Origin of the sequence: Actinomadura sp. NPDC049382, assembly GCF_040677125.1 — a bacterium.
GTDB classification, from domain to species: Bacteria; Actinomycetota; Actinomycetes; order Streptosporangiales; family Streptosporangiaceae; genus Spirillospora; species Spirillospora geliboluensis.
Genome location: NZ_JBFARO010000008.1, coordinates 114242 through 169995, shown reverse-complemented (window position 1 = coordinate 169995; position 55754 = coordinate 114242). Strand labels below are relative to the sequence as shown.

Sequence of the window (55754 nt, the reverse complement as noted above, 5' to 3'; positions counted from 1 at the left end):
ACCGGAAGACGTTCGCGAAGATCGACCTGTCGCCCTACGTCACCGCCGTCCACAAGTACGGCGTCGGCAGCATCATGCCGTCGTTCTCCAGCGTCGACTGGACGGAGGACGGCGTCGGCAACCCGGTCAAGATGAGCGCGCACAAGGAGCTGCTCACCGACGTCCTCAAGAAGAAGATCGGCTTCGACGGGTTCCTCATCAGCGACTGGGAGGCGATCCACCAGATCCCGGGCGACTACCCGACGCAGGTCCGGACGGCCGTCAACGCCGGCATGGACATGTTCATGGAGCCCTACAGCGCGCCGCAGTTCGTCCAGACGCTGATCGCCGAGGTGAAGGCGGGACGCGTGCCGATGGCGCGCATCGACGACGCCGTGCGGCGCATCCTCACCGCGAAGGTCGAGATGGGGCTGTTCGAGCACCCCTACACCGACCGCGGCCTGGCCCCGGCGATCGGCTCGGCGCAGCACCGGGCGGTCGCGCGGGAGGCCGTCGCGAAGTCGCAGGTTCTGCTGAAGAACGCGGGGCACGCGCTGCCGCTGCGCAAGAACGAGCGGATCTACGTGGCGGGCGTGAACGCCGACGACATCGGCAACCAGGCGGGCGGATGGACGGTCACCTGGCAGGGGTCGTCCGGTGACATCATCCCCGGCACGACGATCCTGGACGGCATCAAGCAGAACTCGTCCCACGTCACCTACAGCGCGGACGCGTCGGCGCCCATGTCCGGCAGTGACGTCGGCGTGGTCGTGGTCGGCGAGACCCCGTACGCGGAGGGCGTCGGCGACGTCGGCAACGGGCACACGCTGAACCTGTCGGACGCCGACAAGGCCAACATCGACAAGGTGTGCGCCGCGATCCGGACCTGCGTCGTCCTCGACGTCGCGGGACGGCCGCAGATCGTCACCGACCGGCTGTCCGCGATGGACGCGTTCGTCATGTCGTGGCTGCCGGGCAGCGAGGGCGCGGGCGTCGCGGACGTCCTGTTCGGCAAGCGCCCCTTCACCGGCCGCCTGCCGGTGACGTGGCCGCGCAGCGAGGCCCAGGAGCCGATCAACGTCGGCGACCGCGCGTACCGGCCGCTGTTCCCCTACGGCTACGGCCTCCGCACCGGGCGCCACCACTGATCCGCGTCCACTGATCCACGGCAGCCGCCACTGATCCACGGCAGCCGCCACTGATCTACGGCAGCCACCAGACCGGCATCCCCGCCGAGGGCCGGCCGTCCACCACCCCTTGGACGGCCGGCCCTGCTGTTTTCGGTGGGCTCGTCCCATTTTGTTCGTCCCGCGCCGTTTATCGTGCACCGCCCGGGAGAGGCTGCCTCCGTGGAAGGGAGGCCCGAGTGGACCGGGAGCCGCGGACCGCGTTCGTGCTCGGCGGCGGCGGCGTCCTCGGCGCGCACGAGGTCGGCATGCTGCGGGCGCTGGCGGAGACCGGCGTCCGGCCGGACCTCGTCGTCGGGACGTCCATCGGCGCGCTGAACGGCGTGTTCGTCGCGGCGGAGCCGGACACGGCCGTCGAACGCCTCACCGCCCTGTGGTCGGACGACTCCGTCCGCGACGTGTTCGGCTCGCGGCTGTGGGCGCGGCTGTGGACGCTCGCCCGCTCCGGCACCCACCTGCACTCCAACGAGCCGCTGCGCCGCATGCTCGACGAACTGCTCCCCGTCCGGACGTTCGAGGAGCTGGAGATCCCGTTCCAGTGCGTCGCCGCGGGGATCGAGACGGCGATGGCGCACTGGTTCAGGTCCGGGCCGCTGCCGCCCGCCGTGCTGGCCTCCTGCGCCGCGCCCGGCCTGCTGCCGCCCGTCCGGATCGGGGACCGGCACTACTTCGACGGCGGGCTCGTCCACAGCATCCCGGTCGGCCGGGCCGTGATGCTCGGCGCGACCACGGTCTACGTCCTGCACGTCGGGCGCATCGAGCGGGACCTGCCGCCGCCGCGCCGCCCGTGGGAGGTCGGCCTGGTCGCGTTCGAGATCGCGCGCCGGCACCGGTTCTTCGAGGAGATGGCGACTCTGCCGGACGGGCTGTCCGTGCACGTCCTGCCGGCGGGCGGGGCACCGCGGAAGGCCGGCGTCGACCTCGCCCAGATGCGGTACAGGAACGTGTCCGGGATACGGGCTCACATCGAACGGGCCTACCAGGCATCCTTGGAGTACCTCAAAGAACGAGCATGACATGCCTCCCCTCCCCGTCCGCCGCCTCCTCCTCACCCCGCTGCTGTTCGCCCTGACCCTGCTGGTCGTCGTGCTGTTCCCGGTCGCCTTCGCGGTGACCTCGCTGATCGGGCGCGACCGGCGGCGGGCGCGCCGGCTGCTGTGGTTCGCGCTCGCCTGGGGCACCCGGGAGTCGGCCGCCGTGCTGGAGTGCGGCCTGCTGTGGCTCCGCCGCCGGACCCGCGACGACCGGCACTACGACGTCATCCGCCGCTACGTCGCCGGCCTGTACGGGACGGCGCGGCGGCACCTCGGGCTGCGCGTGGAGATCACCGGCGGCGGGGCGGAGCCGCCCGGCGACCGGCCGCTGATCGTCCTCAGCCGGCACGCCGGGCCGGGGGACGCGCTGCTGCTCGTCCACCACCTGCTGACCGACTACCGGCGGCGGCCCCGCGTGGTCATGAAGGCGCAGCTGCAGCTCGACCCGTGCATCGACATCGCCGCGAACCGCATGCCGAACGTGTTCGTCACGCCCGGCGGCGGCGCCGTCGAGGACATCGGCCGGCTCGCCGCCGGGCTCGGCCCCCGCGACGCGCTGCTGATCTTCCCGGAGGGCGGCAACTTCTCCCCGGCGCGGCGGCGCCGCGCGATCCGGCGGCTGGCCCGGCTCCGCCGCACGGACGAGGCGGTCCGCGCCGCCGCGATGCGCAACCTGATGCCGCCCCGCCCCGGCGGCGTGCTGGCCGCGCTCGACGCCGCCCCGGACGCCGACGTGGTGTTCGTCGCGCACACCGGCCTCGACGACATGGCCGCGGTCGGCGACATCTGGCGGCGCATCCCGCTCACCGCCCCCGTCCACGCCCGCTGGTGGCGGATCCCCGCCGAGGACGTCCCCGACGGCCGGGACGCCCGCGTCGACTGGCTGTACCGGGAGTGGGAGCGCGCCGACGCCTGGATCGGCGAGAACCGGGCACACGCGGCCGGGTGACATCATGGACGCATGGGCGAAGAGGGGTCCGTGCGGGTCGATCTGTGGATCTGGTCCGTGCGGCTGCTGAAGACCCGCTCGATGGCGACGACGGCGTGCAGGGCGGGCCATGTCCGCGTGAACGACGAGCGCGCCAAGCCGTCCACGACGGTGAAGCCCGGCGACACGGTGCGGCTCCGCCATGACGGGCGGGAGCGCGTCGTCGTGGTGCAGAAGATCGTCCGCAAGCGGGTCGGGGCGCCGGTCGCGCAGGAGTGCCTGATCGACAAGAGCCCGCCCCCGCCGCCGCGCGAGGCGCTCATCCCGGTCGGCCGCCGCGAGCGCGGCGCGGGCCGTCCCACCAAGCGCGACCGGCGCGAGCTGGAGCGCATCCTCGACCGCTACCGCACCCTCAACAGCCCGCCGCCCCGCGACGACGACTGACCGGCGTGCCGTCCGCCTAGACGACGCGCGGTTCGGAGCGGGCGAGGACGGTGCCGCCGGCGTCCAGCGCCTCGGCGGTGACGTTGGGGGAGCGCGCGAGCGTCACGGCGGTCTCGAAGCCCGTGCGCTCGACCGTCCGCGACACCACGGGACGGGTCTCGGAGCCGGTGCGGAAGCGCCACGCGGCCACGCCGGTCGCGCCGTTCCAGCTCGCGTGGACCCGCATCCGGTCGCCCGGCAGCGGCGCCACCGCGACGGCGGGCCGGTCGGCGGGCCGGCCCTCCCAGGCGGCGCGGTAGGCGCGGTACGAGCCGTCGCCGATGCCGGTGATCTCCAGGACGGGCGTCCCGTCGGCGGCGAACTCCGTCATCGCCGGAGTCGACCCCCAGCCGACGAGCGCGTTGCCGTCCGGCAGCGTCTGCAGGTTGCCCATGTACTGCCCGTAGGTCGTGCCGTCGGCGTACTCGCGGACGAGCGACGCCCGCCGGCCCGCCTCGTCGACCCGGAGCACGATGCCGCGCGACGGGCCGTCGCCGACGTCGGTGATGTGGTTGTCGAACAGGGTGATCGTCCCGTCCGGCTGCCGGCGGGCGTCGTGCTGCCAGGCGAAGGCGGCGCCCGCCCCGAACGCGAAGTCGCCGCGCCGCCCGCCGAGCCGCCACCGGACGGCGCCGGTCCGCCGGTCGACCGAGTAGACCGCGCAGGTGTTGCGGGCCGAGATCAGCAGCGCGTCGCCGTCGTCCTGCACGGAGTTGACGTGGACCGGGTCGAACACCTTGCCCGGCGTGCCGTTCGCGTCCTTCGTCAGCGGCGTTCGCGTCTCGGCGATGCCGATGTGGTCGAGCGCGCTCCAGTCGAGCAGCACCTCGCCCGTGCGGACGTCGATCTCCTGGACCCGCCCGTCGAGGACGCGGCCCCGGCGCGGGCCGCCGATCGGGCGCAGGTCGGCGGTCACCTCCGGATAGGCGATGATCAGCGCCGTTCCGCGGTCGGTGAGCGCGAACTCGTGCAGGTCGCCGGAGACCCCGTCGCCGGCCTGGACCTCGGCGACGCGCCGGTAGTCGGCGCCGAGGACCACCCCGGTGCCGGCGCCGTGGCCGCCCGTCCGGCGCTCGCCCTCCCAGAAGGTGAGGACGGGCGCGCCCTCGTACTCCTGCACGCGGACGTCGGTGACCAGCAGCTCCGACCGGTAGATCCAGACCGGCTCGCCGGCGTCGTCGACGATGAGGGCGTCGGCGGCGTCGGTGCCGCGGAACGGGGCGAGGAACAGCAGGCCGTCCGCGGTCCGGCCGAGGCGCCGCGCCGTCAGACCGGGCGGCCTGACGTCGGGGAGGGTGAGGTAGCGGTCCGGCGCCGCGGGCTCCGCCACCTTCGAAGGGCGCCCCGCCCCGGCGCCGCTGAGGAGCGCGGCCCCTCCGACCAGCCCCGCTGCCAGGACACCGCGACGTGTCACGCTCATGCGCCCTGGTTTACCTGCGCTATCTGAAAACTCCATGAGAATCGCGCGGACGCGGCGGGCTTACTCCGGAGCACGCCGGATCGCGCGGTGTTACGCGGGTCCGTCGGCGAAGCGGCGCTCGGACTCCAGCGCGGACGCCACGTCCCGCGGGTAGGTGCGCCGTGCCCGCACCAGCAGCAGCCCGTTGACCAGCAGGGGGAGCAGCGCCAGGAGGAACGCGCGGTCCAGGCCGACCCCCGAGTCCCGGCCGTCGTCCAGCCGGCCCGACAGCCAGCCGAACAGCACGGGCGCCACCGCCTCCGCCGACATCCGGACGATCGTCCGGATCGCCTCCGCCCGGCCCCACAGCCGGAAGTGGACGACGTCCAGCCGCACCGCGTCCAGCGGCGGGTTCGCGGCGGCGAGCGCGGCGCCCGCGAGCGTGAACAGCGGCAGCGCGACCAGCGCCTCGCCGCTCAGCAGGCCGGGCAGGAACAGCAGCGCCGACGCGGCGAACGCCACTCCGGGCACGTTGACGCGCGCGCTGACCACGCCCCGGCGCACCAGGTGGTCGGCGATCCGGCCGCCGGCGAGCACTCCGCCGAGCGCGGCCAGCCCGATCACCGGGATGAACGCGGACAGCTCGCCGCGGCTCAGCGAGTACCGCTCCTCCACGAACACCATCGCGAACGTGCGCAGCCCCGCGAAGAAGAAGTAGCCGATGGCGGACGCCACGATGATCGTCACGTTCGTGCGGATGCGCAGGACGTGCCGTGCCGCCTGGAGCAGCGACATGCTCCCCGGGTCGGCGTCCAGGACGCTCCGCGGGTCCGGCCGCACGTCCGACCGGGCCACCTGCCGCTGGGCGGGCTCCGCGCCGCTCCGGCCGGCGGCGGACGCCTGCGCGCCGCGCGGCGGCTCCGGCAGCATCCGCCACAGCAGCACGGCCAGCACGAACCCGAGCACCGCGACGAACCAGAACGCGACCCGCCAGTTCAGCAGCGCGGCGATGTTGCCGCCCGCGATGAGCCCGAACCCGACCCCGACCAGCTCGCCGGCCAGGATGCGCCCCCACGTCCCGGCCCGCTCCTCGGGCGGGAACAGGTCGCCGATCAGCGACGCGACCGTGGGCCCCGCCGTGGCCGTCACCGCGCCCAGCGCCACCCGCGACGCCAGCAGCCACTCGTACGAGCTCGCCAGCCCGCCGACGATCATCGCGAGGCTCCACAGCGCGATGCTGCCCGCGAGCAGCGGCACCCGCGGCACCCGGTCGGTCAGCTGCCCGACCGGCAGCGTCGCGATCGCGCCGACCGCCGCCGGCGCGGCCGTGAGGATCCCGACCTGCGTGTTGCCGATGTGCAGGGAGCGGCGCAGTTCCTGGACGATCGCCCCGACGACCCCCGTGTCGGCCGTGTTCAGCGCGAGCACGCACGCGAGCAGCACCACGATGCGGGCCCGCCGTCTCCCGCCGAGCCGGTCCGCGAGGGCGCCGACGGCCCTTTTCCACGGCCGCGGGGTTCGCGCCGATGTCACCAACCACTACTGCCCCTGCACCGTCCGGGTATGTCGCGCCCGATCGGCGCCCGAGCTGCAGCGATCCGGCGAGACGGGCGCTAGGACGCGGTGGGTGAGCCCGGTGAGCCCGGTGCGCGGTCGGCGCGGGCGACGATCGACTGGAGGAGGTCCAGTGCGGCCCGCGCCCGGTCCGGGGTGAAACCGAAGATGTCGCAGATCGCCTGGTAGATGCCGGGCGCGTGCTCCCGCATCGCGCCGCCCTCGGGCGTCAGGCTCACGATGACCGTGCGCTCGTCGTCGGGATTGCGCGCCCGGAGCAGCAGCTTCCTCTTCTCCAGCCGCTTCAGCAGCGGCGTCATGGTGCCGTAGTCGAGCTGGAGCCGCGCCACGAGCTCGCCGACGGGAAGGTCACCGTATTCCCACAAAGTCGCCATGACCAGGTATTGGGGATAGGTCAGCCCGAGTGGTTCGAGGAGGGGGCGGTACACGGCCGTCATGGCCCGGGATGCCGCGTGCAGGTTGAAGCACACCATCTCGTTGAGGCGGACGGCGTCGTCCCCCTCGGTCGGCGAACTGTTCACGTCCAGAGCCTAGCAGGCGATTGCCTACGACACTATTTCCTCGTGCACAAGGTAAGTGTAGATTGACGGCAGGGGCATGATCCGGCGGCGGCGCCCCGCCCGCGGGGCGGGAGGCGGCCGGGCTGACCAGGTGGCGGTGGTGACAGGTGTTGCGAGGCCGGCGTGGCGAGTGCACGGCGCTCGACGAGTTGCTGGAGGCCGTCCGGGGCGGGGAGAGCCGCGCCCTGGTGATGCTGGGCGAGACGGGCGTGGGCAAGACCGCGCTGCTGGACTACCTGGTCGACCGGGCCCCCGGGTTCCGGATCGTGCGCATCACCGGGGTGCAGTCCGAGATGGAGCTGGCCTTCGCCGGCCTGCACCAGCTGTGCGCGCCGATGGCGGAGCGGTTCCAGCGGCTCCCCGACCCGCAGTGCGACGCGCTGCGCGCCGCGCTCGGGCTGAGCACCGGGCGCGCGCCCGACCGGTTCCTCGTCGGCCTCGCCGTCCTCGGCCTGCTCGCCGACGCCGCCCGCGAGCAGCCGCTGCTCTGCGCGGTCGACGACGCCCAGTGGCTGGACCGGGCCTCGGTGCAGGCGCTGGCGTTCGCCGCCCGCCGGCTGCAGGCGGAGTCGGTCGCGATGGCCTTCGCCGTCCGCGAGCCGGACGGGGCGCCGGAGCCGTCCGGCATGCCCGAACTGGCCGGCGTGCCGGAGATGGCGATCGGCGGCCTGCCCGACGAGGAGGCGCGGGCGCTGCTGCGCTCCGCCGTCACCGGGCCCTGGGACGAGCAGGTGCTGGACCGGGTCGTCGCCGAGGCGCGCGGCAACCCGCTGGCGCTGCTGGAGCTGCCGAAGGAGTTCGCCCCCGCCGAGCTGGCGGGCGGGTTCGGCGTGCCGAGCGCGGCGGGCCTCGCCGGCCGCATCCAGGAGATCTACGAGCGGCGCGTCGCGGGGCTCCCGCCCGCGGCGCGGCTGCTGCTGCTCGTCGCGGCGGCCGAGCCCGGCGGCGAGCCGGTGCTGCTGTGGCGGGCCGCCGACCGGCTCGGCATCGGCCTGGCGGCGGCGACGCCCGCCGCCGCGGCCGGGCTGGTCGAGATCGCCGACCGGGTCCGGTTCCACCATCCGCTCGTCCGCTCCGCCGTGTACTGGGCCGCGACGGCGGAGGACCGCCGCCGCGTGCACCGCGTCCTCGCGGAGGTCACCGACGCGGAGACCGACCCCGACCGTCGCGCCTGGCACGCGGCGCAGGGCGCGCGGGCCCCGGAGGAGGGCGTCGCGGCCGAGCTGGAGAGCTCCGCGGGCCGCGCGCGGGACCGCGGCGGGCTGGCGGCCGCGGCGGCGTTCCTCGCCCGCGCGGTGGAGCTGACGCCCGACCCCGTCCGGCGGCAGGAGCGGGCCCTCGCCGCCGCGTGGGCCGCGCACCGGGCGGGCACGCCCGACACGGCGCTGCGGCTGCTGTCGGTCGCCGAGGCGCTGACGCCGGACCGGCGGCTGCGCGGCGAGGTCGACCTGCTGCGCGCCGAGATCGCCTTCGCCGTCGACCGGGGCCGCGACGCGCCCGGCCTGCTGCTGCGCGCGGCCCGGCGGCTCACCCCGCACTCGGCGGCCATGGCGCGCGACACCTACCTGGAGGCGATCAGCGCGGCGCTGTTCGCGGGGCCCCTCGCCGACGGGGCCGGGCAACTGGAGACGGCCGCGGCGGCCCGGTCCGCCCCGCCGCCGCCCGGCGATCCGCGCCCGGCCGACCTGCTGCTGGACGGCCTGGCGCTGCGGATCGGCGAGGGCCTCGCCGCCGCGCTGCCGGCGCTGCGGCCCGCCCTGGAGGTCTTCAGCGGCCCGGACCTCGCCGAGGAGGACGGCCTGCGCTGGCTCTGGCTGGGCGGCGTGACCGCCGCGACGCTGTGGGACCACGAGGCGTGGGCGGTGCTCGCCGCCCGGCACGTCCGCCTCGCCAGGGAGTCCGGCCAGACCGCCGCGCTTCCGCTCGCGCTGACCCAGCACATCGCCGTGAACGTGTTCGCCGGCGAGCTGACGGCGGCGGCCGCGCTGGACGAGGAGGTCGCCACGGTGTCCGAGGCGATCGGGATACCCGTCCCGTCCTACGGGAGCATGCTGGTCACCGCCTGGCAGGGCCGGGAGGCCGAGTTCACCGCGCTGATGAAGAGGGTGGCGGTGGAGGCGCGGCGCCGGGGCGAGGGGAACGCGCTGACCGTCGGCGCCTGGGCGAAGGCCCTGCTCTGCAACAGCCTCGGCCGCTACGGCGACGCGCTGGCCGCCGTCCCCGAAGCGGCCGAGGACCGCCCGGCGCCCGTCGGCGCCGGGCCGTGGGCCCTGGTGGAGTACATCGAGGCGGCCGCCCGCACCGACCGGTTCGCGGACGCCGCGGTCGCCCTCCGGCGGCTCGGCGAGGCGACCCTTCCGGCCGGCACCGACTGGGCGCTCGGCGTCCACGCCCGCTCCCTGGCGCTCCTCAGCGAGGACACTGCTGCCGAGGACCGCTATCGCGAAGCGATCGAGCGGCTCGGCCGCGCCGGCGTCCGCGGCGAGCTGGCCCGCGCCCACCTGCTGTACGGCGAGTGGCTGCGCCGCGCGCGGCGGCAGCGGACGGCCCGGGAGCAGCTGCGCACCGCCCACGAGTCGTTCACCGCCATGGGCATGGAGGGCTTCGCCGGACGGGCCGCGAGCGAGCTGCAGGCCACCGGCGAGCACGTCCGCAGGCGCGCCACCGAGGCCGCCGGGGAACTGACACCGCAGGAGGCGCAGATCGTCCGGCTCGTCCGGGAAGGGCTGACCAACCCGGAGATCGGTGCCCGGCTGTTCATCAGCCCCCGCACCGTCGAATGGCACCTGCGTAAAACCTTCGGCAAGCTCGGCATCACCTCGCGCAGGCAGCTCCAGCGCACCCCCACCACCGGCAGGGCTTAGCCCCAGGGTCGGGGCCAGTAGTTCACCCTGGTCCCCGGGAGCGCCCTCACGGAGACAGTGGTCGAGAAGGGATCGACCACTGAGGAAGCGAGGACGCAATGAGCAACCCCGTATTGGAGCCTGCGGCCCGGGAGTTCGCCGAGGCGGTGTCCAAGCCGCCGTTCGTGTACGAACTGGACGTCGACGCAGCCCGCAAGGTCCTGGACGACGTCCAGGCCGCGCCGGTGCGCAAGCCCGACGTGGACGACAAGTGGATCACGGTGCCGGCCGAGGTCGGGGACGTGCGGGTGCGGATCGTCAAGCCCGTCGGCGCGTCCGGCATGCTGCCCGCCGTCCTCTACGTGCACGGCGGCGGCTGGGTGCTGGGCAACGCGGGCACCCACGACCGGCTCGTCCGCGAATTCGCCGTCGGCACGGGCGCGGCGATCGTCTTCGTCGAGTACGACCGGTCGCCCGAGGCCCGCTACCCCGTCGCGATCGAGCAGGCGTACGCCACCGCCCGCTGGATCACCGAGCACGGCGCCGGCGAGGGCCTCGACGCCTCCCGGCTGGCCGTCGCCGGCGACTCGGTCGGCGGCGACATGACCGCCGCGCTGGCGATCATGGCGAAGCGGCGCGGCGACGTCACGTTCGTGCACCAGTCGATGTACTACCCGGTGACGGACGCGGGGCAGGACACCGCCAGCTACCGCGAGTTCGCCGACGGCCCGCACCTGACCGCCAAGGCCATGGCGTGGTTCTGGGACGCCTACTGCCCCGACCCCGTCCAGCGGACGCAGGTCACCGCGTCCCCGCTGCGCGCCACCCTCGACGACCTGCGCGGGCTCCCGCCCGCGTTCCTGATCGTCGACGAGAACGACGTGCTGCGGGACGAGGGCGAGGCGTACGCGCGCCGCCTCACCGAGGCCGGCGTCCCCACCACCAGCGTCCGCTACAACGGCACGCTGCACGACTTCATGATGCTCAACCCCGTGCGCGACACCCGCGCCGCCCGGGCCGCCACGGCCCAGGCGATCGACGTCCTCAAGCACGTCCTCGGAAAGGCGGACTCATGAGCACCGACCGTCCCATCGTCGTCCTCGTCCACGGCGCCTTCGCGGAGTCGGCAAGCTGGAACGGCGTCATCAGCCGCCTGCGTGACCGCGGCCTGGACGCCGTCGCCGCCGGCAACCCGCTGCGCAGCATCCCCAGCGACGGCGCCTACGTCCGCGACGTGATCGCGAGCCTCGGCCGCCCGGTGATCCTGGTCGGCCACTCCTACGGGGGCATGGTCATCACGGAGGCGGCGTCCGGGAACCCGGCCGTCCGCTCCCTGGTCTACGTGGCGGGCTTCGCGCCGGAGCCGGGGGAGACCGCGTTCCTGCTGTCCGGCAAGTTCGAGGGCAGCACCCTCGGCGACGCGCTGAACGGCTACCCGCTCTCCGGCGGCGGCAACGAGCTCCGCATCGCCGACGAGAAGTTCCACCAGCAGTTCTGCGCCGACGTCGACCCGGCCGAGGCCGCGCTGATGGGCGCGACCCAGCGTCCGGTGACCGAGCGCGCGCTGACCGAGGGCCTCTCGGTGGACGAGCCGGCCTGGCGCACCGTCCCGTCCTGGTTCGTGTTCGGCTCCGACGACCGCAACATCCCGGCGGCCCTGATGCACTTCATGGCCGACCGCGCGGACGCGCGCGCGACCGAGGAGGTCACCGGCGCGTCCCACGCGCTCGCGGTCTCCCAGCCGGACGCCGTCGCCGCGATGATCGCCGAGGCCGCCGGCGCCACCTGAGACGCCGCGGCCGCGACCTGGCCGCGCAGCCGCCCGATCAGACGCCGCACCATCCGGTGCGGCGCCTGACGGACGGTGTCTCAGGGTTTGCGGGCCAGGACGACCCGGTAGCGCGGGCTGCCGTCCTTCCGCCGGCCCACAGACGGCAAGGGCGCCGTCGTCACGTCGAACCCGGCCGCCGCCAAGTCGTCGCTCACCGCGCCCAGGGGGCAGGTGCGGTAGTACATGACGAACGGCGGACGCCACACGGCGTTCCGAACCCGCATGGCCGCGTCGAACCCGAGCAGCGCCCAGTACCAGACGGACGTGAAGGGCGGCGGCGCACCGATCGGGAAGGCGAAGAGCCCGCCGGGCCGCAGCGCGCGGTGCACCCCGGCGAAGACGGCGGGCCGCTCGGCGGGCAGCAGGTGCCCGAGCGCCCCGAAGGTCACCGCGAGGTCGAAGCCCCCGGCGAACGGCAGCGCCCGCGCGTCCGCCCGCACCCACTCGGCGTCCGGGTGCGCCTTCCGCGCCTGCGCGAGCATGCCGGCGCTGAAATCGACCCCGGTGACCCGCCCCCGGCACAGGGGCCGGAGCACCCGCATCCCCGCGCCCGTGCCGCAGCACACGTCCAGCCCCTCGCCGAACGGCCCGAGCGGACGCAGCGCCTCGGCGGTTGCGTCGAGGATGCCGCCGGGCGTTCGGAACGGCGTGCGGTCGAACTTCGGAGCGAGCAGGTCGTAGCCGTGCTCCACCGAAGAGAGGGCCTGGACCGCCAACTCGCGCGCGGACGGGCCCTGGGGGGAGAACACCGGTCAGCCGGCCCGGGTGAGGGCGTCGATCGCGGCGACGTCCTCCGCGGTGAGGTCGAACCCCTCCAGGTCGAAGTTCGCGGCGATCCGCTCCCGGCGCGACGACCTCGGAAGAATGACGATCTCGTGCTCCAGATGCCACCGCAGGACCACCTGGGCGGGAGTGACCCCGAGCCGCTCCGCGATCCCGGTGAGGACCGGATCGCGCAGATCAGTGTTCTTCAGACCGCTGTAACCCTCGACCACGATGCCCCGGCGCCGGTGCTCGTCCAGCAGGGCCGGGTCGTGCTGCGCCGGACTCCACGGGATCTGGTTGACCGCCGGCTGCTCCCCGGTGGCCTCGGTCAGCTCGTCGATCTGCGCCGGGCTGTAGTTGCTGACCCCGACGGTGCGAACCAGCCCCGCGTCCCGCGCCGCCAGCAGCTCCCGCCACGTCGGGACGAGCTCGTCCGGCCCGGTCGGCCAGTGGATCAGCCACAGATCGACGTAGTCGGTGCCGAGCAGCCGGAGGCTCGACTCCAGCGTGGCGCGGGCCTTCCGCGCGTCCTTCGGCCGCAGCTTGGTGGTGATGAACACCTGCTCGCGGTCGACGCCGCCGTCCTTCACGGCCCTGCCGACGTCCGCCTCGTTCCGGTAGAGCGTCGCGGTGTCGATGTGCCGGTAGCCGACGTCGAGCGCCGCCCGTACCGACTCGTACGCCGTCTGGTGGTCGAGCTCCCAGGTCCCGAAGCCGATCAACGGCAGTGCGGCGCCACCGGGCAGGTTCACAGTCCGCGTCATGCCCGCCATTCTGCCCTCCCGATCGATCGGCATGTCTTGCGCGGTCCGGGAGATGCCTAGAGCCCCGACGGGTGCGCGGACAGCCAATCCGCATGCCGACGCCCCAAGGCATCCCGCTCCTGGACGGTCGGGGCGATGACGTCGGCGCCGCCGTCATAGCGCCAGAACTTCGTCCTCGGTCACGGTCCCCCAACCTGCGAGTAGCCCGGGTAGACGGCACGTTGGAGCAACCGCCCTCGCCTGGCGAAACCTCGCTGCTCGGTGTAAGCCAGGACTTGCTTCCCGTCATGGTCCCAAACCCGGACCTTCTTGCCTCGTCCGTAGTTCTCTACCAGGGTCCTGCCCGTGAACAGCCCATGGAGCACTACCCGAAGCCGCTCCACGGATTTGCTACCGGAACCGAACTCCGGGCCGGACCCTCCGCCGTCTCCCACTATCAACATGACACTGCCGTCTCCGGACGTGTGCATGGTGATGGGAGCGCCTTCCCCACAGGCGTCACTGACCTCAACGGCGAAGAGCCCGGGAGTTAGCTCCTCGACTTCGAGGTCGATGACGACGTTCAAAGAGCACGCCATGTCTCGAAGCAGTTCCACTGCAGGTAGATCAATCTGGGACACGCCCGCAAGCGTGCCACATGCCGAATGTTGATGGACGGTGCAGGCAGTGCATCATGCGAGGGGGAGTTCGAGCATATGTCGTCCTTCCTATCGCGATCATTCGGGAGCCCTTTGTTTTGACCGGCCGGACGCCGAACAGGCAGGCAGGCGGCGCCCGGAAGGAGTAATCAAAGCACGGTGATCATCTGCGTGGAGTCGCTATGCTCGGTCTCGGCGGCTTCATGGAGGCGAGGTTCCGATGCCCGCGGACAGGGTGGCGTACATCGCGATCTTCATGATCATTCCGGTGGCGTTGTTCCTGCCCAGGACGGGAAAGTACGGTCTGCGGATGTCGGTCGCCATCGCGTTCGTGGCGGTCGGCGAGGGGCTGCTGATGGGGGGTGCGGTGTCCAGGCCGCTGGAGGCCGCGCTGCTGTGTCTCAGCGGAGGGCTGCTGATCCTGGCCGAAATCGCCACGGGCAGCGAGAACCAGACGGTCTCCCTCCTCTGGATCGCCTGTGGAGGCATCGGGCTCTGGAAGCACGAGGACATCGCCGGATGGGTCGCCACCGCGCGGACGGAGGTGGCGTCCGCCGGGCTCGCCGGCACGATCGTGCTGATCGCGCTGGCCGTGCGCGGGTGGCGGCGCGCCAAGCGCCCTGCCTATAAGTCGGACGACCTGACGGGCCTTTCCTGATGGGGCAGGCTCCTTCCACCGTCGTCCAAGCGGTCCTGCTCGTGCTTTTCGTCGTGCCCGGGGTCACCTACCAGTTCCTGCGGGAACGCATGCGCGGTCCCGTCGCAGGCGAGCGCAACATGGGGGAGCGGATACTCCGTGCGCTGCTCGCGTCCATCGTGCTGGACGCGCTTTATGCGATCGCGGCGGGCCCGGCTCTGATCCGCCTGGCGCGCGGCGGCAAGGAGAAGGGCTGGGACGGCCTGGTCCAGCATCCGCGCCTGATCGGCCTGCTGGCACTGCTCCTCTTCGTCGCCGTTCCGGCGGTCGCGGCATTCGCGGTTTCGGCGTGGCAGCGGCGCAGGCTGCCGACCCGGTACGACGCCGGAGCAACCGCATGGGACCACATGTTCCGCCACCGCGGTTCCTGCTTTGTGCGCGCACGCTTGAAGGACGGTTCCTGGGTGGGCGGATGGTACGGCTCGAAGTCCTATGCGACGTCCTATCCCGAGCCCGCGGAACTGTACCTGGAATCTGCGTGGAGAATGAAACCGGACGGAAGCTTCGCCGATCGCGTCGCCGGCACCGCGGGCCTTCATGTCCGTGCGGCCGACGTCGATGTGGTCGAGTTGATCGATCCGCCCGGGTCGGCATCGTGAAGGAGAGGGCATGCCGGAACTGACGCCGCATGAGAAGGAACTGCTGGCGAACCCCGGCCTGGTGCGCGGCCATGCCCCGCGCGACGGTGTCGGCGAACCGGCCGAGGCTCCCGAAGGGCCCGCCGCCGCGTCGCCGCCGAACCAGACGCCGACCGCCTCCGGCGGCTCCGCGGACCCGGCGGGACGGGCTCAGGGCCCGACGTGAACATGACCGGCCCACAGGGCCGGGAAGTTCGGATACATTTCGCGCGCTCTGCGGGTCGCATGGTGAACCGCGGCCGCCGCGTCCGTCCGGCCCCCATTCCGGACTGAGCCGCGAAGCCCCTCATAGATCTGCCCGGCGAACTCCAGCGCGACCCGGTCGCGCAGGGGCCACAGCGCCGCGATGACATGCGCGAAGCCGGCGATCTGGAACGACGACGCGAGGTGTATCGCCTCGTCATGCAGCCGCGTGCCGGGACGGGCGGTGTCGCAGCACGACAGATAGGCCAACTCCGCTCTGCGGAGGTCCAGCCGGGACACGTCGGCCATGGACAGCGGCCGCCGCTGGTGGTCGTGCAGCAGCAATCGTCCACGGGACGGTGATTCCACATCCGTTACCGCGTGGCAGGCGAAATGCGCCCATGTCCGGTGACGCAGCGCGTCCAGCACGGCTCTGGAATAGGCCTTGTCGTCGGCCAGGATGCGCGTGGCTGGGAAAAGGCGGCGAAGCTCCTCGGCTTCGACCCGCGCGTGCTCCAGCGGAGCCTCGCCGGACGTCTTCGACATGGCCACGGCGAGAGGGCGCGGTTTCCCGCCCGGACGGCGCCGTGCGCGCGCATCCACGAGCGCGCGCAAAGTAGGCGCGTACGAGGAGATCGCCCGATCCAGCAATGCTGGAGGACCGGCCCGGCCGCCCGCGCCATGGTGCCCGGCGGCGTGGATCGGCAGCATGGCCAGCGGCCCGGTCGGAACCCACCACACACGCGGCCAGTCGCTTCCCCGCCTGGACAGGTCCAGGACGTTCACGACGGGCTCGACCAGCGCGTCCCACAACCATGCCAGCACATCGGCGAAGCGCTCCTGCTCGCCCTGGTCGAGCATCGCCTCCGGCCGCACCGCGTCCAGCAGGACGGCGGTCTGCTCGTTCACGAGACGCGGTGTGACGCCGTTCAGTTCGAGTGTCCGCACCCCTTCGGCGTCCAGGATGACGGCGTCCGACCGCTGCTCACTGACGTTGAGGAACACCAGCGGGCCCTCCCGAGTCTGGGCGAGCATCTCGCGGAGAGTCGGCTCCCGGGCGAAGTCCGCGAACCCCTCTTCCCGCCGGATCTCCTCCAGCAGGGAATCCCAACGCGCGATCAATGCGCGCCGCTCCTTGCGCTCCTGTTCCCGCCTTAGCCCGGTGGCCTCCGCTTCGAATTCCTGAGCGAGCGGGGGCTCGTAGGAACCCTCCAGCATGGTGCGCAGCTCCGTGAATTCGTCCGCCAAGGCCGGATTCCGGGCGCGCAGTGCCGAGAGGTCGGGGCGGACGCCGAGCGCCCGCGACAGCAAGACGCCGCGTCCCCGCTCCAGCAGCGTCACGGCTTTCTCGGGCCGCCCTGCGGCAATGGCGCAGGCGGCGGCCGTCACCGCGATTCCGGTCCACTGACCGAGCCGGTACTCCTGGTCGGCGCGGCGCAACTCCCGCGACGCCACCTGGGGAAGCAATTCGATGACGCCCTCGAACGCCTCCACCGCGTCCGCATACCGCTCGGCCGCGGCGGCGAGGTCACTCCACACCAGCCCGGCCACCACCCGGGTGGAAAGGTCGGTCGCCGGATTGGCCGTCGCCTCCCGAGCCAGTGCGCACGCCCGTGCCAATTCGGCACGGTCGCCGCCGCGCCGATGCCGATGGTGCAGTGCACGCGCGAGATTCAGCAGGTGGACGGCACGTTCAGGATCGTCCTCCGGCGTTCCGTCCACCGCCCGCCGAGCCAGCTCGATGGCCTCTTCGAGATTCGCGACGTCCTGCGTGTGCTCGTAGCGGGTGCGCAGCGCCAGAGCGAAATTGTTCTGGCAGGTCGTGTAAAGCCGCGAGGTCCGAGGCACGCGCTCCGCGGCCTGCCGCCCCAGGTCGAGCGCGCGATCGAGGTCGGACGGCTGCTTCGTCCGCGCGAACCGCTGCACCAGCAGGAAGCACACGGTCGTCAGGTCCATCACCCGTACGAAGGGGCGGTCTCCCGACTCGGTGATGAGCAGCACCTTTCCCAGCGTCTCGATCGCCTCATCGAGATCCGCCATTTCCTGCGTGCGCTCGTACCGGCTTCGCAGGACGGCGCTCAACTCCCTGAGGCACAGGAGACGATCGGCCCCGAACTGAACGGGCACGATCGCCACCGCCTTCCGCGCGGTCGCCAGCGCCTCCTCCAGATCCGCGAAGTCGCCGAAATGGTCGTACCGCACCCGGAGCGCACTGCCGAGTTGGGACAGCAGCGCCGCGCGGCGCACATCGTTCGCCGGCTCGTTGCGCGCCGTCCGCCGGCCGACCTCCACGGCCTCGTCCAAGTCGGCGACGTCGCGAAGCCGCTGATACCTGCCCCGCAGCGCCATGACGAGATTGGCGGCGTATTGGGTCCGCGTAGCCTCCCCTGGACTGGCCTCCAGGGCCGTCCGCAGCGAGTCGATCCCGCGCGACAGCGCCGCCACATCGCCGCTCCGGTCGAATCGCCGCAGCAGCTGAAGCCCATGGCCGTGCGAATCCACGGCCCGGTCGAGGTCGAGCGAAGGGTACTGGCGCTGCCTGCGGGAGAGCCGATTCTCGGCCAGGAGATTGGCCAGGCCCCCGAACACCAGCAGCGTGTGCACGGCCGGCTTGACCCACGAATGGACAGACTCCTCAGGAGTCGTGACATCCCACTGGATGACGAACGCGCCGAGCCCCGCCACGGTCATGCGACCGAACCGCGGACTGAGGGAGCTGACATCCCTCATTCTGGCCAGCCCGATGACCACTATCATCGTGCTATTGAGAAGAGCCGTGAACTCCAGGAGCACAGTGCAGGAGTATAACTAGCTAAATTTACTTACGCCCATGATGTGCAAAATATCCCATATGTAACACCCTGATTCTCTGGCCGGGGCGACAGCGCGCAGAGACTCCATCACTATGGGAACCCCCCATCGGGTCGTCGCCGCCGACCCCTGCAACCGTCCGATACGATCACCATCCGGGCGTTATGCCGGAGTACCGGCAGAGGCATGACCATGGGGCAGGCGTGATGTTCGTGAGAACTGGCCGACACCTTGCTGGTGCGATAGCCGCCTGCGCGGCGTTCGTCGTCCAGGGCATCGCGATCTACGCCGGTCTTCTCGTGTGCGCCGTCGTCGCTGACGCGGACACGGGCGGTCCGCTTGCGGGTCCTCTCCTTGTGCTGCTCGCCGGCGTGATGGGCGTCGTCCTGGTGCCGCTGCTGTTCTTGCCGGCCAGCGTCATCGGAGAGGCGGCCGCGAAGAGGGGACGTCTGCTCACCAAGTGGCTCGTCGCCACCGCCGTCGCCGGGGCGCTGGCGATGGTCTACGCGTTTCTTGCCGCCGTGGCCACCGGCATGGGCCTCGCGCACTCGCTGCTGGCCGGCGCGCTCGGGCTGCTCACTGTGCTCGTCCCCACGGTTCTGTGCGTAACCGTCCCCCACGCTGCCCTGAAGTTCATCCCGAGCGACACGCGCGGCTAGGCATTCGCCTCGGGCTCGCAGGGGCTCGCCCGCAGCGAACGAGGCTAACTGACGAGCACCCCTTGCCAGGAGCAGTACGCGCTACCAACGCCGCTCGTGGGACCGTCCGCGAGCAACTTTTGGACATAGACCCACAAAGCAAATAGCTTCCTTGCCCCTTCGTTGCCGCCATGTGGCCCTCAAATTATTAGGGTTGGAGCATTCAATGGAGCTGCCGCGGGGGCCGGGGGTTCGCTGTCTGCACTTCAGGGAACCGGGTGGAATCATGAATCTTCCTAAGATGCAGCAGGCCGTCGTTACTTTCTATGACCACATACGATGGCGAACGATTCGCCGCAGAATGCGAAATCGATGGCTCTATGCGATATTTCTGGTTGTCATCGTCCTGCCAATGCTGGCAATGGCCGCGTCAATTGCCGTGCGCTCCCACATGTTCGCTCTCGCTGGGAGGCCGCCGAAGGATCAACAGATAAAGATATTCTTGACCTTCGTTAGTGGCGGCCTTGCGACAGCGGTCACATTTGTTGGATTGCTTCTCACGAGTCATCACAATGCCCGTGAACGGCGGCGCCTTCAATTGGAAGCCGTGCTTAAAAGCTTGGATTCGCTACCCAGAAGCCAGGTCGTGGAACGAGTGTGTGCGGCGTTTCCCGCCATGGTACTTCTTGGCCAGCAACGTGTTGCGCTGCGAGCTCTCAATCCTGCGATAGTGGCTGAATCAATGGACATGGCCACGGCCACATGGGTTATCGATCAAGTGCTCAATAGTGGAAAACAAGTAGATCCCCTCGATGATCGGCCAATCGACAGCCCGGCGGTCAATGAGGCGGCAGTCATCCTGTTTCACCACGCCAAGGCAAATAGACTTACCCAGTGCGATCCCGCAGAGGTGTATTTTCCTGGCAACCTCTTCGAGGACTGGAATAGAGATTTGCCGCATGACGCCAAAGAGCACATCCTGCTAGCCATGGCCTACACGCTGGTTCAACGAGAGAAAGATTGGTGGACTAGAAAGTGGGCAAAACTTGAGGATGGCCTGCCTAGATTCCCGACAAGAGCGTGGGTGAAGTGCGCCAAGACTGAATTCGATCCACAGATCAGTAAATGTGCTGCCGTACTCTTGAAGGCGTTACTTGGCATTCTATCGGAAGATGGTGGCGCATCCGGAGCGAAGCAGGACGCAAGAAACATGTCCAAGGCCGAGGCTCGGCCCAGTGTCGAGATGAGCGAAGGACTGGCGAAAGAAGTGGGAGGCGTGCTCAAGAAAAGAAAGTTTCGTTCGTTGACTGCGGATGATGTCCGTGAACCATATCGCAAACTCGCCATCGACATTCAGAGAAAATGGCGCGCCAAAAATTCCTGAGAAGGCTGATCCGCGTGCGGAGATTTCTGCCGCAGGAGGTACCGTGCGCTGGAGTCCGGGTCGACTGCCGACTTGGTCTCGACTGGCAGGATGGGCTCCCGGTGTGTTCCGACGGTAGCGGCAGAGTGATTTCAGGCGACTTTCCAGGTGCGGTCGCCGAGAGAGGCCACGAGGTCGAGGTGACCGCCCAGAGCGGTGGCGCAGCCGCGGACGACGTCGATGGATCGTCATCACCGTGGCACCATCGGGCCTGTCGTACGGCTCACCGAAGACACGCTGCGCTACCGCACCGCTTCGCAGCCGTTCCAGGTGTTCTCCTGTTCCCATTCAGCCTCCCCCGTTCGCGGCCGTGCTGAAGTCCCCGGGCCGTGGGGCTCCGGGGCGTTCTTGCTGCTCTTAAGTGTGGGCAGGGGCGAGGGCGAACCGCCGACCTTCCGCCAGTAGCAACCACCCTGCGGCTCGCCCGTCGACCAAGGTCAGACTGTGCCCGACGTGCGCCCGTGGAGCCGCTCGGTTGCCGTCGTTGCCGTCAGGGTTGCCGTCACCGGTCGGTGTTGTCAGGCGACCTTGATGGAGTGGGGGCCGACGCTGACGGTGATGTCGACGTGTCCGCCGAGTGCTGTGGCATAGGCGCGGAGGGTCTCCAGCTCCATGGCTTCGAGGTTGCCGTTTTCGATCTGGGAGACGCGGGACTGGGAGACCCCCAGGATCTGAGCGACCTCGGCCTGCGTCTTGCCGATCGCGTTGCGGAGCTCCTTGAGGTGGTGGCCGGCGACGTAGGCGTCCAGTTCGGCACGGGCCTGGGCCTGGCGCTCGGGGTCGGCCAGTTCGGGGTTGCGGCGCTGTGCTTCGGCTTTGATGTCCTGCCAGCGGCGTCCGGTGCTCATCGTCCGGCCTCCTTGTCCTTCGCTGCCCGGTACTCGGCGTAGCGGGCTTCGGCCAGTGGGATCGCCTCGTCGTTGTCGACCGGTTCGAGGAGGATGGCGTCCCAGGGCACCCGACCAATATAACCTCTAGCTCATACAGTGGGGCGGACCGTCCGCTTCCTGATGACGTCCGTTGCCGTCAAACAGAAAGCCCCGGGCCACATGGCTCCGGGGCGTTCTTGCTGGTCTTGGCGGTGGGCAGGGGCGGGGTCGAACCGCCGACCTTCCGCTTTTCAGGCGGACGCTCGTACCGACTGAGCTACCTGCCCAGGACGCGCGTCGGCGCGTCTGGCGGTCCTGACGGGATTTGAACCCGCGGCCTCCACCTTGACAGGGTGGCGAGCACTCCTAACTGCTCCACAGGACCTTGCTGCTCCGAGCTTAGCGGCTCCGGAGAGTGTCTCGGCCGGTGGCGACCCGGCGTTTGGCACGTCCGAGAGCATACGCGATGGCCGAGTACAGCGCCAACTCGTTAACGGGGGAGGCTGCGGGGGATAGAGCGATAACGGAGAGGTACCGGGTGGATGCGGGTTGGTAGTGGCTGCTGTGAGTTTGCGACCTGGGGTCCTAGTCTGTCCGGGTTGCGCGACGGTGCGTGACCAGAGGGTTGCGCCGTTCCGATGGGACGGCCGTGGACGCGAAGGAGGTCGGCGTGGTCGCGAAGCTCCCAGACCAGAGCGCCGAGGGCTACCAACGGGGACTGGGCACCCGCCAGATCCAGATGCTGGCGATCGGCGGGACGATCGGAACCGGGTTGTTCCTGGGTGCCGGGGAGAACATCGCCAAGGCGGGGCCGAGCCTGATCCTCATGTACGCCGTGGCGGGGCTGGCGCTGTTCTTCGTCATGCGGGCGCTCGGCGAGTTGCTGACGTATCGGAGGGCGGAGGGCGGGTTCGCCGGGTATGCCCGGGAGTTCCTCGGTCCGTTCTGGGGATACGCCACGACCTGGACGTACTGGATCATCTGGGTGACGACCGGCATGGCGGAGCTCACGGCGGCCGGCACGTACATCCAGAAGTGGTGGCCGGGGGTCGAGCAGTGGCAGACGGCGCTGGTGGCGCTGCTGGTGCTGTTCGTCGTGAACCTGATCTCGGTGAAGCTCTTCGGCGAGCTGGAGTTCTGGTTCGCGATGATCAAGGTCGCGGCGATCGTGATGATGATCATGGTCGGGATCGGGGTGCTGGCCTTCGGGTTCGGTGACGCGGGGGAGACCGCGCGGGTCGGGAACCTGTGGGATCACGGCGGCGTGTTCCCCGAGGGGTACGGCGCCACGATCATGACGCTGCAGATGGTGATGTTCGCCTACCTGGGCGTCGAGCTGGTCGGTGTCACGGCGAGCGAGGCCAAGGACCCGGAGAAGAACATCCCGCGGGCGATCAACGCGCTGCCGCTGCGGTTCGCGCTGTTCTACCTCGGGTCGCTGCTGGTCATCCTGGCGGTGGTGCCGTGGACGGCGTTCAAGGGCGGGGCGAGCCCGTTCGTGCTGGCGTTCGACAAGATCGGCATTCCGGGCGGGGCGGACATCGTCAACTTCGTGGTGCTGACGGCGGCGCTGTCGTCCTGCAACGCGGGCGGGCTGTACTCGACGTCCCGGATGCTGCGGACGGCCGGGGTGAACGGTGACGGCCCGAAGATCCTCGGACGGCTGAACGGGCGCGGTGTGCCCGTTCTGACGGTCGTCATCTCGGCGCTCGTCATGGGCATCGGGGTCGTCATCAACGCGATCGTCCCGGAGAAGGCGTTCGAGTACATCACGTCGGTGTCGACCGGCGGCGCCCTGCTGGTGTGGACGGTCATCCTCGTCGCGCACATGATCTACCGGCGGCGCGCGGCGGCCGGGACGCTGGCGAAATCGCCGTACCGGATGCCGTGGGCGCCCTACAGCAGCTGGGCGGTGCTGGCGTTCTTCGTGTTCGTCACGGTGACGATCGCGTGGGAGGCGGACACGCGGGTGGCGCTGTACGTGATGGCGGCCTGGGTGGCGCTGGTCGTGATCGGCTGGCCGTTCGTCCGGCGGAACTCGCAGGAGGCGGAGATGAAGGTCGCGGTGGAGACCGGCAGCGCCTGACCTCATGGGATGATCCCCCCAGGCGGTTCCATCCCTCCGGAGGCGCGCGTGACCAGCATGCTAGAGATCCGCGTGCGCTGGGTTCTGCTGGTGGTGGTGGGCGTGGCGAACGTCGTCGGCGCGCTGGTCGTGCTGCTGTTCGCGACGTTCGTGGTGCCGGATCCGCCCCTTGAGGACCGCGACTACGCCCACCATGTGAACGCGCTGGCGTTCTTCGGCTATCCGTTCGTGGCGGTTCCGGTGGCGCTGGTCCTGGGGTTGTGGCTGTGGCGGCCCGTCGTGACGTTCGTCCGGGACGGGGGAGACCCCGACCGGCAGCAGCGGCGGGCCGTCCTGCTGGGGCCGCTCCGGTTGACGCTGCTCATCGGCGCCATGTGGGCGGTCGGCGCGCTCGGCTGGGCGGTGCTGGATCTGGCCCTGTTCACCGGGCGGCTGGCGGTGAAGACGAGCCTGACGTGCCTGCTCGGCGCGGCGACGACGTGCACGATCGTGTACCTGCTGTCGGAGCGGCTGCTGCGGCCGGCGGCGGCGCTGGTGCTGGGCGCGGAGCGGCCGAAGAAGTTCCGGCTGCCCGGGGTGACGACGCGGGTGATGCTGGCGTGGGCGCTCGGGACGGCGATCCCGGTGTTCGGGCTGATCTGTGTCGCGATCGCCGCGCTGGCCGCGCCGGACATCAATGTGACGCAGCTCGCGATCACGATCCTCGGGCTCGGCGGCGTGGCGCTGCTGGCCGGGGTGTGCGTGATCTACATGGCGACGCAGGCGATCGCGGACCCGATCAAGTCGCTGCGGAAGGGGATGGCGCAGGTCGAGCGGGGCGATCTCGGCGCGCAGGTCCCGGTGTACGACGCGAGCGAGGTCGGGCAGCTGCAGGCCGGTTTCAACCACATGGTGGCGGGGCTGCGGGAGAACGAGCGGCTGCGCGACCTGTTCGGACGGCATGTCGGCGAGGAGGTCGCGGATCTGGCGCTGGAGCGCGGCGCCATCACGCTCGGCGGGGAGACGCGTGAGGTGGCGGTGCTGTTCGTCGACCTGACCGGCTCCACCAGGCTCGCCGACACCCGGGGCCCGGACGAGGTCGTCGGGCTGCTCAACCGGTTCTTCGGCGTGGTGGTCACGGTGGTGGCGAAGCACGGCGGCTGGATCAACAAGTTCGAGGGGGACGCGGCGCTCGCGATCTTCGGGGCGCCGACGCAGCTGGCGGACTCGGCGGGCGCGGTGCTCGGCGCGGCCCGCGAGCTGGCGGTGCGGCTGCGCGCCGAGGTGCCGATGCTGGACGCGGGGATCGGCGTGTCGGCGGGCCCGGTCGTCGCGGGCTACATCGGCGCGGAGGAGCGGTTCGAGTACACGGTGATCGGCGACCCGGTGAACGAGGCGGCCCGGCTCAGCGACCTGGCGAAGGGCGAGGACGGGCGGGTGCTCGCCTCGGCGGCCGTCCTGGAGCTGGCGCATCTGGCCGAGTCGCAGGAGTGGGACGTCGAGGGGGCGGTGACGCTGCGCGGCCGGAGCCGTCCGACCCGGCTCGGCAGGCCGCGCGCCGGTCTGCCCGCGCTCCTCGCGCCCGCGCCGGCGCCCGGGGGCGGGGAGCGGGCGCGGCGGCGTGTCCGGTTCCCGCGTCCGCTGCGGCGGAGCCGGCGGCTGGTGCTCGGGGCGCTGATCCTGTCGAAGGCGGCCAAGAGCGCCCGGACGCCGGACAAATCCGAAGAGTCCGGCTAGCGGAGAGCGCGGTTCGGCGGTGGGCGCCGTGTCCTCCGCATTGTGAACGGTCCGGCTGCGTATCGTCACTGTCCGTACACGGTCTGCTACCTGCCCGTAACGGGGGTGTCACCGGACGGTCCGAGGGTTGGGGCGGACAGCTCCGGCTCCCGAGAGGCTGACAGATGTACCGACGGACCCGTCTCGCGCTCATCGCCGTCACGGCCACCGCGGCGCTCGCCGCTCCGGCGGCGGCCTCCGCCGACCCGGCCCCGGCGGACCCGCTTCCCGCCGCTCCGCAGCCCCGTCCCCAGCGGCCGGACGCGCCACCGCCGAACGCCCCACGGCCGGACGCGCCCCGGCCCGCCGCCCCGCATCCCGGGCAGATCGCGGAGCCGGGCGCGCCGGACCCGCGGCCGCGCGCCATGCCCGCGCCGCAGGCAGCGCCGGGCCTCCCGGACGCCGAGGCCGCGCCGCGACTCCGGGCCGCCGCACAGGCCCGGATCCTGGACGTCGCGCACCGGGGCGCGTCGGCGTACGCGCCGGAGAACACGCTCGCCGCGTTCAAGCTGGCCAGGGCCCAGAACGCGGACATGTTCGAGCTGGACGTCCAGGAGACCAAGGACCACAAGCTCGTGATCATGCACGACACCACGCTCGCCCGGACGACGAACGCCGAGCAGGTCTACCCGGACCGCAAGCCGTGGAAGGTCGCCGACTTCACGCTCGCCGAGATCGAGAAACTCGACGCGGGGTCCTGGTTCGCGAAGAAGTACGCGGGCGAGCGCGTCCCGACGCTGCCCCGGGTGCTGACCGCGATGCGCGGCCAGGGGCTCGGCCTGCTGCTGGAGATCAAGAGCCCCGACCTCTATCCGGGCATCGAGAAGCGCATCGCCGCGGCGCTGCGGCGCTCGCCGTCCTGGCTCCGCTACGACCCGACCGAGCGGCGCCTCGTGGTGCAGTCGTTCGACTGGGGGTCGGTGCGCCGGTTCCACGCCGTCCTGCCCAAGGTCCCGACCGGGCTGATCGGGACGCCGAAGGCGGCGGAGCTCAAGAAGCTCGCCAAGTACGCCGACCAGATCAACCCGAAGTTCGGTGACGTGACGGCGTCCTTCGTGAAGAAGGTGCACGCGGCCCGGATGGACATGCTGACCTGGACGATCGACGACCGCGGCGACATGGAGAAGGCCGTCAAGCTCGGCGTGGACGGGATCATCACCAACAAGCCGGACGTCTTGCGGCATGTCCTCCAGACGTCCCGCACGGCGCAAGCGGGCCACCTCGCCGCTGGGCAGCCGGCCGTGCGGCCCGCGGCCTGATCAGGGAATATGGCGGCGTGCGCGGGCGGTGAGCGCGCGCGCCGCCGGGCTGCGCGGGCCCTCCGCGCGCCATGCCAGCGCAATCCGCCCGCTCAGCCGAGGCCGGACGATCGGCATCGCGTGCAGCGCGTCCGGCACGCCCCGGGCGGCGGATTCGGGGAGGACGCCGACGCCGAGGCCGTGCGCCGCGATCTGTGCCACGACGGGCGGCTCGCCGGCCTCGAACGCGATCCGCGGGCGGAGCCCGGCGTCCGCGAAGGCCCGGTCCAGGACGGCGCGCACGCCGGTGCCCTTCGGCAGGCTGATCAGCGCCTCGTCGGCGAGCGCCCGCAGCGTGATCGTTGGCCGCCGGGCCAGCGGGTGGTCGTGGCTGACGGCGGCGTAGAGGTCCTGCTCGATGACGACCCGGGTCGCGATGCCCGCGGGCGCGTCGGCGCCGAGGCTGAGGAAGGCGAGGTCGACGCGGCCGGAGCGGAGGCCCTCGGTCAGCGTGTCCGTGTCCTCCTGGATGACCGTGACCTCCACATCCGGGTGGTCGCGGTGGAATTCGGCGATCAGGCCGGGCAGGTCGAGCGACCGGATCCAGTCGATGGTGCCGACCGTGACGTGCCCGCGGAGCAGGCCGGTCAGCTCGTCCACCGCGAACCGCGCGCCGCTGACGGCCGCGAGCGCCGCCCGCGCGTAGGGGAGGACGGCGGCTCCGGCCTCGGTCAGCCGGACCGTCCGCCCGGAGCGGTCCAGCAGCGGCTGGCCCAGTTCGCGTTCCAGCTGCCGGATCTGGGCGCTGACGCCCGGCTGGGCGACGTGCAGCCGGGCGGCGGCCTTGGTGAAGCTCGCCTCTTCGGTCACCGCGACGAAGTACTCCAGCTGGCGCAGCTCCATAAGCAGCCATGCTAGCCGCGCGCCCGTTGAGCGCTCCGGCTTCTGCCGAACCCCGCCGGGACGAGAGGCCCGGAAATCACGCGGAAGGGGCGGCGGGGACGGCGGTGACGGGCGGGACCAGGCCGGTCGGCAACCATTTCTTTGTCCCTTCTTGGGTGCGTCGCGGCTGTTCAGAGGACTGATTCCGATCTGGACGGTGAAGACATCACCTGCGGGAGGTCGGGTGTACGGACGACGCACATGGTCTATTCGGGTGCGGATGACCGTAATTGCCGGAATGGTCACCGCCATGATCTGCGTCATCGTGACCACGCTGGTCCTGGTGGAGGTGCGCGGCTCCGAGACCGACTCCAAGCGCAGCGAGGCGACGGCCGCGGCGCTGCGGATCTCCTACGAGATGCGGCGCGGCCCGGTGCGCGGCGACCTCGACGCGCCGAAGGGCGTGGTCATCCAGGTCATGGACGAGAACCGGACGGTCATCGCGGGCAGCCGGGGCCCGTCGCTGGACGGACCGCCGATCGCCGACTTCCTCCCCTCCCAGGCCAAGGTGTACTCCACCCGGGACGTGTGCACGGCGAGGGAACTGCCCGGCTGCGCGTGGGTGATCGGCTTCCGCGTCTACCAGCCGGACGGTGACTGGCTCGTCTACGCCGCCGCCCCGGCCGTCCCCTGGTATGTCAACCCGGGCCTCATGATGCTGCTGGTCAGCGTCTCGCTGCTGGTGATCCTGCTGGCCTGCCTGCGCGCCTGGGCGACGGTGGACCAGACCCTCGCCCCGGTGGACGCGATCCGCGCCGAACTGGCGGAGATCACCGCGCTGCAGTCCGGCCGCCGGGTCACGGTGCCGGAGAACCGGGACGAGATCAGGCGGCTCGCGGAGGCGGCGAACGCGACGCTCGACCGCCTCGACAGCGCCCTCGAACGGCAGCGCAGCTTCACCTCCGACGCGTCCCACGACCTGCGCAGCCCGATCGCCGCCGCCCGCACCCAGCTGGAGGAGGCGCTGCTCTTCCCCGACGACGTCGACTGGCCGCAGGTGGGACGGGGCGTCCTGCAGAGCCTGGAGCGGCTCCAGGCGATCGTCACGGACCTGCTGCAACTGGCCCGCCTGGACGCCGCCGCCTGGAAGGACGTCGAGACGATCGACCTCGGCGCGCTGGTCACCATCGAGGTGGCGAGGTCGAGCCGGACGAAGCGGGTCGTCCCGCACCTCCAGGAGGGGGTGACGGTGCGCGGGGACCGGCTCCGGCTCGTCCGGCTCTTCACGAACCTCCTGGACAACGCCGAGCGGCACGCCGAGTCGCAGGTCGACATCACGGTCCGGCGCACCGACGGCGAGGCCGTCCTGGAGGTGCTGGACGACGGGGCGGGGGTCGCCGAGGAGCACCGGGACCTGGTCTTCCAGCGGTTCGCCCGGCTGGAGGCCAGCAAGGCCCGCGACCCGTCGGGCACCGGTCTCGGCCTGCCCATCGCGCGGGAGATCGCCCGGCTGCACGGCGGGAGCCTCACCATCGAGGACAGCGCGCGCGGGGCCCGGTTCGTCCTGCGCATCCCTCGGAACGCTCCAGAGCGCCCCGACCACCCCTCCTGAGCGGGAGGAGGGGGATCCGGGGCGCGTCAGGCGGCGGAGCGCGCGGGGAGGCCGCGCAGGTGGATCCAGCCTTCGATGTCCGTTTCCTTCACCCGGCAGCTGACCGGCTCGTACTCGCCGGCGTTCACGCGGCGGGGGCCGTGGGCGATGGCGGAGTCGTGGACGAACCTCGACACGATCACGCCGAGGTCGGCGCGCGTCGCGGCGAGCCGCTCCCGCAGCGGCGCGGCGTCCAGCAGGCGCGCCGCGTTGATGATCGTCCAGCCGGACAGGCCGGGCGGGTCGGGCACCACCGGCCCGACGTCGACCGCGACCCGGAGCTGGATGCGGACCGCCTCGCTCGACCGGTGGTTGTGCCGCCGCAGCCGCACCCCGAGCAGCGTGATCATCGGGTCGATGACGGCGGCGGTCGGGATCTCCGGCGGGACGACGATCAGCGCGCCGTCGCCGCGGTCCTCGCTGTAGCAGGTGTCCCACGGCACGCCGGACCCCTCGAAGGACTCCCGCAGGGCGGCGTACATGGCGCGGCGCACCTCGATGCGGTCGTGCTCGTCGCGGGCGCGCGAGCTGAAACCGGCGATATCGGTGTAAACCACAGTGCAGTTGCGCCCCGCCCACGCCGGGCCTGTGGCGGCGCGGCTCGTGGGCTGCACTACCGCTTGCCCGTGGGGCTGGACGCGCACGGTCGCGGCCGGACGCGCCCGCCAGGAGGGACGCTGCGGCCGCCCGACCAGGTCGGACGTCTCCGCGGCATACGTCCACGCACCGGTGCGTGACTTCGGCTGCGCACCCGCGCCGACCGACGCATACCGGCCTGTCTCCGCCGCATGGTCAGCCTCGGAGTACGGGACGGCCCCAGGGAAGGGAGCGGGTTCGAGGCACGCGCAGACCTCGGGGTACAGGTCGAACACGGTGTAGGGGTCGTACGGGTCCATGACGGTGTTCGGTTCCATCACGTCATGCGGGGCGTTGGTGGGCTCCAGCAGAGGCAGAGGAATGAACGCGGTCGTGTAGGCGCGGGACAAGCCGTACTGGACGGTGGACTCGTACGCCTGCGCGCCGACCCCGTAAGGGTGCGTGCCTCCGGCACCGTAGGGCGGCCCGCCCGCAGCCCCGGCGCTCGCTCCATCCCCGTACGGCCGTCCCATACGAGGGTCGTGCTCGGGGCCCGCTGCGGTCTGTTCGGTGAGCCGCTCGTACATCTCGCGTTCCAGGACGGCGACCACGCGCGGATGGTTGCTCAGGTAGGTGACGAACTGCTGCGTGGTGAGGAGCAGCGCGCTCAAGGGCTCCATGGCGACGACGGTCGCCGAGCGGCGCCGCAGCAGCAGCGCGGCGCGCTCGCCGATGATGTCGCCGGGGCCGCGGAAGGCGATGATCCGCTCGCCGCCGTCCCGCCGCACGCTGACGCGCACCGTGCCGGTCTTGATCACGATGGTCTGGTCGGCGGCCTCGTCCTCCTCCCACAGCACCGCGCCGGCGGGGTACACGACCTCCTGGGCGGTCGCGAGGAACTCGGCCCGCTCGATGGTCGTGAGGGACGTCCAGAACCCGGGCCGCCGGGACTGGGCGCCCGGCTCGGCCTGGACGGCCACGGGCGGCCCGGCGGGCCGGCTCTCCAGGTCGGTGCTCTCGGCCGGGCGCTCGCCGTGGGGCCGCCGGGGGCGGACGACGGCGAGCGTCTCCGGGTGGACGATCTGGTCCGGGTCATGCCGGCGCGCGTGTGCGTCCATCAGCTCACCCGGCCCGCGACCGAGGGGACGGAATTCGTGGGGTGGACGTCGAAGGTCGGGGGATGGATCTGCTGTCTTGACATGTCAGGGACCCCATGCCTCGAATCGCGACCTCGGCCCCGTGCGCGGTGCCCGGGATCGCCCGGCACCTATCGCCGTGGCCGAAGTCACATCACCTATAGCCCGTACCGCGTGATCGCGGTTAGACTGGGTGAGTCCGCAGAAAACGTTTTGGCAGGTCAGCCCGGATCTTTCTGCGTTTTCGCAGGGTTTCCGCGCAGGCCCGCCGGCGCGCTTTCTCGCGGCTCAGGGAGTCGCTCTCCACTTTCCGCCGATCCTTCTGGCTGCCAACCGGTGATCAGCGGAAAGTGGCGGGCGACTCTGTTCTTGTGGCCGGTCGTGGTCATTTCCCGCCGGCGATGCCGAAGTCACGTGTGGTGGCTGACCTCCCCGTTCGCGTGTCCAGACCGTTCTCGGTGGGCCGCGCTGCCCCGTTGCCGCCCGTTCGCCCGTCGTGCCCGCCGTCGTGAGGTCCCGGCCGGGAGGACACGCGTGGCCCGTCCGGATCCCTCACCCTGCGTCAGGACCACCGGCTGCGTGGAGGTGGCGCCGAGTCCCGTCGCAAGTTGGCGTCTGCTAGTCTGCCATGTAGCACATTACAACATAGTCGAGCGGTATGCAGCAGTCTGGCGGCTTCCAATGCGACTTTTGGGCGTTATGGCGGCATCTGCGCGCGGAGCGAAGGTCGCATGGGCCCAGGCAGGTGGCGGAGTGGCGGCAAGCGGGGTGTCAAGTCCCGGAATGCCATGTAGCATCCAGGCTGGTAGCACCAACTACCTAGAGTGAGCGAACAGGATGTCCAGTGACCAGGGGCCGATCGTCCAGAGTGCGCTGCTTCGCGCGGAACTCGTCCGCCTGCGCAAGGGGAAGAAGCTGACGCAGGAGCAGGTGGCGCGCCAGCTCGAATGGTCCCCGTCGAAGCTCATCAGGGTCGAGGGCGGTAAGAACGCCATCACCCGGACGGACCTGCAGGCCCTGCTCCGCGTCTACGACGTCACCTCCGAGTCGCGCCAGGAGCGGCTACAGGCGCTCGCTCGCGGCGCCCGCGAGCCCGCCTGGTGGAACGCCTACCGCGGCGACCTCGACCCCACTTTCCTCAACTATGTCGGCTACTCCGCGGGCGCGGCGTTCATCCGCCAGTTCCACGGGACGGTCGTCCCCGGGCTGCTGCAAACGCCCGAGTACGCCGAAGTGCTCTCCACCGGAAAGGCGTCCGAGACGGCCCGGGTGCTGGCGGCCAAGCTGCGCATCCAGCGGCAGCAGGAATTCGCCAAGCGCGAGAACCCCCCGCGCCAGGACTACATCATCGACGAGGCGGTCATCCGCCGCCATGTCGGCATCAGGACCGACCCGGCGATCATGCCGGCCCAGCTCAACCACATCGCCGACGCCGCCGAGAACGACGACCTGCTGCGGGTGCGCGTCATCCCGTTCAGCACGGGCGCGCACCTGGGGCTGGACGGGCCCTTCACCATCCTGGAGTTCGACGGCGACCTCGACGACGTCCTCTACCTGGAGGGACGGTCGGGCGCCAGCATGATGATCAGCGGCGAGGACGACAAGATCACCGAGTACCGCGACACCTTCGAGCTCCTCGTGGAGCAGGCGCTGCCGGCCGACCAGTCGATAGCGATGATCCGCCAGGCCGCCGACGACCTCATGTCCTGACCACCGCCCGCCTCGACGGCCGCCCGTCCGGGCGGCGGCCGGCCTGACAGGCGAATCGCAACTCGACCCGACCGGAGGTGAAGGCCGCGGCGAACATCCGACAAGGCGAGTGGCCGTCATAACACGCAGCGTGATCTTGTGTTCCCTTGTAGGCGGGATAACTAGAACCGTTTACACTCGTGATCGGGAAATTATCCACAAGGTCGTGGTTTGTCGTGCCCTGCTCGGTGCTCTCCGGTGGGTGTCCCCGGCCGATCGGTTGGCGAGACGGCACCCGCCGGCAATGGACGGAGGTCGCTGGATGGTCTACGGGTCGAATCGTGAAGCCGCGCTGAACTGGCGAAAGAGCAGTGCGAGCGGCGACGAGAACGCGTGCGTCGAGGTGGCGACGTTCGGCCCGTCGGTACTGGTTCGCGACTCCCGCGACCACTCCGCCGGTGTCATCGTCCTCGGCCGCGCCCAGTGGAATGCGTTCATGGACGCGCTCCGGGACGGAGCCGTCGACCTCCGCTGAGTCACCAGACTCATTTTCTCGGCTCCCCTCGAAAACTGTTGACCATTGCGTCCCCCCGCCCCCTTTACTGGCGATCTTTGACAAGAGGAGGGCGGGGTGGGCGGCGCCGCCGCGCGCCGGTGCGGCGGTCGTGGCCGCGGCAGTGGTCGCGGCGAGGCGTTGCGTGGGATGCCCTCGAACGCGACCGGGTCTCGCCCGCAACGCCGTCCCCCTCGGCTGCGCCCCCGCTCGCTGATCGTCTACATGCCGCGGCCTTGAACTCACCCCTGCGACGTCGATTTCGCTCGCTATCTGGCGAAGTTAATGATCTTCCGGGGAAAGACGGAATTTAGGCCGATTGTCGTGGTTACTCGCGGGTGTAGGCCAAGTTGAGACTTCGCCCCTGTCATCATCGGCGGTGCCGTCCGCGTCACTATGAAGTGAGGGCGACGGGAATGCAAGATCGCGTCGGCGAAACGGGGGAAATGGCCTATGGCACCGACCCTTTTGGTCGAAGTGTCCGAATGGAACGCCGATGTCGCGCGGCTGGACCAGTTGAGTCGCCGCCTGCTGGCTGACTTGCGAAGACAGGGCGTCCAGGTCGAACGCTCCGCCGGCGCGGCGCCGGCCGGCGCCAAATCCGCGTCGGCGGTCGCGGTCGCGGGTCTCGTCGTGGCACTGGCCAGGACGCCCGCGGCACAGGCCTTCGTCAATGGGGTCTTCGCGTGGCTCGGGCCGCGCAAAGGCAGCGTGAAGATCAGTTGCGGCGATAATTCCATCGAGTTGTCCGCCGCTACCGCGGACGAACAACGACGACTCATCGAATGGCTGCAGACATGCAACGGGGAAACGCGGGAACAGACGCCGGGCGACCAAGAAGGCTAGCGCTGCTGATCGCCTCCGACCGCTACGAGGATCCGGACTTCGAGTCGTTGCGCTCGCCCGCCCACGACGTGTCGGCTCTCGCCAGGGTCCTGGCGAACCCGTCCATCGGCGGGTTCCAGGTGGACTGCGTGTTCAACAAGCCCGCCCACGAAGTCAACGCCGCGATCGAGGACTTCTTCTGCGAGAAGCAGCCCGATGACGTGCTGCTCCTCTATGTCTCCTGTCACGGGGTGAAGGACGACGGGGGACGGCTCTACTTCGCGACCTCGAACACGAGGGTCAGGAGACTCGCGTCCACCGGGATCGCGTCGGTGTTCGTGGGCGAGCAGATGACGGGCAGCATGTCCCGCAACATCATCCTGCTCCTGGACTGCTGCTACAGCGGTGCGTTCATCGAGGGAATGGTGGCGCGCAGCGGCGGAAGCGTCGGTGTCAACGAAGGGTTGAGCGGCTCCGGTAGGGCGATCCTCTCCTCGTCCTCCGCGCTGGAGTACTCGTTCGAGCTCGACCGGCGGCGCGTGACCAAGGAGATCTCGCAAGTGGGAACGGGCGGCGGCAATGGCGCGGGCCCGTCGGTCTTCACCGATGCGCTGGTGCGCGGCCTCTCCACCGGCGAGGCCGACCGGAACCGTGACGGGCTGATCTCCATCGACGAGTTGTACGAGTACGCCTACACGAAGGTCACCGCCGCGAATCCGAACCAGACGCCGACCAAGTTCTCCGATGTCAGCGGGGAGTTGATCGTCGCGTACAGCCCCGCGACGGCCCGCCCGCCGCAGTTGCCGGACGAAGTGGCGTCGGCGACCGAGCATCCGCTGGCGCGGGTGCGCGCCGCTGCCGTCGACACGCTCAGGGATCTGGCGCTAAAGGGCGACGACGTGGGTCGGCTGGCCTGGGAACGGCTGAAAACGCTGCTCAATGATGACAGTCGCATGGTGGCGGCCGGTGCGGCGGCGGCCATGGCGGAGATCGAACGTGCCCGCCCCTTCTCGCGGGCTCGTTACGTGCCACCATCGCGGATGCCGGTGAGTTTTCCACAGCCTGTGGAAATGTGGCCGCCGCCGCCCGTACCGGCCCTCGCGAACCCGCGTCCGTCTTCGCCTTCGCCTCCGCCTCCGCTTCCGTGGCCGTCCGGGCCTCCTGCCTCCTCAGCGGCTCGGCGTCCGGCTTCCGACCTGGACAGCGAACCGCTTTACGGGAGATCAGTGCTGGCGTACTTCATGCCGGCCTTCAGCAGCTTGCTGCTGTTGTTCAGCCGAAGCCGCGGCGTCAGGTTCCACGCGGTTCAATGTGCGCTCATAGACGCCTTGGCCATGGCGTATCTGTTCATCATGGTGGTCCCTTTTGCGATCTACTCCAGTGCTCGCTACGGCTCTGAGGAGGTGCCGACTGGGGATGCCTTCCTCAACGTGTACATGGTGCTGTTCCTCGTGATGCCGCTCCTGCTGCGGATCTACTGCCTGGTCGAACTGGTCAGGAAGGGGACGGTGCGCCTGAAGTTCCTTGGGGCTTTGGCGCATCGTGCGGTGTTCAGGACGGGGCCAGGAGTGGTCGGCAGCCGCACACCCGGACCGTCGCACCGTTGACTGCACTCCTCCGCTCAGTAGAGGAAGGGGATGGCGATGTTGTCGGCGCCGGTCAGGTCGGTGCCGGGGGAGCGGCCCAGGAGCCAGGCCAGGAGGGACGCGGCGGGGCCGCTGACGAGGTGCTCGCCGGTGCCGTCCTCCTGGCCGGTGTCGGTGGCGCGAAGGCGCAGGTCAGGAGCGTCGGCTCGGCGCGCGAACGATGCGGTGACGCTGGTCAGCAAGCGGGCGGTGAAGTCGGCGGGCCAGTCGCCGGGGGTGAAGCCCGCATCCAGGTCGACGTGGTGGACGAGGACCTCGGTGAGGCGCGCGTCGGCGGCGCGGGCGGCGGGGTGGCGGGCGCCGGTCGTCCATTGGACGGTCCTGTTCCACGCCTCGTCCGGCATGCGGGCGTAGGCGTCGGCGAACTGGTCCGCGCTCTGCCGGACGTCCGCCAGGAGGGTTGCGGCCGGACGGTCCGCGCCGGCCTCGATCTCGGCGGCGCGGGCCTCCAGGCTCGGGTACTCGTACGACTCCACGCCGGTGCGCGCCCAGGTGAGCAGGCGGGTGCCGCCGTCGGCGTTGCGGGCGACGTGGGTGAGAACGTGCCCGCGCGTCCAGCCGGGGAGCAGGGACGGCGCGCGGACGTCCGCGTCGTCGAGCCGCGCCGCGGTCGCCAGGAGGTCGCGGGTCGCCGCGGTGATCTCGGCGAGGGTGATCATGCGAAGGCGGCGGCGTGGGCCTCGGCCCACTGCCGGAACGTGCGCGGCGGCGCGCCGGTGACGTCCTGGACGGTGGAGCGGACGACCGATTCGTCCAGCGAGCCGTCCACGTAGAAGTCGAAGAAGGCGTCGACGTATTCGATCGGCATCTGCTCGCTCATCTCGGCGCGGGCCTCGTCGTCGGGCTGGGCCTCGAACCGCAGGTCGCGTCCCAGAACCTCTCCCAGTATGGCGACCTGCTCGGACGGGAGGAGCGATTCGGGGCCGGTCGGGTAGTAGATCTGCCCTTCGTGGCCGTCCTCCAGGAGCGCCTCGGCGGCGACGGCGGCGATGTCACGGGGGTCGACGACGGCGGCGCGGACGTTCGCGAACGGCAGCCGGAGCGTGTCGCCGGCGCGGAGCTGCGGGAGCCAGCGGAGTGCATTGGACATGAAGGCTGATGGGCGCAGGATCGTCCAGGGCAAGCCAGAGTCGCGGACGGCGCGCTCGGTGAGGATCATGTAGCGGCTGACCGCGTTGGACATGTCGCCGCTGCCCGCCGATCCGCCTGAAAGCTGGACGACTCGGGAGACGCCGGCGCGTCGGGCTTCGGCCAGGACGCCGGGCATGTCGCGGTATCCGGGGAGCAGGAAGAGGCCCGTGGCTCCTTCCAGGGCCGGGGCCAGAGACGCCGGGTCGTTGAGGTCGCCGGTGACGTACTCGATGCCGTTGAGCGGCGAGGTCGGTGGCTTGCGGACGAGCGCTCGTACGTGTTCGTCGGCAGTGGTGAGGATGTCGACCAGTTCGGAACCGATATTGCCGGTCGAACCTGTAATGAGGATCATCAGTAGTCCTTTCATGTGGGGGTGGGCAGCCGGCGTCGTCGTTGGTGTTGGCAGGGGCGTTGGGCGCCGGCGACGGCTTTCAGTGTGGGGGTGTCTGTCGTGAGGGGCCGGTGACGTAGGCGTTGTGGTTGGTGGGGCCTGGGCGTCATCGGAGGGGGGCGTTGGTAGAGGGGAGGCAGTAGTCGGTGGTGGCAGGGCCTGAAGAGGGCGGAGGCGCGAAGGGGCCATCGCCGTCGCCAGGTGGTGTCACCAGGGGAGGGGGCGGCCGTCGCGGAAGAAGCCGCCGGTCGGGCCGTCGTCGGACAAGGTCGCGGCCCACACGACGCTCGCCGCGCCGTCGGCGACGGGACGTCCGCCCGGGCCGCCCATGTCCGTCGCGACCCAGCCGGGGCAGACCGCGTTGACGAGGACGCCGTCCGCGCGGAGTTCGGCGGCGAGCATCCTGGTCAGCGCGTTGAGGGCGACCTTGGACGCGGTGTAGGCGGGGGTGCCGCCGCCCATGTTGGTCAGCGAGGCGACCTCGCTGGAGACGTTGACGATCCGGCCGTGGGGGCTGCGGCGGAGCGCCGGGAGTAGCGCTTGCGTCAGGTGCCACGGGCCGTACAGGTTGGTCTCGGCCGCCTCCCGGACGATGGCCAGGTCGGCGTCCGTCGCCCGCTGCCAGGTGTCGTAGGTGATGGCCGCGTTGTTGATGAGGACGTCCAGCCGGTCGATCCCGGCGGCGGCGCGGGCGACGTCCTCGGCCGAGGTGACGTCGAGGCGGAGGGGCGTGGCGCCCACCTCCTTGGCGGCGCGTTCGGCCGCTTCGAGTGACCGAGCCGCCAGCAGGACGTCGTAGCCGCGTGCGGCGAGTTGCCTGCACACTTCGCGTCCTATGCCCCGATTGCCCCCGGTGACCAGCGTGATCGTCATGGCGTCCCCCTTCATGGAAATGATCAGGCGGCGAGCGGCGGCGCGTCCAATACCTGCCGTGATTACCTCTGGCTATGGACGTCCATTTGCGGGATCTGCGGTACTTCGTGGCGGTCGCCGAGGAGCTCTCGTTCACCCGCGCCGCCGAGCGGCTGTTCGTGTCGCAGCCGGCCTTGAGCAAGCAGATCAAGCAGCTTGAGGAGCATCTGCGGCTGCGCTTGTTCGACCGCGACCGGCGGAGCGTCGTCCTCACTGCGGCGGGCCGGGCTCTGCTTCCCGCGGCGCGCGACATGCTGTGCGCATGGGACGAGGCGCAGCGCGCGGTGAGCGACGCGGCGGCGGATGAGGCGTCCGTCCTGACCGTGGGCATGTCCACGAGCGTTGGACGCGGTCTCCTCGCGGGCATGCGGGAACGGTTCGCAGAACGCCGTCCCATGTGGAGGATCCGGTTCCGGCAGGTCAACTGGGACGACCCCACGGCCGGTCTGGCCGATGGGGACGTCGATGCCGCATTCGTGTGGCTGCCCATCCCGAGCCAGGACGCATTCAACGTTCACGTGGTCGCCGAGGAGCCGCGCTATGTGGCGCTCAGGGACGACCACCCGCTGGCCGGACGCGACACCATCGCGTTCGATGAACTCCTGGACGAACCGTTCCTAGCGCTGCCCGATGGGGCGGGCCCCTTGCGCGACTTCTGGCTCGCGATAGACGAACGTGGCGGGAAACCCGTCAAGGTGGGGGCGGTCGTCTCCAACGCCGACGAGACGTTCGCGGCCGTCGAGGATGGCAGCGGCGTGGTGCTACTGGCCTCCGGCAACGCCGCCATCTATCGGCGTCCAGGCATTGTGGCGGTGCCGGTGACGGGCTTGTCGCCGTCCAAGCTGGCCTTGGCGTGGCGGGCCGATGACCACCGCAACGTCATCAGGGACCTCCTCCATGCCGCCGGTGCGTGACCTGGGCATGTCGGAGCCGCGTGGGGTGTGGGCGGCCGGGGGGCGGGGCCGCATGTCGTGGTTCCAGTGCCCCCTGTCCCTGGCCGGCCCGGACAGGGGGACAAGAAGGGGACAGGGGTGGTGTCTAGCGGACGCCGCGCGGGCGGAACTGGATGCTGATGCGAGGACCGGTCACGCGGGCGCTCTTCGGGATGGCGTGCTCCCACGTCCGCTGGCAGCTCCCGCCCATCACGATGAGGTCGCCGTGGCCCAGCTCATGGCGGATCGTCTGGCCGCCGCCACCGCGCGGGCGGAGCAGCAGGCTTCGCGGCGTGCCGACCGACAGGATCGCCACCATCGTGTCGTGCGTCGAGCCACGTCCGATGGTGTCGCCGTGCCACGCGACACTGTCGCGGCCGTCCCTGTACAGGCAGAGACCGGCGGTGCGGAACGGCTCTCCCAGTTCGTCGGCGTAGTGGTCGTCGAGCGCCGCTTTCGCCTCGTCCAAGACGGGATCGGGGAGCGGGGCACCTTCGTCGTAGAAGGCCAGTAGGCGCGGTACGTCCACGACGCGCTCGTACATGCGCCGCCTCTCCGCACGCCATGGGACGGACGTGAGCAGCCGCTCGAACAGGGCGTCCGCGCCGGGAATCCAGCCCGGCAGGACGTCCACCCAGGCGCCGTGGGCCAGCCGTGTCCGCCGCGCCGACGCCAGCGGGCGCGGGCCGCTCTCGTCGGTGCAGTCCAGCAGCGAACCTTGGAACATGTCGCCACTGTACCCGTTTCACTCAAACATGTGTTCGATCATGATCGGTAGCGTGTTCTGTCGGTGGCGGACCGTAGCCTTCGCGGCGTGATGAGAGACCTGCCGCGTTCGGCGAAGGCGCTCGTGTGCGTCCGAGTGATCAACCAGCTCGGCGCGTACGTGATGTCGTTCCTCGCCGTGCTCGCGGGCCCCGGTCTCGCGGCGGCGGCGCTGGCGGTCTTCGGGGTCGCGGCGCTGGTCTCGCGCTGGCTCGGCGGCGTCCTGCTCGACAGGTTCGCCCCGCGCACTCTCATCGTCCTCGGTCTCACTTCGACGGGGTCGGCCCTGCTGCTCCTCGCCGCCGCGCGGGGCACGGGCCAGGTCTTGGGGGCGGTCGCGCTGGTCGGCCTGGCGTTCGAGATTTACGAGCCCGCGACGCAGGAGTCGCTCGCCCGGGTCGGCGGACGGCGCGACGACCTGTACGGGCTGCTCGGCACGTTCACGGTGGCGGCCGGGGCGATCGGCGGCCTGCTCGCCGCCGTGCTGCTGCCGCTGGGCGCACGCTGGCTGGCGGTCGTGGACGGCGCGACATGCCTGCTCGCGGCCGGGGTGGCGGCGTTCTTCCTGGCCCGGGACCCACCGGCGGAGACGGAGGCGCGGGGCGTCCGATGGCGGCCGTCCCGTCGGCTGCTCCGGCTGACCGCGGCGAGCACGGCCTTCGGGTGCGGCTATCTGGCCGTGCTGATGTTCATGCCGCTCGTCCTGCTCCAGCGTGGTGCGCCGGCGTGGCTGCCCGGGCTGACGCTGACCGGAGCCGCCCTGCTCGCGCCTCTGACCGGGTTCCTCGGACGCCGCCGCTTGGACGCGTTCGACCACGAGCACGTCCTCGCCATCGGGTGTGCGGTGCTCGGCGCCCTCGCAGTCGTGCTCGCCGCCGCTGGGCGGTCCGTGCTGCTCACGGTGGCGGCGTATCTGGCCTGGGCGGTCACCGACAGCGTCTTGCAGGGGCGCTGGCAGGCACTGATCGCCGACATCGCGCCCGAGCCGGAACGACCGCGCTGGTTCGCGTTCTTCGGCTCGTCGTGGGCGGTGGCCCAATCGGCCGTCCCGGGCCTGGTGGCGCTGGCGGGCGCGGCGATGCCGGTCGGCGCGGCCGCCTTCCTGCTGACCCCCGCCTTCCTGCACCGCCCAGGCCGCCGCCACTCGATCGACCCCCGCGCGAGAGACCCCGCCGCCACGGCCAACCAAGCCGCCTGATCTAGGCGACCCGGACGACGGGAGGGCAGCTGGCATGGCCGACCGACACACCTGACCAAAGCGCCATCGGCGACCGGTGACCTGCGGATGGAAGGGGGAGTTGGGCCGTTGGACGTGCCCGCTTCCGTCGGCCTCCCGGCGGCGCGCGGCGGTGGGACGGGACGGCGGGCACAGGGAGGGCGGGCACCGGGACGGGGGGTTCGAGCGGCGTCCGCGCTGGAGCGTCCATCGCGCGCGGAGACCCGGAGCAGCTGAAGAACGAGGCGCCCGGTCGTTTCGGCGGGGGCCGGAACCAGGTCGGGCGGTCGCCAGAGAGCCGAGGGGAGGAAGGGGGAGGGGAGCGGGCTCAGAAGTCGCTGAGGAGGTCTTTGAGGAAGGTGGTGGTGCGGGCCGGGCGGGCGGCGCGGATCGCGAGAAGGTCCATGATCTGCTGGTAGCGGGCGGCCTCGTCGCCTTCGGGGTAGCGGGCGCCGGTCAACTGCTCCAGGTAGACGACGTCGTCCAGGTCGTGCTCGGCGAACCGGACGATCGTGATGGGCCCGCCGAGGGCGACGTGCCCGCCGGCGGCGAACGGCAGCACCTGCAGCCGCACGTTGGGCATGCCCTCCGACATGGTGATCAGGTGCTCGATCTGGGCGCGCATGGTGTCCGGCCCGCCGATGGGCCTGCGCAGCGCCGCCTCGTCGAGGATCGCCCACAGCGTCGCCGCGCCGAGCGGGCGGTGCAAGATCTCCTGCCTGGTCATCCGGACGGTGAGCCGCCGTTCGAGTCCGTCGTACGGGGCGTCGTGGTGTTCGAGCCCGATGACGGCGCGCGCGTAGTCGCGCGTCTGTAAGAGGCCCGGGATGTACTGCACCTCGTAGGTGCGGATCGTCGCCGCCGACTGCTCCAGCCCGAGGTACTGCTCGAACCAGCTCGGTGTGACGTCGCCGTAGCTCTGCCACCAGCCGGGCTTCTTCGCCTCCCGGACGAGGTGGATGAAGCCCGCGCGCTCGTCCTCGTCGTGGACGCCGTACAGGTCGAGCAGGTCGAGGACGTCGCGGACCTTGAAGCCGTGCCGTCCCAGTTCGAGCCGGCTCATCTTGGACGCCGACGAGCGGATCGCGTCCCCCGCCTCGGCCCGTCCGATGCCCTTGTCCTCCCGCATCCGCCGGAGCCGCGCCCCGATCTGCATGCGCAGGGCCGTCGGTCCCGCCTGCCGATTGTCCAGCACAAGATCTCCAGAGGTCTCGTACGTCCTGACAACCCTCGGAGGGTCTCACAGGCTCCGACGGGCGTGCAGGAAACCTACGGACAGAGGTATGTAACTCAGTGACGCGATGGCCTGGGCATACAGGACCATTTCCGGTGCAACGTCATCGCGTCGGAACCAGCAGGTCAAGGTCGCCCCGCGGTACCCGCGCCCGCTCGGCGACCCGGTCGCGGTCGGTGCCGGCCTGCCCGACGATCTCGATCGCGCGGGTCAGCATCGTGGGCTGCTCCAGCGCTCGCGCCGGCCCGGGCTCGTGCCGCCGCCAGCCCCGCGAGCTCATCGTGCTCATCGCGTTCCGGTACGCGGCCTCCTGCATGATGCCGAGCGTGCGGGACCGGTAGAGGAGCGCCGCGATGCTGACGCCCCACGTCGCCTTCAACCGGCCGAGGCGCTCCCAGTCGGCGGTGCCGGGCAGTTCGCCCGCGATGTCCTGCTCGGGCATGAGGAACTCGGCGGCGAACCGGTGCGCCTGGTCTTCGACGACCTTCTCGCCGGGTTCGGCGTCGGCGTGCATCACCAGGTGCCCGAGTTCGTGGGCGGCGTCGAACCGGTTGCGCCAGTAGTCGCCCTTCGCCGGGTTGAAGAACACCATCGGCCTCGGGTGCACGCCCACGCTGAACGCGTCGACCCGCTCCGCCGCCCGCGGCAGGACGAGGACGATCACACCGTGCTTCTCCAGCAGCCGGACGACGTGCGGCACCGGCCCCGCCTGCTCCAGCAGGGCCTTGCGGGTCAGCCGCGCGGCCTCGATGGGGCCGGGCCCGGCGATCTCGTCCGGCGACACCGGGTACTCCGGCAGGTCCACTTCGGGAAAGTCGACGAGGTCTTCGAGGGCGGCGACGACATCGGTCGCGATGCGCCCGTAGGCGAGGGCCTGGTCGCGCTCGATCTGGCTGGTCGACCGGAGCGACCGGAAGTGCGCGCCGTCCAGGGACACGGGGCTGCGCCCGCCGTGGAAGAACGCGACCGGGACGCCGAGCGCGATGGCGAGCCGTTTCAGCGTCATCTCGTCCGGCCGCTGGACCCCCGCCTCGTACCGCCCGATCGCTTTCGGCGTCGTTCCGACGGCGTCCGCGAGCTGGTTCTTGCGCAGTCCCCTGAGCCGCCGGGCCAGCGTCAGCCGCTCGCAGTCGAACAGCACCCTGCGCCACCCTTTGCTAAGCCGTCTTCGTCTCCCCGCGAAGCCGCATGGGGACGTCTTCCTGATCGTCCCGATCGTCCCAGAGCGGCAACGTTCGCTCGACGAGCTTACGACGTGGATCAGGCCCGAGGGTGTCGTCCACCTGCTTGATCCAGTGCCAGGCCGTGCCGCCGTCCGCGTTCCACCTGGGGCGGCCCAGGAAGAGCTCCATTTCGAGGGGCTCTTCACTCGCACTGTGCGCGAGTACCAATGTGACGACGCCGGGCGTGTCGTGAACGTCCAGCCCGAGCGGCAGCGCCAACTGAGGGTCTTCGACATATCCCTGCCGCGCGACGGCCTGCTTGGTGGGGCTGGCCCGGTCCCACCGGATCGCCCGGACGTTGCCGAACTCGTGCCGCTTCAGCAGGACGCGGTAGCGGCCGCACCGCCACCCCGGCGAGCCGTTCAGATCGTCCCGGACGACGTATTTCGCCAGCTCGCCACGACCGAAGACGCTGTCGAGGGCGCTCGCCAGCGTTTCGAACGCGCCGACGCCGTATGTCCGCTCCTTGAACCCCGCCGTCCGGCTCAACGCGTTGAACAGCGCAACCGTCGCGTCCCGGTGGGCCTCCCGCACCGCATGCAGGAAGCCCACGGCCAAGAGCTCGTCCCAAGCAACCCGGTCTTCAGCCACCCGTCCACTGTAGGCAGAGGCACTGACAGTCAGCCCCCGAGAAGGACTCGCTATGAGCAGCCTTCGAACTGCGGCACTTCCTCGACCAGCTTCAACCCGCTGGACCCGAACCACTTGCGCAGCAGCCAGCCGGCCGTCCCGTCCTGGTACATGGTGGTGATGGCCCGGTTCACCGCCTCGCACGCGTCGATGTCGCCTTTCCGCATCCCGATGCCGTAACGCTCATCGGTGAACGGCGCGTTGACGATCCGCAGATCCGGTGCCGCGAACCCCGCCAACACCAGGTCACCAGTGGAAACGGCGTCCACATCGCCTCGGCGCAGTTTCGCCACGCAGTCGCTATAGGACGACCCCGGAACCAGCCTGGTACGGATACCGAGCCCGCTGACCACCCGTTCGGTCGACACGGACCCGCTGGCCTGGCACATCTTCCGCCCGGCGAGGTCGCGGACGCCGCGAATCCCCGTCTCGCCCCGCCGCACCATGACGTCCTGATGGGCGACGTAGTAGGGCCCGGCGAACGTGACGAGCGTGGCCCGGTCCGGTGTGATCGAGTACGAGGCGAGGACGAGGTCGACCGAATGCTCGTTGAGCTTCTCCTCGCGATTGTCCGACCTGACTTCCTTGAACGTCACACGCGAAGCCCCGAGCCGGCGGGCGATGTAGTAGCCGACGTCCACCTCGAAACCGCGGAAGACACCGTTCTCCTTGCGGCCGAGTCCCGGCTGGTCAGCCTTGACGCCGACGACGATGACGTCCTTGCCGGGAATGGAGGCGCTCGCCGTGGCGCACCCGGCGAGGCCGATGAGGAGGGCCGAACACATCAGGATGTGGCGCACAGCCCATGGCTATCGCCGCGACTCGACCAGGAAATGAACGCGAGAAGGCCGAACCGCTGCCGGCGGATGGCCCTATCACCGCCTAATTGGCCGGTAAGTGGCGAAGAGCCGAACCTGCCGAAGCCGGGGCTCCGGACCGTTCCGCCCTTCCCGCACCCACAGGGCATGGACGGTCAGCAGTACGAGCTGCCGAGCCCCGAAGAAGAACAAGGCGGCCAACGGCAGTTCGCCGAACAACGCCGTCGCGAGACTCAGCGCGAACTCGCCCGATCCCCAGGAGAGCCAGACGTCGAACCAGGCGTCGCAGACGAGCAGCGTCCCGCTGACGATCTGCCCGAAGATGGCGATCTGCAGCCGTTTCCAGAGAGCGAATGCGGTGCCCGCGATCGCCAGCGTCAATCCGGCATCGAAGCCGATCCAGGCGACCGCCCACCGCTCGGCCGTGAAGTGCTGCGGGAGCGTGAAACCCAGAACGACCGTCCAGGGAATGAGCCAGGCACAGCAGCCGACCAGCAGAACCAGCGCATACACGCGACGCCGCCGGTTCTGGGGCTCGTCCAGCGGATCGAGGTCTTCTGCCGCGATGAGCGCCCGCAGCAATTCGGTGCGCTGCTCGGCGGAAAGCTCCCGCACCTCCTCAGGCGTCAACACCGCGCCCACCTCCATCCACGCGCGCACGTCACCCGACGTTAGGCGTGCCTCCTATCCGTCGCCCTCAAGCAGTTCCTTCAAACGCTGATGGCTCGCCGGCGCGACCTTCGCCGCCATACGCCGCACCATGGGCACCACGGCCGCGGCCATCCCGCGTCCGTCAAAGTCGAGACCGAAAGTCACCCGGCACCGCTCGGCCCCGAGCGGCTCGACGCTGACCGTCGCGTTCGGCCGAATCGGCCCGTCCACCCCCTTCGCCGCCCACTTGCGCGGCGGCACGCACTCGGTGATCTCCTGAGTCATGGACCTCTCGGTGGCCCCGATCTTCCGGACGGTGGTGAACCGCGACCCCACCTGGTCGCCCTCGACCCGCACGTCCGTCACGTCCCGCTGCCACTCGGGGAACTTCGCGGGATCGACCACGTAGGCGAACACCTCGCCGGCCGGCCGCTCGATCTCGATGCTGTTCACGAAGGCTGACATCTCTCCTCCCGAGGCGGTCACATTCGTCCTTCGTCCTCCGTCGTATCTATGACGGACGCCAGGGGAAGGACGTGACGGTGGACGACGAGCAACTCGCGGAACGTTTCGAGGCGAACCGGCCCCGCCTGGCGGCGCTCGCGTACCGGATGCTCGGCTCGCCGACCGATGCGAACGACGCCGTCCAGGAGGCGTGGCTGCGCCTGAGCAAGGCCAACGCCGACCGCATCGAGAACCTCAACGGCTGGCTGACGACGATCGTCGCCCACATCTGCATCGACATGCTCCGTACCCGCAGATCCCGCCGGGAAGACCCGTACGACGAGCGCCTCCCCGAACCCGTGATCACCCAGGACGGCACCGACCCCGAAGAACAGGCGCTCCTCGCCGACGCCGTGGGCGTCGCCATGCTCGTCGTCCTCGACAGGCTGACGCCCGCCGAGCGCCTGGCCTTCGTCCTGCACGACCTGTTCCAGATGCCGTTCGAGGAGATCGCCCGCATCCTCGACCGCTCCTCGACGGCGACCCGCCAACTCGCCAGCCGCGCCCGCCGCCGCGTCCGCTCGGCCCCCGTCCCCGACCCCGACATGACCCGCCAACGCGCTGTCGTGGACGCGTTCCTCACGGCCGCCAAGACCGGCGACCTGGAGGCCCTGGTCGAGACCCTCGCCCCCGACATCGTCCTGCACGCCGAGGCCGACGGCGAGTTCATCCACCTCCGCGGCGCAAGGACGATCGCCCAACGCGCGATCGCCTTCTCCTTCCGCGCGGAGTTCGCCCAACCAGCCCTGATCAACGGCACCGCGGGCCTGGTAGTGGCAACCGAAGACGAGCCGATCGCCGTAATGGCCTTCACGGTCGTCAACGACAAAATCGCCGAACTAGACATCTACGCCGACCCAACCCACCTAACCCACCTAGACCCAACCCTCTTCACGACCGCCTGACCGAAGGCGCCACCCCACCGACGGCACTGGGCTGGCCCATGCGACACAAGCGACCGCCTACAGGACGAGAGGAGGATCGCTGTACTCACCACCTACGCGGCCGGACCGCCTGCATATGCCCCAGCCTCACTTGGTGCCTGAGCCCCAAACGGCCTCAGAAACTGCCGCAACTGTCGAGCGGAGCCGGCCTCGGCCAGATCGTCCATAAGCAGACGGTGGAGGACAGTCGTCTTCGGGTTAGGTTTCGCATCGCCTCTGGTTCGAGGGGGTGGACGAACGCAACGACCCAGGCCGAACCCACGGCAGCGAGACCTGATGGAGCCGCCACTAGGGCATGGACGTTGCGCTCCGCTAGTAGCATGGCGTCCCAGTGCTGCCGGGTCAGGAAGGCGGCATCACTGCCAGTCCCTCGCCTGGATCCGGCTCACGGTGCGAGCCCACGAACCCCTAAGGCAGGTGGACGAAGCAGCCGCCACTGCCGCTGTGATCGGCCCGAATCTACGAGCGAGCGCCATGAGCGTTCATTCCAAGAGACGGCGGTGGATGTCCGTCGCCCTGATCGTTCGGGGCGTAGCCACCGGGCATGATCTCCGCAGGATTGACGCCGCCGCTGTAGCTCCAACGACCACACGATTCTCTGATCTTCCCTCGGACGAACCCGTCACCACACCGAACGTGTTGCAGCCGCGCGCACGCACGGAGGAGTAAGAGTAAGCAGCACGGAACGCAGTGCCCGCCAGTGGACTTGCCTAGGGCAGGAGCTTGATCCTGCGGACGAGTGTGGCGAACATCCGGGGGGAGAGGTCAAGGTGCCCGCCGTCCGGGTCCTTGCTGTCGCGGATGCCGATGGCGTGAGAGAGTGCAGCAACCTCGACGCATTCGCCACCCTGGTTGGTGCTCTTGCTGCTCTTGCGCCATACGGGGGGCATTACATGGCCTCCATGATCTGCTTGATCAAGTCTCGTGAAAGACCCTTGGGCAGCGCGTGTTGCCCGATCTGGTCATAACGTAGTGCATAGGACGCCACCTCGGCGGCGCTCGATGCGAGCCGCCCACCACCCGGCGCCTCGACGTAGGCCACCTCCATGTGCGGCTCGGGCAGCGTCAGCAACATGAAGGCGCCGTCTAGTCCCGGATGATGTCCAACGGACTTCGGTACGACACGAACGCCGATATTCGGCCGGTGTGAAAGGTCGAGGATGTGGGCGAGTTGAGCCTTCATGGTCTCCACTCCCCCGCAGGGCAGCTCCAGAAGGCTCTGAGACAGGAGGAACCAGAAGGTTGGCGCTTCCGGTTTGTCCAGTATCGCCTGGCGAGAGAGCCGCTGTGCGAGCGCTGCCTCCACGTCCGGCAGGTTGCCGGTTGCCAGACCGGCTCTGGCGTAGTCAGGTGTCTGTAGAAGACCGGGCACGAGGTCTACCTGCCATGTCTTGATAACGGACGCCCGGCACTCCAGATCGACATACTGCCTGAACCAGTCTGGATCATGGCCGAGCGTGGCGTACCAAACGAGGAAGCCGAAGATCCCGCCCGTGTCCCATGCCTGGTCGAGCGTGGTGGCCTGCTTCTCATCGAGCTTCAGAGCGCCGGTTTCCAGGCGTGAAACTGTGGACTTCGAGCAGTTCAAGATCTCGCCCATCAGGTCACCCGTGAGCTTCCGCTGCAGCCGACAGAAGCGCAGGTAGTAGGCGATGAGCGCCCACATGGAGGACTTCGGGTCCGGAGACGGGCGATGGGACATCCTGTGCCTCCCATTTTCTCGCTGTTGCAGGAGTTGTGAGCAACTCTGACAAGGCTAAGTTCCGGAGCGCATTCTGTGGCCCAGAGCAAAAAACCTCTGCCCTGCAAGGAGGGTTTCAAAATGGGTCAGATAGTGCAGTCCGGACATATTTCTGTCGGAAACGTGGGCGATATCGTGCGAGGAGGCATGTGTGCGTGGCGGCTCCCCGCGGACGCCAGCTGCGCTTCGGTCGCGCGTTCCCTGCTCACCATCGCCACCACGACGCTCGGGCTGGACGGCGACGCGGCCGACAATGCGATCCTGGCAGCCAGCGAGCTGGCCACGAACGCCCTGAACCACGGCCCACGCGCCGACGCCGACAGCCAGACCGTCCCGCCCGAACTGTGGATCTGGGCAAGGACGACACCGACCCCTCAGTTGGTGGTCTCGGTCTTCGACGCCTGCCGCACTTCCTGGCCTGACACCAAGCCCAGGGACCTACTGGACGAACACGGCAAGGGCTTGAGCATCATCGGCATGCTCGCCGACACGTGGGGAGCCCACCCGTCCCGCTCCTTCTGCACCGAAGGCATCCAGGGCAAGGCCGTCTGGAGTGCGCACCCGCTCCCGGGCCCATGGCCCAACCCGCGCACCACGGCCCCGCCCATGCTCGCCGCCCGCTATCTGGCTTCGGCCCTGACCGCCCGGGGCCTCCCCAACATCACCCACCGCCATGGCAAGGGTGTCTCCCTCGTCACCGTTCCTACAGCCAACGACGAAGAGACGAACGTCTGGATCGACCCAGCGACCCTCAGCTACACCGACCCCACCGGCACCCGCCACCGCCGCCCTATCGTCGACCTGCACGACGCAGCCGAGACCCTGCTCTCCCAAGCCGAACGACGGCTCGGCCTCACTTGAACGCCTCGAAACATCAGGTACGACGGGACGCCTTGCCGACCAGTATCGGCATTGGACTCGCCGCATGAGGGAAAAACCCTCAGCGAGAACAATCCATGCGCGCTCGTCGAGCGGTCTCTGGAGAAGTAGTCATGATCCTGGTGTGGCGCAAGAGTTCGTACAGCGGTGGCGCGGACGACGCGGCATGCGTCGAGGCTGCTGCCGTGCGCGGCGGTGTCGAGATCAGGGACTCCAAGAACCCGAACGGGGAACACCTTTCGATGACGGGCGCGGTGTTCGCCGGCCTGGTGCGACAGGTCAAGGACGGAACGTTCGACCGTCCCTGAGCGCTCAGGGACGGCCCCACAGTTGTGGTTCTCGTGGTGGTGAGTGGGCCAATCGGCATCAACAGTGACGGCGACCCTCAAACGACGCCACCGGCGTTCGCAGAACGAACCTCGTCACATGGTTCCCTTGATACGCCGGACGAGGTTGCGGAACTGCTCCACGCTCAGAGTGAGGTGGTCGGCGTCAGGCAGCTTGCCATCGCGCACGCCGATGACCTCTCCTAGCTGGGCAACCTCGACGCACTGAGCACTCGTGCCCTCCGTTGACTGGCTGCTCTTGCGCATGATGCGGGATTCATGCAGGCCTCCAGGTGTGAGGACGAACATCGGCCTTCTTGGTAGGAGGCACGGCCCGCATAGGGTGCCGTGCCTCCTGGATATGTGAGTCTGGTCGCTGATGTGTCAGGCGGGTCTGTTGAAGAAGCCGATTTCAGGGGCCTCAGGGGTCCCGATCAGGAGGGCTCGGTCGAGGAAGGTGTTGTTGGTCTCGCAGCTCGTTTCCGGGAGGAGCACGCAGGCGTAGCAGGCGGCCAGGTTCAGGCTGTCCGTACCGCCGGCCTCGGTCTCCATGCAGGGCGGGTCCTGGGAACACCAGGAGATGCGGTCGAGCGCGGAGTCGAGGGACGCGCCGAGTCGGTGGGGGTCGCCTTGACCGACGACGCCGCCGAGGCTGCCGGCGGAGTCGCTGGTGGCCGTGTAGATGAGGATCCCCGCCATGCCCTTCGGGCCGGGAGAGCAGTAGATCCGTTCACGTAGGGCTGCGGCCGGATACCCGCAGTCCAGACTCCACTCGTTGATCAGTGCGTGGGCGAGGGTGTGGAGGAGGATGAAGCGCGCGTCGATCGGGGACGCCACATCATCGGCCGTGGGAGTCCGGCCCGCGATTTGGGCGCGCTTGAGCAACTGGGCACTGTGGCTGTCGTTGATGCGCGTTGCTCGGCTCTGTGGTCCGGAGGTCTTCTCCCAGCGATGCAGGCGGTCTCTGTCCAGGGTGAGGAACACGCCTTCGCCGCTGACCTCGATGGCGGGAAGCCAATCGAGTTCCTCCAGGGAGAGCTTGGCCCGACGGACGGACGCCGCAGGGTCGGGCATCTCTATCCGGGTGAACGACTGCAGCGCGCGGACCTCCCGTAGCCGCCGGACCAGCATGACCTTGTCAAGGGCATCGAGGTCGGGTGCGGAGGGATCCATCGGCGCGGGTTCGCATTCGAAGTCATCGTCGCGGGTGACTTCGGACGTCCCATGAGAGAGCTGCTCGTACTCCTTGTGCCGGAGCCGGCTGGAGGCGTCGAGCTTGATGTCTTCTTCATCGGGTTCCTCACCGGCGAGCTTCCGTCGCTCATCGAGCGCGGCCAGCACCTGGGCGACGCTGAACCCCGTTCCGTCAATGAAGGTCTCGATCACCGCCTGCTGAGCCGCCTCGTTGTCTTCGTATTTCGCGAGCTTGTCCATGTGCCTGCTGAGCAGGCGATGGAGGCCCTTAGACCAGGGCGGGATCGACAAGGACGAGCGTTGGACGGGAAACCAGGCCGCAGACGAACCTCGCTGCAGCGTCCGCGGTGGCTCGTCGCAGCCCTTCTCTTCGGAGTATTTGCCCAACCATGGGCGCCTGCCACTGCACTTCACACCGATGGAGGGCATCGCGGCCTTGCCGAAGGCTCCCTCCAAGGAGGCGCTCTTGCCGCACGAGCATTTGATGACGATGGAGCGGAGCGAGGCGCTGCCGCCCGTGCTGTGCAGTGTCAGGCGGTGCTTCTGTGAGGCGTCCTCGGAAGGTGTGGTCCTCTTGTGCACCCAGTCGAAGTACGGGAAGTCGTCCAAATGCCCGTTCGCGCAGGCGACGACGAATCGAGACGGGGTGAGAGCCGTTCCACAGGCGCCGCAGACGCTCCTGTTGGGTGGAGAGCCGAAACGGCCGAATGGCTGAAGGTCCCTGCAGGTACCGCATGAGTACCACTCCGGAAACAGGCGGATCCTGACGCCGTCGCCTGCCGGTGGGCTCGCGGCGGGCGGCAGCCGGAACTCGCGCACGCCGAGCCAATGCTGCAGGTTCGGTTCGTAGACCCGCTCCGCCCTGTCGGCGTTCCAGGTGTCGAGTCCGCTGACGATGAAGGACCGGTCGCCGAGCGCCACCATGGAGCCCACACCGTAGGTGGTGATCATCTGGGTGCGGCGAACCGCGCCCTCGCGAGTGCGCGTGGTCTCCCGGGGCCCGCTCCGGCCCCGCCGGTTCGAGTTGCTGCGCAGGGCCATCTCACTTCTCCCGGTACAGGTCGGACTCGACATCGACGTCGCGGAGGCTCCACAGGGTGGGGAGGGCCTCTAGAAGGTCGTCGTCGGAATAGGAGCACAGGAGCGCGGAATCGGGCTCCCGAGGTTCGGAGCGCTTGAACGAGTACTTGGCCTCATAGACGAGCGGGGCGTCGCCGAGGTCCGGATCTCGGTGGTCGGCGAGCTTCCGCCAATGTCCGATGATGAAATCGAGATCGGCCTCGGTGCCGGATGCCTCTTCCGGTGCGACCCTCTCGACGCGGGCGAGGATCCTGTCGCGCATCTCCTCGACGCGGTCGAGGAACTCCTCGATGTTCTGGGCGGACCGGTTGTCCCGCGCGTCTTCGACCATCAGCCGGGTGAGGCCGACGAGGACCGCGTGCAACCCTCGATCGCGGGCGCGAGAGGAGAACGGTGTGACGCTCGTGGACTCGACCTGGCGATACAGCGCGGAGTGATACGAGGCGAACTGTTCGTAGTGCGAGCGGTCACGCGACCGTGCCGCGTTGAACAGGGTGACGATGAGCCCGGGATGCCGGCGCCCGACCCGGCTGGTGGCCTGGATGTACTCTGCCGTGGTCTGTGGCTGACCCATGACGGCCATGAGCCCGAGCCGGTCGACGTCCACGCCGACTGAGATCATGTTCGTGGCGAGGACCGTGTCGAAGGCCTCACCGGGCAGGCTCTGCTCCAGTTCCTTCAAGCGCGTCGGGATGTCACTGGACTTCACCCGACTCGTCAGTTCGGCGTACCGGTCGGCCTCCCGCGCTTCGATCCCGGCGCGTTCGGCCAGCAGCCCGAGGCGCTCCTGCACGTCGTCATGAACCTGGAGTTCCGCCGCGGCGAGCAGACGGAGGCTGTTGAAGTAGCCGATCAGCGTCCAGTAGGCGTCCCGGACGGAATCGTCGCCCTCGATGCGCCCGGCGTGATGCAACAGCGCCGCGTACGCCCGGATCAGGAGGGTCGCCTGACTGGTGCTGGGCGTCATCAGTCCCACGTAGAGGCGGGACGCCTTGCGTTCGCGCGGAGTCTCGACCGCGAACCACGAGTCTCTGGAGTCGAGTCCTGCGGGTGGGAACTGGCGGACCTCCCGGTCGAAGAGGGCCTTGCCCTGCTCCGCCGCCCTGCGGATGGTCGCGGTGGACGCGATCACCTTGGGCGCGTCCGCCGCGATGTCGATGGCCGTCTCGTAGAGGCCGGCCAAGGTGCCGAGGGGGCCGGAGATCAGGTGCAACTCGTCCTGGACGATCAGCTCGGGCGGTGGAGTGCCCGGGCGATCTCGGTTGAACAGCGCTGCGACGTCGGCCCGCCAGGCGATCTGCGCGAACTTGTCGGCCGTGGCGATGACGAGCGTCGGACGAACTCGATAGATCTGCTCATCGACCACGTGGACGGGCAAGCCGTCGTGGAAATCGCACTCGCCGTTCGGGCACCGAACGGCCATCTCGGCGTCGTCGGGTGCCATGTGATAGTCGTGCGCGTCGAGCCGGCTCCCGCACCAAGGGCACACACCGAGCTGGACGGGGTTCTCCTCCTGGAGGTCGTCTCCCTTGCGGAGCTTCCGCAGGCTGGTCGCCGCAACCTTCAACCGGTTCGGCGTCGCCGCGCTGCCGACCCACATGCCGATGGAGATCGGCTCGGATCCGAGCCTCACCGGATCGCGCAGGCGCTGCATCTCCATGGCACAGATCAGCGAGGCCGCTCGCTCGAACTGCTGAAGCGTCAGCAGACGCAGGGTGTATCTCATGAGGGCCGTGACACCGCCGCCCGAGTCACCGAGGCGGAGTCGGCGCAAGAACACCGTATAGGCGATGAGACCCAGGTAGGCCTCGGTCTTGCCGCCTCCTGTGGGGAACCACAGGACGTCCGCGAGTGCTCGGTCGGGGTGATCTCGGTTGGTGATCCCGCGCAGGCAGAGCAGCAGGAACGCGATCTGGAACGGACGCCAACGCCCGTCGAACGTCACCTCGCCCGAACGGCCGCCCTTGATCCAAGACGTCCGGCCGCGCTGCTCGGCCATGACGCGATTGGCCATGCGGAACGCCGTGAGGGCGCCGGGGTCCGATTCCAAGAGTTCGATTCCGGCCGCCATCCGCTCGGCGGCGCCGCGACACTGGTCGATCTGGTCGCGGGCGACGGTGCCGTACTCGGTGTCCCGGAGAAGCGAGGCCTCGTCGGATCGTTCGGCGATCCAGGCTCGATACCCCTCGACCAGAGCGGTCAGCGCCCCGATCACATCCGCGTCCGACGCCTCCGCCAAGTGCAGCATGCCGAGCGAGCGGGTGTCGATGTCCGGATTGGAATCGGCGAGGAGGACCTCATGTGACGGGACGAACGCCGTCCAGACGGCGGCGACGGCCGCCCGCCGCGTTCTCGCCGTCACCGCGCCCCGAGGGGGGAGCGGAGACCAGTCCCAGTCGGCCGCACAGCCGTGACCCGTGGCGAACGTCGGGGCGTGTCGGTGGAGGAGCCGGTTGAGCTTGACCTCGTCCTCGTCCGCACCGATCGGCACGGGACGTTCGACCAGTGCCGCGACTCCGTCCGGACCGACGATGTGCAGGCGCGGCTGGAAGAAGCAGTGCGCGTCCTGGAGATCGAACCGGGAGATCTCGTTGACGTTGACGAGCGTCACGGTGATCGCGACGGCCCCGTCGCGCGGACCGCGCACCCGAAGGCGCATTTCGAGGCCGGAGCCCAGTGGCTCGACACGCTGCCCCGGTTCGGTGACGTCGATGACGACGGGCGCGATCTCAAGAGGGCGACGACGCCACCGCACGTCGTCCTTGTCCGTCGTCCGGCGCTCGGCCCGCCTCGCCGCGGCGATGTTGCCGGCCTCGTCGATCGGGTCGTACATCGCAGCCGTGACCATGGCCGTCACCGTCGGGGAGACGGTCGGGTCGACCGCGAACGTCAGACCCATGGAAGAGGGAGTCTGCACGTTGGCGAGCGAGACCCCGATATCGGGCACCTCGTCGACGGCGAACTGCGCCGTGGTCAGGTCGGCGTCCTTCTCCGCCTGGTCGAGCGCCACGGTGTCCTCGTCCCTGCGGCGCGGGAAGAGGACGCCCGCGGAGTAGGTCGTCACGGGAGCGTCGTCGATGACCTCGTCCTCGCCGCCCACGGGACCGGACAGGTCTCGCCGCAGCCGGTCGAGAAGCTCGTCCCTGAACCGGTAGTGATCGGAGTGATCAGACATTTTCTGCCTCACCGCCGTGAACGTACGGGTCATAAGTGAAACGACCAAGACCGACCGGTCGGGGAGCCAGCCAGACCCCATGCTCGCCCAGTCCCGCCATAGAGCCCGCGGAGGCGCTGCCCGCCACGGTCTCGACCGCGTCGATTCGCATGCCGGTGATGCCGACGGGCCATCTGTCCGGGACGTGGTTCTTGGACCACTTCATGTGGGAGTACAGCTCCTTGGCGAACTGCTCCGAGGTCAGCCCGATCGCAACCCCGGAGGGTTCGTGCACGACGACGTACCGCGGGGCTTGGAACTCGTACGGTGAGCCGTCCTCGAGCCGACGCAGGACGACCGCGTCACCGGGTGAGACATGCTCGGCCAGATGGTCTTGCAATGCCGCGGCGGTCTTGTCGAAGACGTCGTCGGGCAGGAGAAGATGCGATCCGGCTGGACGCTCCCCATCGACGTCGCCCGCAACGAGTTCGATTCCGAGCCGCCACGACCGTTTCCGGACCTGATAGCGGCCCCAACGTCCCGACCGGTCCTTGGCCGGGTACATCGGCCAGGTCTTCAACGGTGCCAACCGCATGAGTTCGTGGCGCGCCCGGGTCATCGCCACGTACAGCATCCGGGTCTCCTCGTCCTGATCCTGCACGTCATCCCGGAGCGTGTCGGGATCCATGACCAGGACCCTGTCGAATTCGAGGCCCTTGGCACGGTGCATGGAGGAGACGGTGAGCG

The 55754-nt window shown here is 70.0% G+C and carries 51 protein-coding genes and 2 tRNA genes (2 of these 53 running past the window's edge); 25 read left to right on the top strand and 28 right to left on the bottom strand.

Annotated features, from left to right (window positions below; translation table 11 throughout):
* From AB0K34_RS08440 to AB0K34_RS08425, 4 genes are all read left to right on the top strand, one after another.
* Window positions 1-1127: the 3' portion of a glycoside hydrolase family 3 N-terminal domain-containing protein gene (locus AB0K34_RS08440; RefSeq protein WP_364546625.1), read on the top strand. Its footprint begins 796 nt before the window's first position; 1127 of the gene's 1923 nt are visible here — the last part of the coding sequence; its start codon lies off the left edge, out of view; the stop codon is at window positions 1125-1127.
* A 218-nt stretch (window positions 1128-1345) separates the two neighbouring features.
* Entirely contained in the window at window positions 1346-2182 is an 837-nt protein-coding gene (locus tag AB0K34_RS08435; RefSeq protein WP_301177974.1) for a patatin-like phospholipase family protein, read from the top strand.
* Window position 2183: 1 nt separating this feature from the next.
* Window positions 2184-3149, top strand: a complete 966-nt coding sequence (locus AB0K34_RS08430) for a 1-acyl-sn-glycerol-3-phosphate acyltransferase (protein ID WP_301177973.1) — start codon at window positions 2184-2186, stop codon at window positions 3147-3149.
* A gap of 12 nt (window positions 3150-3161) precedes the next feature.
* The gene (locus AB0K34_RS08425; RefSeq protein WP_138638076.1) at window positions 3162-3572 is read left to right on the top strand and encodes an RNA-binding S4 domain-containing protein; all 411 of its coding nucleotides are present in this window, start codon (window positions 3162-3164) and stop codon (window positions 3570-3572) included.
* Between the two features lie 16 nt (window positions 3573-3588).
* Here the strand turns inward: AB0K34_RS08425 and AB0K34_RS08420 are convergent, their stop codons facing one another.
* The 3 genes from AB0K34_RS08420 to AB0K34_RS08410 form a co-directional block, all read right to left on the bottom strand.
* Window positions 3589-5031, bottom strand: a complete 1443-nt coding sequence (locus AB0K34_RS08420; protein ID WP_364546616.1) for an arylsulfotransferase family protein — start codon at window positions 5029-5031, stop codon at window positions 3589-3591.
* Window positions 5032-5121: 90 nt separating this feature from the next.
* Window positions 5122-6543, bottom strand: coding sequence for an MFS transporter (locus AB0K34_RS08415; RefSeq protein WP_171069135.1), 1422 nt, complete (start codon window positions 6541-6543; stop codon window positions 5122-5124).
* 80 nt (window positions 6544-6623) lie between these two features.
* A complete protein-coding gene (locus AB0K34_RS08410; RefSeq protein WP_138638083.1) occupies window positions 6624-7058 on the bottom strand; it encodes a MarR family transcriptional regulator in 435 nt (144 codons plus the stop codon).
* Window positions 7059-7255: 197 nt separating this feature from the next.
* Here AB0K34_RS08410 and AB0K34_RS08405 point away from each other — a divergent pair, with 197 nt between their 5' ends.
* The 3 genes from AB0K34_RS08405 to AB0K34_RS08395 all read left to right on the top strand — a co-directional run bounded on the left by AB0K34_RS08405 (window position 7256) and on the right by AB0K34_RS08395 (window position 11777).
* The gene (locus tag AB0K34_RS08405; RefSeq protein ID WP_364546614.1) at window positions 7256-10009 is read left to right on the top strand and encodes an AAA family ATPase; all 2754 of its coding nucleotides are present in this window, start codon (window positions 7256-7258) and stop codon (window positions 10007-10009) included.
* Window positions 10010-10107: 98 nt separating this feature from the next.
* On the top strand, window positions 10108-11064 hold the full coding sequence (locus AB0K34_RS08400) for an alpha/beta hydrolase (RefSeq protein WP_138638073.1): 957 nt from the start codon (window positions 10108-10110) through the stop codon (window positions 11062-11064).
* Window positions 11061-11777, top strand: a complete 717-nt coding sequence (locus AB0K34_RS08395; RefSeq protein ID WP_301178196.1) for an alpha/beta hydrolase — start codon at window positions 11061-11063, stop codon at window positions 11775-11777. The genes AB0K34_RS08400 and AB0K34_RS08395 overlap by 4 nt, the downstream gene beginning before the upstream one ends.
* Window positions 11778-11857: 80 nt before the next feature.
* Here AB0K34_RS08395 and AB0K34_RS08390 read toward each other — a convergent pair whose 3' ends face one another.
* From AB0K34_RS08390 to AB0K34_RS08380, 3 genes are all read right to left on the bottom strand, one after another.
* On the bottom strand, window positions 11858-12568 hold the full coding sequence (locus AB0K34_RS08390; protein WP_138638071.1) for a class I SAM-dependent methyltransferase: 711 nt from the start codon (window positions 12566-12568) through the stop codon (window positions 11858-11860).
* Between the two features lie 3 nt (window positions 12569-12571).
* Entirely contained in the window at window positions 12572-13348 is a 777-nt protein-coding gene (locus AB0K34_RS08385; protein WP_205719369.1) for an aldo/keto reductase, read from the bottom strand.
* Window positions 13349-13527: 179 nt separating this feature from the next.
* Window positions 13528-13968: a hypothetical protein gene (locus AB0K34_RS08380; RefSeq protein WP_364546609.1), complete on the bottom strand. Its 441-nt coding sequence runs from the start codon at window positions 13966-13968 to the stop codon at window positions 13528-13530.
* Window positions 13969-14206: 238 nt separating this feature from the next.
* On the opposite strand from AB0K34_RS08380, the gene AB0K34_RS08375 reads away from it, so the two are divergent.
* From AB0K34_RS08375 to AB0K34_RS08365, 3 genes are read left to right on the top strand one after another with little or no spacing between them, the layout of a single operon-like run.
* On the top strand, window positions 14207-14644 hold the full coding sequence (locus AB0K34_RS08375) for a hypothetical protein (RefSeq protein WP_364546606.1): 438 nt from the start codon (window positions 14207-14209) through the stop codon (window positions 14642-14644).
* Entirely contained in the window at window positions 14644-15282 is a 639-nt protein-coding gene (locus AB0K34_RS08370) for a DUF6338 family protein (protein ID WP_364546603.1), read from the top strand. The genes AB0K34_RS08375 and AB0K34_RS08370 overlap by 1 nt, the downstream gene beginning before the upstream one ends.
* A 10-nt stretch (window positions 15283-15292) precedes the next feature.
* The gene (locus AB0K34_RS08365; protein WP_364546600.1) at window positions 15293-15487 is read left to right on the top strand and encodes a hypothetical protein; all 195 of its coding nucleotides are present in this window, start codon (window positions 15293-15295) and stop codon (window positions 15485-15487) included.
* On the opposite strand, the gene AB0K34_RS08360 is transcribed toward AB0K34_RS08365, so the two are convergent.
* Window positions 15472-18195 carry a CHAT domain-containing protein gene (locus AB0K34_RS08360; protein ID WP_364546597.1) on the bottom strand — a complete coding sequence of 908 codons (2724 nt, stop codon included), beginning with the start codon at window positions 18193-18195 and terminating at the stop codon, window positions 15472-15474. The two genes, AB0K34_RS08365 and AB0K34_RS08360, sit on opposite strands and share 16 nt — an antisense overlap.
* Before the next feature lie 323 nt (window positions 18196-18518).
* On the opposite strand from AB0K34_RS08360, the gene AB0K34_RS08355 reads away from it, so the two are divergent.
* Together AB0K34_RS08355 and AB0K34_RS08350 are read left to right on the top strand one after the other, a co-directional pair.
* Window positions 18519-18974 (top strand): hypothetical protein, encoded by a 456-nt coding sequence (locus AB0K34_RS08355; RefSeq protein WP_364546594.1) that lies wholly within the window; start codon window positions 18519-18521, stop codon window positions 18972-18974.
* A gap of 280 nt (window positions 18975-19254) precedes the next feature.
* On the top strand, window positions 19255-20337 hold the full coding sequence (locus tag AB0K34_RS08350; protein WP_364546591.1) for a hypothetical protein: 1083 nt from the start codon (window positions 19255-19257) through the stop codon (window positions 20335-20337).
* A gap of 557 nt (window positions 20338-20894) precedes the next feature.
* Here AB0K34_RS08350 and AB0K34_RS08345 read toward each other — a convergent pair.
* The 3 genes from AB0K34_RS08345 to AB0K34_RS08335 form a co-directional block, all read right to left on the bottom strand.
* Window positions 20895-21224: an XRE family transcriptional regulator gene (locus AB0K34_RS08345; protein ID WP_364546589.1), complete on the bottom strand. Its 330-nt coding sequence runs from the start codon at window positions 21222-21224 to the stop codon at window positions 20895-20897.
* A gap of 234 nt (window positions 21225-21458) precedes the next feature.
* Window positions 21459-21532 (bottom strand) — tRNA-Phe (locus AB0K34_RS08340).
* A 20-nt stretch (window positions 21533-21552) separates the two neighbouring features.
* A tRNA-Asp gene (locus tag AB0K34_RS08335) sits at window positions 21553-21630 on the bottom strand.
* Window positions 21631-21894: 264 nt separating this feature from the next.
* Between AB0K34_RS08335 and AB0K34_RS08330 the strand changes: the two genes are divergently transcribed.
* The 3 genes from AB0K34_RS08330 (at window position 21895) to AB0K34_RS08320 (ending at window position 26345) form a co-directional block, all read left to right on the top strand.
* The gene (locus AB0K34_RS08330; RefSeq protein WP_364546586.1) at window positions 21895-23331 is read left to right on the top strand and encodes an amino acid permease; all 1437 of its coding nucleotides are present in this window, start codon (window positions 21895-21897) and stop codon (window positions 23329-23331) included.
* A 57-nt stretch (window positions 23332-23388) separates the two neighbouring features.
* Window positions 23389-25047, top strand: a complete 1659-nt coding sequence (locus tag AB0K34_RS08325) for an adenylate/guanylate cyclase domain-containing protein (RefSeq protein ID WP_364546635.1) — start codon at window positions 23389-23391, stop codon at window positions 25045-25047.
* Between the two features lie 164 nt (window positions 25048-25211).
* Complete coding sequence (locus AB0K34_RS08320) at window positions 25212-26345, top strand: glycerophosphodiester phosphodiesterase family protein (RefSeq protein WP_364546583.1); 1134 nt, start codon at window positions 25212-25214, stop codon at window positions 26343-26345.
* Here AB0K34_RS08320 and AB0K34_RS08315 read toward each other — a convergent pair whose 3' ends face one another.
* Window positions 26346-27227 (bottom strand): LysR substrate-binding domain-containing protein, encoded by an 882-nt coding sequence (locus AB0K34_RS08315; RefSeq protein ID WP_364546580.1) that lies wholly within the window; start codon window positions 27225-27227, stop codon window positions 26346-26348. It abuts the gene before it with no gap.
* Window positions 27228-27486: 259 nt separating this feature from the next.
* Here AB0K34_RS08315 and AB0K34_RS08310 point away from each other — a divergent pair, with 259 nt between their 5' ends.
* Entirely contained in the window at window positions 27487-28818 is a 1332-nt protein-coding gene (locus AB0K34_RS08310) for a HAMP domain-containing sensor histidine kinase (RefSeq protein ID WP_138637669.1), read from the top strand.
* 26 nt (window positions 28819-28844) lie between these two features.
* On the opposite strand, the gene AB0K34_RS08305 is transcribed toward AB0K34_RS08310, so the two are convergent.
* Window positions 28845-30551, bottom strand: a complete 1707-nt coding sequence (locus tag AB0K34_RS08305) for a cyclic nucleotide-binding domain-containing protein (RefSeq protein ID WP_364546575.1) — start codon at window positions 30549-30551, stop codon at window positions 28845-28847.
* 855 nt (window positions 30552-31406) lie between these two features.
* Between AB0K34_RS08305 and AB0K34_RS08300 the strand changes: the two genes are divergently transcribed.
* The 4 genes from AB0K34_RS08300 (at window position 31407) to AB0K34_RS08285 (ending at window position 35243) form a co-directional block, all read left to right on the top strand.
* Window positions 31407-32279, top strand: a complete 873-nt coding sequence (locus tag AB0K34_RS08300; RefSeq protein WP_364546572.1) for a helix-turn-helix transcriptional regulator — start codon at window positions 31407-31409, stop codon at window positions 32277-32279.
* Between the two features lie 301 nt (window positions 32280-32580).
* Window positions 32581-32793, top strand: a complete 213-nt coding sequence (locus AB0K34_RS08295; protein ID WP_364546569.1) for a DUF397 domain-containing protein — start codon at window positions 32581-32583, stop codon at window positions 32791-32793.
* A gap of 471 nt (window positions 32794-33264) precedes the next feature.
* Window positions 33265-33657 carry a hypothetical protein gene (locus AB0K34_RS08290; RefSeq protein WP_364546566.1) on the top strand — a complete coding sequence of 131 codons (393 nt, stop codon included), beginning with the start codon at window positions 33265-33267 and terminating at the stop codon, window positions 33655-33657.
* Window positions 33597-35243: a caspase family protein gene (locus AB0K34_RS08285; protein ID WP_364546563.1), complete on the top strand. Its 1647-nt coding sequence runs from the start codon at window positions 33597-33599 to the stop codon at window positions 35241-35243. The genes AB0K34_RS08290 and AB0K34_RS08285 overlap by 61 nt, the downstream gene beginning before the upstream one ends.
* Before the next feature lie 14 nt (window positions 35244-35257).
* Here the strand turns inward: AB0K34_RS08285 and AB0K34_RS08280 are convergent, their stop codons facing one another.
* The 3 genes from AB0K34_RS08280 to AB0K34_RS08270 form a co-directional block, all read right to left on the bottom strand.
* On the bottom strand, window positions 35258-35941 hold the full coding sequence (locus AB0K34_RS08280; RefSeq protein ID WP_364546560.1) for a maleylpyruvate isomerase family mycothiol-dependent enzyme: 684 nt from the start codon (window positions 35939-35941) through the stop codon (window positions 35258-35260).
* The gene (locus AB0K34_RS08275; protein ID WP_301176023.1) at window positions 35938-36765 is read right to left on the bottom strand and encodes an NAD(P)H-binding protein; all 828 of its coding nucleotides are present in this window, start codon (window positions 36763-36765) and stop codon (window positions 35938-35940) included. The genes AB0K34_RS08280 and AB0K34_RS08275 overlap by 4 nt, the downstream gene beginning before the upstream one ends.
* A gap of 246 nt (window positions 36766-37011) precedes the next feature.
* Window positions 37012-37677, bottom strand: coding sequence for an SDR family NAD(P)-dependent oxidoreductase (locus AB0K34_RS08270; protein ID WP_364546557.1), 666 nt, complete (start codon window positions 37675-37677; stop codon window positions 37012-37014).
* A gap of 74 nt (window positions 37678-37751) precedes the next feature.
* Between AB0K34_RS08270 and AB0K34_RS08265 the strand changes: the two genes are divergently transcribed.
* Window positions 37752-38630 carry a LysR family transcriptional regulator gene (locus AB0K34_RS08265; protein WP_364546554.1) on the top strand — a complete coding sequence of 293 codons (879 nt, stop codon included), beginning with the start codon at window positions 37752-37754 and terminating at the stop codon, window positions 38628-38630.
* A gap of 124 nt (window positions 38631-38754) precedes the next feature.
* Here the strand turns inward: AB0K34_RS08265 and AB0K34_RS08260 are convergent, their stop codons facing one another.
* Window positions 38755-39375, bottom strand: coding sequence for an alpha-ketoglutarate-dependent dioxygenase AlkB (locus tag AB0K34_RS08260; RefSeq protein ID WP_364546551.1), 621 nt, complete (start codon window positions 39373-39375; stop codon window positions 38755-38757).
* 90 nt (window positions 39376-39465) lie between these two features.
* Between AB0K34_RS08260 and AB0K34_RS08255 the strand changes: the two genes are divergently transcribed.
* Complete coding sequence (locus AB0K34_RS08255) at window positions 39466-40611, top strand: MFS transporter (protein ID WP_364546632.1); 1146 nt, start codon at window positions 39466-39468, stop codon at window positions 40609-40611.
* Between the two features lie 346 nt (window positions 40612-40957).
* Here AB0K34_RS08255 and AB0K34_RS08250 read toward each other — a convergent pair whose 3' ends face one another.
* The 6 genes from AB0K34_RS08250 to AB0K34_RS08225 form a co-directional block, all read right to left on the bottom strand.
* On the bottom strand, window positions 40958-41824 hold the full coding sequence (locus tag AB0K34_RS08250; protein WP_240807798.1) for a helix-turn-helix transcriptional regulator: 867 nt from the start codon (window positions 41822-41824) through the stop codon (window positions 40958-40960).
* Window positions 41825-41966: 142 nt separating this feature from the next.
* Entirely contained in the window at window positions 41967-43004 is a 1038-nt protein-coding gene (locus AB0K34_RS08245) for an XRE family transcriptional regulator (RefSeq protein WP_364546547.1), read from the bottom strand.
* 16 nt (window positions 43005-43020) lie between these two features.
* Entirely contained in the window at window positions 43021-43677 is a 657-nt protein-coding gene (locus tag AB0K34_RS08240; protein WP_364546545.1) for a hypothetical protein, read from the bottom strand.
* Between the two features lie 50 nt (window positions 43678-43727).
* A complete protein-coding gene (locus AB0K34_RS08235) occupies window positions 43728-44516 on the bottom strand; it encodes a glutamate ABC transporter substrate-binding protein (RefSeq protein WP_364546542.1) in 789 nt (262 codons plus the stop codon).
* Between the two features lie 75 nt (window positions 44517-44591).
* Complete coding sequence (locus AB0K34_RS08230; protein WP_364546539.1) at window positions 44592-45194, bottom strand: hypothetical protein; 603 nt, start codon at window positions 45192-45194, stop codon at window positions 44592-44594.
* A 24-nt stretch (window positions 45195-45218) separates the two neighbouring features.
* Window positions 45219-45671, bottom strand: coding sequence for an SRPBCC family protein (locus AB0K34_RS08225; protein WP_364546537.1), 453 nt, complete (start codon window positions 45669-45671; stop codon window positions 45219-45221).
* A gap of 56 nt (window positions 45672-45727) precedes the next feature.
* Between AB0K34_RS08225 and AB0K34_RS08220 the strand changes: the two genes are divergently transcribed.
* Window positions 45728-46594, top strand: a complete 867-nt coding sequence (locus AB0K34_RS08220) for a sigma-70 family RNA polymerase sigma factor (RefSeq protein WP_364546534.1) — start codon at window positions 45728-45730, stop codon at window positions 46592-46594.
* A gap of 749 nt (window positions 46595-47343) precedes the next feature.
* On the opposite strand, the gene AB0K34_RS08215 is transcribed toward AB0K34_RS08220, so the two are convergent.
* Both AB0K34_RS08215 and AB0K34_RS08210 read right to left on the bottom strand, forming a co-directional pair.
* The gene (locus AB0K34_RS08215; RefSeq protein WP_364546531.1) at window positions 47344-47523 is read right to left on the bottom strand and encodes a DUF397 domain-containing protein; all 180 of its coding nucleotides are present in this window, start codon (window positions 47521-47523) and stop codon (window positions 47344-47346) included.
* Window positions 47523-48299 carry a DUF5753 domain-containing protein gene (locus AB0K34_RS08210; protein WP_364546529.1) on the bottom strand — a complete coding sequence of 259 codons (777 nt, stop codon included), beginning with the start codon at window positions 48297-48299 and terminating at the stop codon, window positions 47523-47525. The genes AB0K34_RS08215 and AB0K34_RS08210 overlap by 1 nt, the downstream gene beginning before the upstream one ends.
* Window positions 48300-48497: 198 nt before the next feature.
* Here AB0K34_RS08210 and AB0K34_RS08205 point away from each other — a divergent pair, with 198 nt between their 5' ends.
* Entirely contained in the window at window positions 48498-49235 is a 738-nt protein-coding gene (locus AB0K34_RS08205) for an ATP-binding protein (protein ID WP_364546526.1), read from the top strand.
* Window positions 49236-49366: 131 nt separating this feature from the next.
* Window positions 49367-49561, top strand: a complete 195-nt coding sequence (locus AB0K34_RS08200) for a DUF397 domain-containing protein (protein WP_364546524.1) — start codon at window positions 49367-49369, stop codon at window positions 49559-49561.
* A gap of 114 nt (window positions 49562-49675) precedes the next feature.
* Here AB0K34_RS08200 and AB0K34_RS08195 read toward each other — a convergent pair whose 3' ends face one another.
* The 4 genes from AB0K34_RS08195 to AB0K34_RS08180 all read right to left on the bottom strand — a co-directional run.
* On the bottom strand, window positions 49676-49888 hold the full coding sequence (locus AB0K34_RS08195; RefSeq protein WP_364546521.1) for a DUF397 domain-containing protein: 213 nt from the start codon (window positions 49886-49888) through the stop codon (window positions 49676-49678).
* A 75-nt stretch (window positions 49889-49963) separates the two neighbouring features.
* Window positions 49964-51814, bottom strand: coding sequence for a DUF1998 domain-containing protein (locus AB0K34_RS08190; protein ID WP_364546519.1), 1851 nt, complete (start codon window positions 51812-51814; stop codon window positions 49964-49966).
* A gap of 1 nt (window position 51815) precedes the next feature.
* Window positions 51816-55028, bottom strand: a complete 3213-nt coding sequence (locus AB0K34_RS08185; RefSeq protein WP_364546516.1) for a helicase-related protein — start codon at window positions 55026-55028, stop codon at window positions 51816-51818.
* Window positions 55021-55754, bottom strand: partial view of an ATP-dependent helicase gene (locus tag AB0K34_RS08180; RefSeq protein ID WP_364546513.1) — the 3' end only. Its footprint extends 1177 nt past the window's final position; only the last 734 of its 1911 coding nucleotides appear in the window; its start codon lies beyond the right edge, outside the window; it ends in the stop codon at window positions 55021-55023. The genes AB0K34_RS08185 and AB0K34_RS08180 overlap by 8 nt, the downstream gene beginning before the upstream one ends.

Excerpts from the sequence above, each read along its gene's own strand:
- AB0K34_RS08430 (WP_301177973.1), top strand. The coding sequence starts at position 2,184 with ATGCCTCCCCTCCCCGTCCGCCGCCTCCTCCTCACCCCGCTGCTGTTC.
- AB0K34_RS08425 (WP_138638076.1), top strand. The coding sequence starts at position 3,162 with ATGGGCGAAGAGGGGTCCGTGCGGGTCGATCTGTGGATCTGGTCCGTG.
- AB0K34_RS08420 (WP_364546616.1), bottom strand. The coding sequence starts at position 5,031 with ATGAGCGTGACACGTCGCGGTGTCCTGGCAGCGGGGCTGGTCGGAGGG.
- AB0K34_RS08410 (WP_138638083.1), bottom strand. The coding sequence starts at position 7,058 with ATGGTGTGCTTCAACCTGCACGCGGCATCCCGGGCCATGACGGCCGTG.
- AB0K34_RS08400 (WP_138638073.1), top strand. The coding sequence starts at position 10,108 with ATGAGCAACCCCGTATTGGAGCCTGCGGCCCGGGAGTTCGCCGAGGCG.
- AB0K34_RS08395 (WP_301178196.1), top strand. The coding sequence starts at position 11,061 with ATGAGCACCGACCGTCCCATCGTCGTCCTCGTCCACGGCGCCTTCGCG.
- AB0K34_RS08385 (WP_205719369.1), bottom strand. The coding sequence starts at position 13,348 with ATGACGCGGACTGTGAACCTGCCCGGTGGCGCCGCACTGCCGTTGATC.
- AB0K34_RS08375 (WP_364546606.1), top strand. The coding sequence starts at position 14,207 with ATGCCCGCGGACAGGGTGGCGTACATCGCGATCTTCATGATCATTCCG.
- AB0K34_RS08370 (WP_364546603.1), top strand. The coding sequence starts at position 14,644 with ATGGGGCAGGCTCCTTCCACCGTCGTCCAAGCGGTCCTGCTCGTGCTT.
- AB0K34_RS08365 (WP_364546600.1), top strand. The coding sequence starts at position 15,293 with ATGCCGGAACTGACGCCGCATGAGAAGGAACTGCTGGCGAACCCCGGC.
- AB0K34_RS08360 (WP_364546597.1), bottom strand. The coding sequence starts at position 18,195 with ATGACCGTGGCGGGGCTCGGCGCGTTCGTCATCCAGTGGGATGTCACG.
- AB0K34_RS08350 (WP_364546591.1), top strand. The coding sequence starts at position 19,255 with ATGCAGCAGGCCGTCGTTACTTTCTATGACCACATACGATGGCGAACG.
- AB0K34_RS08345 (WP_364546589.1), bottom strand. The coding sequence starts at position 21,224 with ATGAGCACCGGACGCCGCTGGCAGGACATCAAAGCCGAAGCACAGCGC.
- AB0K34_RS08325 (WP_364546635.1), top strand. The coding sequence starts at position 23,389 with ATGCTAGAGATCCGCGTGCGCTGGGTTCTGCTGGTGGTGGTGGGCGTG.
- AB0K34_RS08320 (WP_364546583.1), top strand. The coding sequence starts at position 25,212 with ATGTACCGACGGACCCGTCTCGCGCTCATCGCCGTCACGGCCACCGCG.
- AB0K34_RS08315 (WP_364546580.1), bottom strand. The coding sequence starts at position 27,227 with ATGGAGCTGCGCCAGCTGGAGTACTTCGTCGCGGTGACCGAAGAGGCG.
- AB0K34_RS08310 (WP_138637669.1), top strand. The coding sequence starts at position 27,487 with ATGACCGTAATTGCCGGAATGGTCACCGCCATGATCTGCGTCATCGTG.
- AB0K34_RS08305 (WP_364546575.1), bottom strand. The coding sequence starts at position 30,551 with ATGGACGCACACGCGCGCCGGCATGACCCGGACCAGATCGTCCACCCG.
- AB0K34_RS08300 (WP_364546572.1), top strand. The coding sequence starts at position 31,407 with ATGTCCAGTGACCAGGGGCCGATCGTCCAGAGTGCGCTGCTTCGCGCG.
- AB0K34_RS08295 (WP_364546569.1), top strand. The coding sequence starts at position 32,581 with ATGGTCTACGGGTCGAATCGTGAAGCCGCGCTGAACTGGCGAAAGAGC.
- AB0K34_RS08290 (WP_364546566.1), top strand. The coding sequence starts at position 33,265 with ATGGCACCGACCCTTTTGGTCGAAGTGTCCGAATGGAACGCCGATGTC.
- AB0K34_RS08285 (WP_364546563.1), top strand. The coding sequence starts at position 33,597 with ATGGCTGCAGACATGCAACGGGGAAACGCGGGAACAGACGCCGGGCGA.
- AB0K34_RS08280 (WP_364546560.1), bottom strand. The coding sequence starts at position 35,941 with ATGATCACCCTCGCCGAGATCACCGCGGCGACCCGCGACCTCCTGGCG.
- AB0K34_RS08275 (WP_301176023.1), bottom strand. The coding sequence starts at position 36,765 with ATGATCCTCATTACAGGTTCGACCGGCAATATCGGTTCCGAACTGGTC.
- AB0K34_RS08270 (WP_364546557.1), bottom strand. The coding sequence starts at position 37,677 with ATGACGATCACGCTGGTCACCGGGGGCAATCGGGGCATAGGACGCGAA.
- AB0K34_RS08265 (WP_364546554.1), top strand. The coding sequence starts at position 37,752 with ATGGACGTCCATTTGCGGGATCTGCGGTACTTCGTGGCGGTCGCCGAG.
- AB0K34_RS08260 (WP_364546551.1), bottom strand. The coding sequence starts at position 39,375 with ATGTTCCAAGGTTCGCTGCTGGACTGCACCGACGAGAGCGGCCCGCGC.
- AB0K34_RS08255 (WP_364546632.1), top strand. The coding sequence starts at position 39,466 with ATGAGAGACCTGCCGCGTTCGGCGAAGGCGCTCGTGTGCGTCCGAGTG.
- AB0K34_RS08215 (WP_364546531.1), bottom strand. The coding sequence starts at position 47,523 with ATGCCCCCCGTATGGCGCAAGAGCAGCAAGAGCACCAACCAGGGTGGC.
- AB0K34_RS08210 (WP_364546529.1), bottom strand. The coding sequence starts at position 48,299 with ATGTGGGCGCTCATCGCCTACTACCTGCGCTTCTGTCGGCTGCAGCGG.
- AB0K34_RS08200 (WP_364546524.1), top strand. The coding sequence starts at position 49,367 with ATGATCCTGGTGTGGCGCAAGAGTTCGTACAGCGGTGGCGCGGACGAC.
- AB0K34_RS08195 (WP_364546521.1), bottom strand. The coding sequence starts at position 49,888 with ATGTTCGTCCTCACACCTGGAGGCCTGCATGAATCCCGCATCATGCGC.
- AB0K34_RS08190 (WP_364546519.1), bottom strand. The coding sequence starts at position 51,814 with ATGGCCCTGCGCAGCAACTCGAACCGGCGGGGCCGGAGCGGGCCCCGG.
- AB0K34_RS08185 (WP_364546516.1), bottom strand. The coding sequence starts at position 55,028 with ATGTCTGATCACTCCGATCACTACCGGTTCAGGGACGAGCTTCTCGAC.